The organism is Haloferax mediterranei ATCC 33500, from assembly GCF_000306765.2.
Classification (GTDB): Archaea; Halobacteriota; Halobacteria; order Halobacteriales; family Haloferacaceae; genus Haloferax; species Haloferax mediterranei.
In genome coordinates, this window is the sequence record NC_017941.2 from 1502933 (window position 1) to 1560603 (window position 57671).

Consider the following 57671-nt stretch of genomic DNA (forward strand, 5'->3'; position numbering starts at 1 on the left):
TCGAATCACGCGGTTGACCAGTGCGGCGTAGAGCGGTCGAGAACCCTCGACGAGGTAGACGTCGTATTTCGGGGCACGAACACCGTTGACCACGTCGGCGGGGATACCGTCACCGAGGATATCTGGTGAGAAGCCGCGAAAGTCGATGAGGTCCGCGCCGATGGCCTCGGCGAACCCCCGGTGTGCCGGGTGCGGGTCCTGAAAGAGCATGGCCACGCGAGCGGAATCGAGGTCCATAGTATATCCTGAACGAGTCGCGGCATCGGATAAAAAGGAAGCGGACGTTCGGGAGATGGCGGTGTCGAAGTTCGTTCTCCGAGATTGGTTGATTCCGGGGGACGGTCCGTCGTGCAAAGGTGTTTTGAATATCGTGACAACGACACGCACAGGCGATGACAGATATTTCAACTTATCATTGGGGAGAACTAATCAGACAATATGGTCTCTCTCCGCCGCCCGAACGTCGTCCTCCTCATTTTTGACACGCTTCGAGTGGATGCGCTCTCCTGTTACAGTGGCGACGCCGTCGAGACGCCGAATATCGACCGCGTCGCAGAAGAAGGAGTCCAGTTCGAAAACGCGTTCTCCGCGGGGCCGTGGACACCGCCCGCACACGGGACGCTTTTTTCGGGACGCTGGCCGTCCGAAACCGGATTCACCGGCGGCATGCCGTGGATGGACGAGGACGTGCCGCTTCTCGCGGAGGTACTTCGAGACAACGGCTACGACACCGTTGGCGTCCCCGGCCCGGCGAAGATGGCGTCCGCGACGGGACTCGACCGCGGATTCGACTGGTACTACGAGGCGTACGAAGCGGTTGCCGAGCGCCCCTCAACGGCGTGGTTCAAACAACTCCTCACCGACCCGGCTATCCGGCGCGACTTTATCCGGATGCTAACTCGCGGCAACGACTACTACAACGAACTCCGAATCGAGAAGTTCCAAGAGGGTATCGCGAAGACGACGAACCCGTTTTTCGGGATGATGAACCTCACGACCGTCCACGCCCCGTACGACCCGCCGCGTCCGTACAAGGAAGCGGAGACCCCGGAACTGTCCCGGCCTCGACTCCCGATTCTCGAAGAGTTCACCACGAGCGGGGGCCTCGACCGTGACGACGTTCGAGAGGACCGCGTGTTCGACGTTGCTGACGGCGAACACATCCAAAACATCCGACTGCGCTATCTGGAGGACCGCTCGTACGTGACCGATACCGAACTCGGCATCGTCGAGCAATGGTACGACGCCTCAGTTCGCTACCTCGACGACCAGGTTGGTCGCGTCCTCGACTGGCTTGAAACAGCGGGGAAACTGGACGACACGGTCTTGATTCTCACGAGCGACCACGGCGAATACTTCGGTGAACACGGTGGATTGAGTCACGGCGACTTCCTGTACGACGAGGTCATGCACGTCCCGCTTCTCATCTCTGGGCCGGATATCCCGTCGGGCGAGACGCGCGAGGACTTGGTATCGCTCGCGGACGTGTTCGCAACCGTGTGTGGGTGTTGTGATATCGAGTGCCCGCCGACATCCGGTATCGACCTCTTCGGCGACGAGACGCGCGACGTCGTGTTCGGTGAGCGCGCGCCGACCGACGAACGCGAACTCACGGCCGCAGACGAAGTCTCAGAGGAGACGGTTGCCGCGCTCGAAATGGGACGAAAGAGCATCCGAACGACCAACTACCGATTCGAAATCCGTTCGGACGGGAGTGAAGCGCTCTACGAACTGCCGAGCGAAACGGTCGTCTCTGACCCCGACCCCGAACTCGTCGAGTCGCTTCGAGACCGTCTCGTTGACACGCTCGGCGTCGAGTTCGACGGGGACGACGGCGGTGACCGAGAGTTCAGCGACGCGGTCGAGCGTAACCTCCGTGAGTTAGGCTACCTCGGGTGAGCGAGACGGGGTAAGCGGGAGGGAGAACACAGGACACCGGGTCAGCCGAACGAGAGTTTTTTACATACTATGGTCGTCGTCGCCAGTATGCGCACGCTACTCGTTGGCCTCGACGCGGCCTGTGCGCCGGTCCTCGACCCGCTCTTCGAGGACGGCGCGCTGCCGAATCTTGCATCTCTCTTCGAGGACGCGGCGACTGGCCCGCTCCGGTCCCAAATCCCTCCATGGACCGCGAGCGCGTGGCCGTCGCTGTACACCGGGAAGAACCCCGGCAAACACGGAGTGTTTGATTTCCTCGCGTTCGACGGCTACGACTGGGACGTGGTCAATGGCTCGGACGTGAAGGCCCGAACGATGTGGGATTACCTCGACGAGAACGACCTGTCGAGTGTCGTCGTCAACGCCCCCGTCACGCACCCGCCGCGGCATATCGACGGCGCCGTCGTTCCGGGCTATCTCGCCCCCGACGAACCCGACTGCCACCCAGAGGGAATCCTCGACGACATCCGCGAGGCAGTCGGCGAGTACCGCGTCTACGCCGAACGCGAGACCGACGAACGCGTCGATGACGACGCGAAGTTCCGCGAGTACCTCCGGCTCACAGAACTCCGCGGGGAGACATTCCGCTACCTCGCAGACCGCTTCGACCCCGACTTCGGGTTCGTCCAGTTCCAGAAGACCGACGCCGTGTTTCACGACTTTCCCGGCGAGTTGGACAAAGCCCGCGAAGTCTACGAAATCGTTGACGAGCAACTCGGCGAGATTCTGTCGGCCTGCGACCCCGATGTGGTCGTCGTCGCCTCCGACCACGGCATGGGAGAGTACGACGGCCACGAGGTCCGCGTCAACGAGGTCCTTCGACAGGAAGGCTTTCTGGACACCGCTACCGACGGTCGCGGCGTTCCCTCGTGGTTCCAAATCAAGGACGAACGACTGGTTGACGGCGACGACGAAGCAGACGGCCCGACGCTTCTCGAACGCCTCGCCGTCGTCGCCGCCAAGGGCGGCCTGACCTACCAACGCGGGAAAGCCATTCTCGACCGCCTCGGTCTCGCCGAGTTCGTCGGGAAACACGTCCCCGTCAGCGCGGTCTTCGCCGCCAGCGAGAGTGTCTCGTTCGAGTCGTCGAGCGGCTATCTCCGGTCGGGGTCGGAACTCGGCGTTCGACTGAACGTGGACGGACGCGACCCCGCAGGCGTTATCCCCGAATCGGAGTACGAGTCCGTCAGAGACGACATCATCTCGGTGCTCGACGCGCTGACCGACCCCGAGGGACGCCCCGTCTTCGACGAGGTCGTTCCACGCGAAACGTACATTCACGGCCCGTACGCGGACGACGCGGTCGATATTCTGTGTGTCCCACGCGACTTCGAAAACTCGCTTTCGGTCCACGTCGGCGACGCGTTCGGCGCGCCGGAGCCGTGGAATCACAAACCGGACGGCATCGTCGCCGTCGCGGGCGACGGTGTTGACGCGGACGCTGACCTCTCGGATGCGCACTTGTTCGACGTCGCGCCGACGGTGCTCTCCACGTTCGGTATCGCGCCGGACAAGGAGATGGACGGCACGACGCTCCCGGTGGTCGAGGGTGTTACACCGGAATCGTACCCCGAGTTCGAAGTCGAAGCGCGGATGCAGACCGACGACGAGTCGGTCGAAGAACGACTCGCAGACCTCGGCTACCTCGAATAACCGAGTGAAAGACTGCCACACAAATCACCCGTGAGCGAGGCGGTAACAAACGAACGGAGTGACTGAACCGGTAACGACCGAACTATTTTTCATCGACGCACACGCCTCACAGGACGATGATTGTCCTCGGCCTCGACGGTGCCACCTTCTCTCTTATTCGCCCCTGGGCAGAGGCTGGTGCACTTCCGACGTTCAGCAGATTGCTGGACGAGAGTATCCATGGAGAATTAGAGAGTACAGTCCCCGAAATCACGGTCCCCGCGTGGCCCGCATTCGCCACTGGACGGGACCCCGAATCGTTCGACATGTACGGCTTTACCCACTTCAACCGCGACACCAACGAACTCGATTTGAGTCACGACGAGTTCGTCCGCGGCAAGATGTGGGACGCGGTAGACGACCAAGGCGGACGAAGCGTCGTCTTCAACATCCCCGGGTCGTACCCGTGGCAGGCTATCGAAGGCGCGATTATCGCCGCCGCGCCGGAGTACAAAGAAGAGTATTCCCACCCGCCGGAGAAGTGGGACGAACTCACCGAACTCGTCGATGGGTACAAGCTTCGAAACGACAAGGTTCCGGGGTCGCTCGACTACGTCGACCTGAGTCTCGAACTCGTCGACAAACGGTTTACCGGCTTCGAGCACTTCATCGAGTCCGAAGACCCCGACCTCGCAGTTGGCCTGATTCGGGCGACAGACCGCGTTGCTCACCACTACTGGGAGACGGAAGTGTCGGACGACAACGCACTCTTGCAGGTGTACAAGCGAGTTGACGAACGTCTCAGCGAGTTCCTCGAAAGGCACGATGACGAAGATATCGTCATCATGAGCGACCACGGCTTCGAGAAAGTCACCGGCAAATTCATGCCGAACAAGGTACTCGCCGACGAGGGATTCGTCCACCTGACGGACTCCGGAGACAGCACGAAAGCGGCGCTCGGGAGACTGAAAGACGTCGCTAGCACCGTTCTGGGTAAGGTTGGTCTCCTGTCGTTCGCCCGGAAGATGGTCTCTGAGGAGTTCGTAAACGACCTCCCGTCGGGCGACGCGCTCAGCCTCAACAATGCCATCAACCTCGGTCGAATCGACTTCGACCGAACCAGGGCCATTGCCGACATCGGGCAGAAGACGACGCTCGTGTACGCGCTCTCGGACGACGAATCGGAGATTCAGACGATTTGTGACGAAGCGAAAGCGGCGCTCCACCGGGGCGCGACCGATGCCGGTCTCGACGTCTCGTTCAAACGTCTCGAACGCGGTGGTCCCCACACGCCCGACCTCGCGATGATAATCGAGACACCGGAAATCCACGCCTCGTCTCGACTCGATGCCGACTCGACGCTCGTCGAGGTAGATACGAGCGGGCACGCCCGCGATGGGATTTTCTTCGCCACGGGTCCGTCGTTCGAGACGGGAACTATCGAAGGTGCACACATCACGGACGTCGCGCCGACGATTCTCCACACCCTCGGCTACGAGATTCCAGAACTCACGACCGGAACGGTCCTCGACGTGTTCACATCCGATTCCGAACCCGCCGGTCGGTCGCCGGAATATTACGACTTCACTGGGTCCGATGCCGTGACCGGCGGCGGCCTGTCGGGTGACGAAGAAGGAGAAGACGAGGTGAAAGATAGGCTCCGTGAACTCGGGTATCTCGAATGAAAGTCGGTGCCGAGGTTTCCAAGCGGTTCATCACCAATGTCCTCGGCACACTCGCCGGTTTTCTCGGAACCATCTACTTCGCCCGCGTACTCGGTGCCGAGGGTATCGGGGTGTTTGCCATCTTCCAGAGCATCCAAATGCTCATGGGGGCCACCTTCGGGTTCGGCATCTTCGTCACGGTCACGAAGTTCGTCAGCGGGAGCGACGACGAGGCGCGCCACTTTACCGCCGCGCTGTTCATCGTCGCCCTCGGCGGCCTGCTTTCGGCGGTGGTGTCGGTGCTGTTCCGCGCCCCGATAAACGAGACGTTAGGCGTTGACGCCGCGTTGTTACTCCCGTTGGGCGTCGTCAGTTGGAGTCTGTTCAGAGTGACCGGCGCGTTTCTCGAAGGAAAAGGTCGCGTCGCACTGAGCGGGATGCTAGAGAACGGGCGGTACGTCGCTATCGTCGGTCTCCAGACAGTCTTCGTCGTTGCCGGGTTCGAAGTCCTTGGTCTCCTGTGGGGACTGATTCTCGGCCAACTACTCACGTTCGTCGTCGCGTACTTCGGCTTCGCACGGGTTCGTCCCGCGCTCCCGACACGCGAGACCCTCTGGACGTTCGTGTCGTTCTCCAAGAACACCTATATCCAGTCGCTCGCGGGCCAGTTCTTCAAGCAGGCGGACTACATCGTCATCGGTCGGTTCCTCGGCCCGGGTGCGGCGGGTATCTACCGCGTCTCGTTTACTATCTCCGAGTCGTCGATGCTGTTTTCGGCCGCTCTTTCGAAGGTGTCGTTCCCCGAGTTCTCCAGACTCACATCCGAAGAGCGACACGAACAGATTCAGCGACTCTTCGACCGTGTCGTTGCCTACAGCGGCGTGTTCTCGATTCCGCTCATCGCAGGGGCGCTGGTGGTCGGAAACGACCTTCTACGAACGGTCTATCAGATTACCCCGGGAACGGTTGGCATCCCGTTCGTCGGTGAGATAGGTCTCGCGAGCGCGCTCATTGCGACGCTCGCGCTGGCAAACCTGTTCAACGGCTACCGCGGGACGCTCGACAGTTACTTCTTGGGCATCGACAAGCCGCGACCGGTCGTCCTCGGGAGCCTCGCGCTCATCGGAACGTACGTCGTCCTCGTCTACCCGCTCACGATTCGATTCGGTGCGCTTGGTCTCGGGTGGACGACGGCCGTTAGTTTCCTTGCGTGCGTGGGCGTGCTGTCAAGCACGTTAAACTATCGTCCGTCCGTCTCGTCGCTGACCGACGTCGGGGCACAGTTATTCGCCGCAGGAGCCATGTATCTCGCAACCGCGGCGCTGACGGCCGTTCTCGGTGGTGCGTCGGGCGTGCTCCGGCTCACAACCGTGATTCTGACGGGGGCGGGCGTCTATTTCGCGCTTCTCGTCGTGTCGAGTTCGAGCATCCGAAACGACGTGTTCTGGATTGCAAAGGACCTCTACGAGGGCCGTACCTGAGTTATCGTCCGACGCAAGGGTCTCTATCATAAGGCTTATGCGCGTTTTCCCAGTCCATCGAAGCGATGAGCGCAGACACTGAGCGCATCGAGGACTCCGGCTCAAAGTCGGTCCTCGAACTCGCCAAAGACTGGTATCACGTTCCCGCCCTCCTCGTGATACTGGTCGGTATGTTGACCCTTCGTCTTCGGTCGTACAGTAACTTCATCAGAGGTGGTGAAGTCCTCTTCTCAGGAAACGACGCTTGGTATCACCTTCGCGAGGTGACGTACACGGTCCAAAACTGGCCATCGACGATGCCGTTCGACCCGTGGACGTACTTCCCGTTCGGGACGAGTGTCGGACAGTTCGGGACGATTTACGACCAAATCATCGCAACCGCAGCCCTCGTCGTCGGTCTCGGGAGTCCATCCCCTGACCTCGTCGCGAAGACGCTGCTCGTTGCACCGGCAGTCTTCGGTACGCTGGTCGCCATCCCGACGTTCCTGATTGGACGCCGTCTCGGCGGCCGCACCGGCGGTCTCTTCGGCGTTCTCATTCTGGCGCTGCTTCCGGGGACGTTCCTCCGGCGTGGTCTCGTCGGCTTCGCGGACCACAACATCGCAGAGCCGTTCTTCCAGGGCTTCGCCGTCGTGACGGTCATGATTGCCCTCACAGTTGCGAACCGCGAGAAGCCGGTCTGGGAACTCGTCGCCGCCCGCGACTTCGATGCCCTCCGTTCGACACTGATTTGGTCGGCACTCGCAGGCGTCGCCATGGCTATCTATATGTGGTCGTGGCCGCCGGGTGTGCTCCTCGTCGGTATCTTCGGTCTCTTCTTGGTCCTGCAGATGGTCGCGGACTACGTCCGCGGCCGGTCTCCGGAACACGTCGCGTTCGTCGGTGCGGTTTCGCTCGGCGTGACGGGACTCTTGATGTTCGTCCCGCTGCACGAGATGTCCTTCAGCGCGACGAGCTTCAGTCTGCTCCAGCCTGTCGTGTCGTTCGTCATCGCACTGGGCGCTGTCTTCCTCGCCGCACTGGCTCGCTTCTGGGAGAACAACGACGTTGACGACCGCGGCTACCCAGTCGCCGTCGGCGGACTGGCGGTCGCCGGTATCGTCCTGATTTCCGTCGTCCTCCCCGACGCATTCAACAGCATCGCGCGGAACTTCCTCCGCACCGTCGGTTTCAGCGCCGGTGCGGCGACGCGAACTATCGGTGAGGCACAGCCGTTCCTCTCATCGAGCACGCTACAACGGACGGGTATGACGGCAGCCGAACGCATCATGTCCGAGTACGGGTTCACGTTCTTCACCGGACTTGTCGGTGCGATTTGGCTCGTCGGCAAACCGCTCGTCAGTGAGGGCGATACCCGCAAGGTCGGATACGTCTTCGGTAGTCTGGCAGTCATCGGACTCATCTTCTTGGCTCCGGCTATCCCCGCCGGAATCGGCGGACTCGTCGGTATCGATTCCGCACTCATTAGCCTCGCCATCGTCACGGCGATTATCGTCGGTGCGGTGCTGCAGGCAGACTACGAGAGCGAACATCTCTTCGTTCTCGTCTGGGCGGCCATCATCACGTCCGCCGCCTTCACGCAGGTTCGTTTCAACTACTACCTCGCAGTCGTGGTTGCGGTGATGAACGCGTACCTGCTCCGCGAGATTCTCTCGTTCGATGTCATCGGCCTCGCCGATGTGGACCGCCTCGAAAACGTCTCTCTCGGAACGGTCGCTGTCGTTGCGGTTGCGCTGCTCCTCATCCTCACGCCGGTTCTCATGGTTCCGATTCAACTCGGGAACGCCGGAACCAGCAGTAACGCACTGGAGTCGGCGCGGAGTGGCCCCGGCGGGGTTACGCAGTGGCAGAGCACCTTCGATTGGATGCAGAACAACACCCCCGAAGAGGGTGAGTTCGGCGGCGCATCCAACGAGATGGAGTACTACGGAACGTACAAGGCGACGAACGACTTCGAGTACGCGGACGGAACCTACGGCGTCATGTCGTGGTGGGACTACGGTCACTGGATTACGGTCCTCGGTGAGCGAATCCCGAACGCCAACCCGTTCCAGCAGGGCGCAAAGGAGGCGGCGAACTTCCTCCTCGCGCCGAACGAAACGCAGGCATCCAACGTCCTCGCAGAACAGAGCGAGGAGGGTAACGAGACCCGCTACGTGATGGTCGACTGGCAGATGGCCTCGACCGACTCGAAGTTCGGTGCACCCACCATCTTCTACAACAAGCAGAACGTCAGCTCGAGCGACTTCTACAGCGCGTACTACGGTCTCCAGCGGCAAGACGGACAGGAGCGACTTGTCTCCTCGACGACTCTCAAAGACCAGCGCTACTACGAGAGCCTGATGGTGCGCCTCTACGAGTACCACGGGAGCGCCCGCAACCCATCGCCAATCGTTGTCGACTGGGAAGAGCGTACCTCTCGGGATGGGTCTACCACGTTCAAGGTGACGCCGTCGGACAACAAGCCGGTTAAGTCGTTCAGGACTATGGACGCCGCAAAGGCGTACGTCGCAAACGACACGACCTCCCAGATTGGCGGTCTCGGTGCGTTCCCTGAGGAACGCGTCGCCGCCCTCGAACACTACCGTCTGGTGAAGTCGTCGAACAGTACGGCGCTACGCTCTCAGTCGTACTACAACTCGATTGCCAGCGCGGGCAGAACCTACGGCATCCAGCCACGGGCACTCCTCGGAAACAACCCCGCGTGGGTCAAGACGTTCGAGCGTGTCCCCGGTGCAACGGTCGAAGGCGACGGTGCCCCGGCCAACGCGACGGTGACTGCACGTGTCGAGATGCGCGACCCCGTCTCGGGGACGACGTTCAACTACACGCAGCAGGCGCAGACCGACGCGAACGGTGAGTTCACCATGACGCTGCCGTACTCCACGACGGGCTACGACGACTACGGTCCGGACAACGGGTACACGAACGTCAGCGTCCGTGCAGTGGACGACTACACCTTCACCGGACCCACGTCGTTCGAAGGGAACAACACCTTCGTCACCTACCAAGCAACGAACGTCTCCGTCGAGGAAGGCCTCGTCAACGGTGCTGAAGACGGCACCGTACAGGTCTCCCTCGAACAGACCGAACAGGAGATTACGCTGAACGAGTCGTCCTCGGACGATTCGAGTTCGGACGACGCAGAAACGAACGAGTCGACGTCCGCGTCCATCGACGCCGGTTCGGTTCCGGCTGTCGCCGCGTAAAGGCCGGACGAAGACGACTCGACCATTTTTTCGCAGTCTCACTTCGGATAACGGTGGACTGATATTCTTCGCCGAAGAGAAGTTGACAACGAAATGTCGAAGCACTCTGACGAGCGTCCTGCTCTCTTTTCGTGGCTCGTCGTCTATCTAAAAGGTGTCAGTATGGGAGCCGCAGACGCCGTTCCCGGCGTCTCTGGCGGTACCATCGCGCTCATTACCGGCATCTACGAGCGGCTGATTGGTGCCGTGACGTCTATCACACCAGGGCGAATTAAGCGAGTACTCGCCGGTGTCGTCCCCGGGAACCGAGACGATGCGATTGCGGCGATGCGCGAGGTCGACATCGGGTTCCTCCTTACCCTCGGTGCGGGTATCGCAACCGCCATCGTCACTATCATGCGGGTCCTCGAAATCGCCATCGAGCAACAGCCGGTGCCGACGTTCGGGTTCTTCTTCGGCCTCATCGCGGCGTCGGCGGTCGTCCTGTACGCGCAAGTCTCCCTCGACGGGCCGCGTCAAATCACGGCCGCAGTAGCCGGATTCACCGTCGCGTTCGTTGCTTCGGGTACCGCCGGAAACGCGTTCGGCCACTCGCTTCCCGCGATAGCAATCGCCGGAGCCATCGCCGTCAGCGCGATGATTCTTCCCGGCGTCTCCGGGTCGCTCATCCTGTTGATTCTCGGCCAGTACAAGTACATGAACGGGATGCTCAACTCGTTCATCGACAGCCTCATCAACGTCGTCAACGGCGGTTCGGTCTCTACCGTCGTCGAATCGGGTACCGTCGTCGCCACGTTCATGACCGGCGCGGTCGTCGGCCTGTTCACCATCGCACACGCCGTCCGCTGGGCCCTCGAACACTACCGCCGTGCAACCCTCGCGTTCCTCGTGAGTCTCATCGTCGGTGCGCTCCGCGCACCCGTCGTAAAAAGTACCGAAGAACTCACCAAGTCGGGGCAATCCTGGACGACAGAACTCTTCATCCTCTTCGCCGTTTCAGCGGTTGTCGGGGCGGCGTTCGTGCTCATCGTCGACCACTACACGGACGCCATCGAGTCATAGAACGTCGAAACAGCTGAAAACGTGGTTCGAGAAGGCAGGCCCACGTCACTCGTGGACTATAACTCCTCACTCGCGCGCGACGGCGATATTCCGGACAGAACCACCACAATTGGGGCACATCGGCAGGTGCGTCTCACTGACCGTTCGTGTCCGGCACGAACGGCACTCGTAGTAGCCCTCTGTCGCGTGATAGTCGTCTATCACTGAATTATGCACTGGCATGTCAATGGATAACATACCACAGTTTGTAAATGTTTCCCTGAAACACACAATATTAGTTTATAATCCAAAACCATACCAACTATTCCCGTATATAAGTTGGCTAATAACCTACTGAAAGACCATACTTTAATATTATTGGGTCATTCACCGACGGGCGACGCAGATAAACGTCTCGTGTCGCGTCTCACCGTGTGTAACGGTGAATCCGACCGATTCGAGAGCGTCCGTGGCATCACCGAGTCCGAATCGTTCGTCGACAGGTGGCCCTGCCTTCCCTTCACCAGACGTGGACCAATCGACCACAACCACGGTGCCGCCCGGCCGGACGACTCGCGCGAGTTCGGCCAGTGATTCGTCGGTCGCAAACTCGTGGTACGTCATGGTCGAAAACGCTGCATCGAGGTCTTCATCGTCGAACGGAAGGCTCGCAACGTCGGCGGTGACGAACTCGACGTTCTCTGGTGCCCCCTTCTCGCGGTAGAAGTCGTGCATTTCCTCCTGTACGTCGACAGCGTACAGCGTTCCGACGTATGGGGCCACGTCGTCGGTGAAGAATCCGGTCCCGCTCCCGAGGTCGGCGATGGCGCTCTCCGGGGACGGCCCCAAGTGCGACAGCAGCTCTTCGCGAGAGACGAACCGGTATCTCTCGGGGTCGTCGAGTTTGGCCGCCGCGTCGATGTCGAAGGTGTGAAAGCCCATAGCTTCCCTCGGGTCGGAGACCGGTAAGTCCCATCGGTTGCGGAGGTCATGTGTTCGTTTTATGCACAACACCAGCGACGGGTTCCGTTTCTCGGACCGTGAATCTGCCGTCGACGATGGGCTTTTTTGCTCCGGCGGACAGTCGTTCACGTATGGAACCCCAACTTCGACGGCCCACGCGACGCGCTTGCGAGCGCTGCGGTCGGGTAGAACGCTGGGACGAGGATGCGGCGACGTGGGTCGTCGCATCCGAAGACGGCGAAAAACAGGTGGGCAGTCCGTACTGCATCCACGAGTGGGATATCAACGGCCGCTTTGCACCCTTCGAAGAGCCAGCCTGAACTGAAGCGGGTCTGAAAGCCCTGAAGGTTCCCGAATACCTGAAGCGTATTTGAGATGCCGACAGTCTACATCACTGCACCGCCCTCGTCGGCGGACGAACTCGCTCGGACGCTCGTCGAAGAGCGACTCGCAGCCTGCGTGAATCGCGTTTCCTGCGACTCGGTTTACCGCTGGGACGGAGACGTACACGACGACGAAGAGACGATTCGACGAGGCACACGTCCTCGACGCGTACGCCGCGTGGGTCGAAGGTGAAGTACAGTAAGACCGACGTAAGACCGACTCCGGCGTCGAAACCGACTATTCTCGAAGCGCGTCGAGCACCGAATACGTGCCGTCCATGTACGATTCCTCCAGTACCTCGTCGGCCGCTGCTTTGGCTACCTCGTCGGCGTTGGCGACGGCGTAAGATTGCCCCACGACGCGGAACGTCGAGGCGTCGTTCTCGCTGTCGCCGATGGCGACGAAGTCCTCGGGGTCGTAGTCTATCGTCTCACAGACGTGTTCGAGACCGACACCCTTCTCGACGCCGTGTGATTTGACGTGGTAGGCGAATCCCGTGTCGATGACTTCGAGGTCGAACGCGTCCGCGACATCTCTCAGGAGTGCCTCGTCAGCGTCGAGGCTGACGGCGATTTCGGTCTCGCGCCAGCGGTTGACGGTGTCGGCGGTACCCCATCCGAGGTCGCCGCCGCGAGCGACGAACTCGTCGGCGACGGCTTGTGCGGCCTCGCGGTTGCCCGCGTAGGTTACCTCGCCGTCGACGAGGACGACCCCGCCGTTTTCGGCGATGACGGTTTCGGGAAGTCCGAGGTAGTGACACAGGGAGACCGGGTAGGGAAAGGCCTTGCCGGTGGCGAGAATGACGGGCGCGTCCCACGACGGGAGCACGTCGAAGGCTCGGGGGTCGAGTCGACTCTGTGCGTCGGTGAGCGTCCCGTCGATATCGAGTACCAGCGGTGGAACCATACCCGTGGTTTAGAGAGCGGGGAAAAAGAGTCAGCGGTCGAAAGTAGGAAGTGTCGACACTCGGGTTCCTCGGAGTTCAGTGATTCGTATCGATGAGTCCGCGGAACGCCAACGTCGAAAAGTTCGGGATGGGACGCGTCGCCGGACGGCCCGGCCCATCCGTCGAGTCGCGCTCGGAGACGCGGCGAACGATTCCGAGGTCCGAAAGTTCGTAGAGAACGCGTCTGATAGTCGCTTCCGACAGCGACACGGTCGGTGTCGATGCGATTGCCTCCGTCGCCGCCGAGACCGACGCTGTGTCCTCGTCGTCGAGTTCGACGAACGCCCGAAGCACGTGATGGCGACTGTCCGGGAGGGCGAAGACGCGACCCAGCGAGCAACCATCCTCCGGAACCGCGTCCATACCGGCGTCGACGTACTCGGCACCGATGGTGTCCGCACCGTCTGTCGCCGCCAACGTGGTCGCACCGTACAGCGCCGAAAGCGCGTCGTGGGCGTCCCCGTCAGCCCACGCGGCAACGTTGCTCGTCACCTCGTGAGTGAGCGCGTTGCGCGCGACGCCATCGGAAGCACGCGCGACGAGGATGTCGACGAGGCTGTGTCGCTCGTATTTCGGAACCGAGACCGACTGGATTCGCTCAGCGGTTTCGCCGTCGAGCGGTGTTCGACCGACTGTGAGAACCGAGAAATTCGGTGACACCGCTTCGAGGGCTTCGATGGCCGTCATCGCTTCGTACGTCTCCGGCTCGCCAACGTGGTCGACTGCGACGACCGCGCGTTCGTCGTAAGAGACCCGCCTCGCGAGTCGGTCGCGCAACGCCTCGACGCCGACCCCTTGCGACGGGATTGATTCTTCGGACAGCGCATCGAGGGTCGCATGGAGGAGCGCGAACTCAGTTGATGCATCGCGGGCGTCGATATACGCGAACGAAGTCGTGGGTGCCCCGGCAGTACGGGTGGTCGTATAGATGACCGACTGCTGGGATGGGACGACGCGCGAGAGATGTTCGAAGAGCGTCGTCACGACGGCGGACTTTCCTGCCCCTTTGGGACCGTAAATGTGGGCGTTCGGCGGAAGGTCACCGTCGAAAATCGGGTCGAGGTGGTCGAGAATCCGCTCGAGTGTTGGGCCGCGACCCGTCGGTTCGTCCGGGTGGGCAGTCGGGTCTAACGCACTCAGGTCTCGAACGAGGCGACGTCTTGTTCCGCCACGTTGCCGCCGTCGGGTGATTCTGTCTTCGAGTCGCATGACGTAGGTGTGTCTCGTCTCAACGATATCCGGTGCACGAATAAAAACCGAACTACTATCACGTTTAAGCATGTTTGATGAGAACATAGAACACGATTTCTCCCGAATATCGTCATTTCAAAGACAGTTGAGAGGTTCCTAAATACGCGTGGTGAGCAATTGCCCGTAACTAATATGAACAATAATTTTGAATTATATTCGGCCTTTCAAATCGGTTTACAAACGCCAATATACGGTATTCTACGGGCGGTACGTTGGCAACCACCCGTCGAAAGTGGTCCGAGTACTGAGACAAATCGAGGGTAAGATGAGTGAAGGTAAAATAAAGTGCCGTCGGTCCTACCTCACGAAAGACAGATGAATAAATCGCCGAGCGTCCTCGTCATTGGCGGGGGGTCGACTGGTACGGGCATCGCACGGGACCTCGCGATGCGCGGGCTGGACGTGACCCTCGTCGAGAAGGGGAACCTCACACATGGGACGACGGGGCGGATGCACGGGCTCCTCCACAGTGGAGGACGGTACGCGGTGTCCGACCAGGCATCGGCCAAGGAGTGTATCGTGGAAAATCGCGTCCTGCGACGAATCGCGGGACACTGCGTCGAGATGACGGGCGGGCTGTTCGTCCAGCGCCCCGAAGACTCCGACGAGTACTTCCAGAAGAAGTTAGAGGGCTGCCGCGAGTGCGGCATCCCCGCCGAAGTCCTCTCACCCGAAGAGGCCCGCGAGATGGAGCCGTACCTCGCGAAGGACATCAAACGCGCCATCAAGGTCCCTGACGGCGCAGTCGACCCGTTCCGGCTCTGCGTGGCGAACGCCGCGAGCGCCGTCGAACACGGCGCGCGCGTCGAGACGCACTCGGAAGTCACGGACGTGCTGGTCGAAGACGGCGAAGTCGTCGGCGTCGAAGTGACCCACCAAACTGGGACCGGACCATACGTTCACGGGAACCCCGGCGAAGTCGAAGAGATATACGCCGACTACGTCGTCAACGCGACCGGTGCATGGGCAGGTCAGATTGGCGATTTCGCCGGCGTCGACGTCGAAGTCCGGCCATCGAAGGGTGTCATGACCATCATGAACACCCGACAGGTCGACACGGTCGTCAACCGCTGCCGACCGAAGGGTGACGCGGACATCATCGTACCCCACGAGACGACGTGTATTCTCGGGACGACGGACGAAGAGGTCGAAGACCCCGAAGACTACCCCGAAGAAGGCTGGGAAGTCGACCTGATGATAGAGACGCTCTCGGAACTCGTGCCGATGCTGGAAGACGCGCGGACGATTCGGTCGTTCTGGGGCGTCCGCCCGCTGTACGAGCCGCCGGGAACGGGCACGGAGGACCCGACGGACATCACGCGCGAGTTCTTCCTTCTCGACCACGCCGACCGCGACGACCTGCCGGGCATGACGAGCATCGTCGGCGGGAAACTCACGACCTACCGGATGATGGCCGAGAAGATTTCCGACCACGTCTGCGAAAAACTCGACGTCGAAGCCGAGTGCCGCACCGCCGACGTGCCGCTTCCGGGCAGCGAGGACTTCTCCGTCCTTCGTGACTACATGGACGACTTCGGCCTGCGCTCGCCGATTGGCCGTCGCTCGGTCCAGCGACTCGGCTCGCGCGCCGACGACGTGCTCAACAGCATCGACCCGAACCCGGTCGTCTGTGAGTGCGAGGCCGTCACTCGCGCCGAGATTCAGGACGCACTGGACACCGCGGGCACGGACCTCAACTCCGTCCGCATTCAGACGCGCGCCTCGATGGGCAACTGTCAGGGTGCAATCTGTTGTCACCGGATGGCGAACGAACTCGCCCCCGAATACGACGAAGCAATCGTCCGTTCCTCGCTCGACGACCTCTATCAGGAGCGCTGGAAGGGCGAACGCCACGCCATGTGGGGCGAACAACTCTCGCAGGCCGCGCTCAAGCACATGCTCCACGCGACGACGATGAACCGCGACGAAGACCCCGCGACAGCCGAGACGGACCTCGACTTCGCGGCGTTCGACGACGGCAGTCCCTCCGACGGAGGGAACACGTCGGATTCCACATCCGGCGGCGCTGTCGCCGACGGCGGTCGTGTAGCTGCCGACGACGAAGGAGGTGCCAATGGCGATAACTGACGACGTGCTCGTCATCGGCGGCGGTATCGCCGCCTGTACGGCCGCGCTCTCGGCCGCAGAGACGGGTGCTCGCGTCCGACTTCTCGCACACAAGAAGAGTACGCTCCGGCAGGCCAGCGGTCTCGTGGACGTGCTCGGCTACGCTGGCGACGAGGGTCCATTCTCGGACCCCTACGCCGGTCTCGACGCACTCCCCGAAGACCACCCGTACCACATCGTCGGCGAAGACGGCATTCGCGACGGACTTCGCCTCTTCGATGAGGCTGTCGGCGACGCCTATCAGGGCGGTCACACGGACACGAACGCGCTCGTCATGACCCACGGCGGCGCGGTGAAGCCAACTGCTCGCTACCCCGAGTCGGTCGCACCCGGTCTCGCCAGTTCGTCCGGCGACATGCTCCTCGTCGGGTTCGAGAACCTGACTGACTTCGACGCCCCCGTCGCGGCCGACCACCTCACGGCCGCTGGCGTTCCGTTCTCGGTCCGCGGCGTTACCCTTGAGTTCCCCAAATCGTTCCGCTCCGACGCGAAGGTAACGCGCTTCGCAAAGGCGCTTGACCGCGACGAGTCCGTAGATGGCGGAACGGCTCGGTCCGTCCTCGCCGACGCCATCGACGCCGAACTGGACGGCGAGACTCGCGTCGGGTTCCCGGCGATGCTCGGCGACGACCACGACGACGAGGTCCGCGACGAACTCGCAGACCGACTCGGCGTGCCCGTCTTCGAAGTCCCGACCGGCCCGCCGAGTCTCCTCGGTCTCAAACTCGAAGATATGCTGTTCGACGCCCTCGACGAAGCGGGCGTCCGCATCTCCGCTGGCAACCCGGCGGTCGATTTCGAGGCCGAAGACGGGCGTATCGAGACGGTCATCGTCGACCAGAAAAGCCGCCGAACGCCCTACGAGGCCGACCAAATCGTCCTCGCGACGGGCGGACTCGTCGGGAAGGGAATCGATTCGGACCGCGAACACATCACCGAACCCGTCTTCGGGTGCCACATTCCGCACCCCGAGGACCGCTATGAGTGGTCCGAACCCGAAGCGTTCGGAAGTCACGCATTCGCGCGCTTCGGCGTCGTCCCCGACGACGAACTGCGCCCGACCGACGAAGACGGAGCGGTACAGTTCGAGAACCTGCGTGCGGCGGGCGGCGTCGTCGGCGGCGCCGACATCGCACGCGAAAAATCCGCGAGCGGCGTCTCGCTTTCGACCGGCGCGGTCGCCGGACGCCTCGCGGGAGAGGAGGCAACCCAATGAGCGACGCAGAGTCACCGACAAATCCGAACCTCAACCCCGGCGCACAGACAGACGACTTCGAAGCGGTCGAGGTGTTCCCCGAGAGCACCGACATGGACCTCCGACCCGGCGCGGACAACTGTTACAAGTGCACCGCCTGTGACGTGTCCTGTCCGGTCGCGGAAGTCGACGACGAGTTCCCCGGTCCGAAGTTCCAAGGCCCGGAACAGTGGCGTCTCAAGCGCAAAGACGACGAACCCGTCGACGACTCCATCATGTCGTGTTCGAACTGCATGCGCTGTGACGACGCCTGTCCGTCGGGCGTCCCGCTCAGCCAGATGCACAACACGGCCCGCGGCGAGTACGTCGAAAAGGAGATGGACAAACTCTCGCGGGAGTACATCCGCAACCGCATCCTCGCCAACTACGGGACGCTCGCCCAACTGGGCAGTATGTTCCCCCGCCTGACGAACGCCATGATGGGGAACTCGCTCGTCCAGATGGTCAACGAGAAAGTGCTCGGTATTACGTCCGAACGTGACTTCCCCGCGTTCGCCACGCAGACGTTCCGCGAGTGGTGGAACGAACGCGGCGGCCCGAAGGTCCGCTCCGAAGAAAAGCGCGTCGCCTACTTCCACGGCTGTTACTCCAACTACAACACGCCCGAAGTCGGCAAGGCGATGGTGCGCGTCTTCGAGTCGTTCGGCTACGAAGTCGTCGTCCCCAAGCAGCGCTGTTCCGGGACGCCGATGTTCGCAAACGGGATGTTGGAGGACGCAAAACGCGCCGCCGGTATCAACGTCGAGAACTTCTCCGGCCTGCTCAACGAGGGCTACGATGTCATCGCGTCGTGTACCTCGTGTTCGATGTCGCTCCGCCAGGAGTACCCCGAACTGTTCGACATCGACGGCATCAAAGACGTATCCGAACACACCTACGAGGCGCTCGAATACCTCCGCATCCACGAGAACCTCGAAGACGAGCTTCGAGAAGTGTCCGTCGACGACCAGTCGTTCGCCTACCACGCGCCGTGTCACGCCCGCAATCAGGGTCTCGACCGGCAGTCAGTCGAACTGTTCCGTGAACTCGACGGCGTCGAAATCGAGGACGTGGGCGACTCCTGTTCCGGCATCTCCGGTACCTACGGCTGGAAGGAAGAGAAATACGACAAGTCGATGCAAATCGCTGCCGACATGTTCGACCACATGGAGCACGCCCAAGGCGACGTCGGGATGACCGAGTGTCCGACGTGTTCGATGCAGATGGAACACGGCACGGGCTACGACATCAAGCACCCGCTGCAGCTCCTCGAAGAAGCGTTAGTCTGAGACGCGCAGGAGAGCGCGCACCCAAAGCGGTTGGCAGTCGCCGCCGCTATCGACCTTGCGTCCAGTTCGAGTCAGCAGGCGCACAACGACATACATACACAAAATCCGCTGAAAACTCGATAAACCGGTAGAATAGTTTCTGTTACGACTGATCTAGTTCGTCAGTGACGAACGCGTAGGGTCTGTCCACCCCGACATTTCGAAAACATAACTATTAGGGGTGGGCGTACGAAATGTTTTGCCGATTATCCCTACGTAGAGTGCCTCTCCAACGGAGTTATCTATTCGAGGTAGTTAATCGGGAGTAAAGAAAGATTTATCATATAATTTGTGCACGTTTGTACTGGTAGGACTCTCGTTCGGAGAGTTCGTATCGAGGTTGGTTAGAAATGTCAGGAGAAACATACGTTGGTGCCATCGACCAAGGTACCACAGGCACGCGCTTCATGGTGTTCGACCACGACGGAAAGGTGGTCGCCAACGCCTACGAGAAGCACGAACAGATTTACCCCGAACCCGGTTGGGTCGAACACGACGCAAACGAGATTTGGGAGAATACGAAGACGGTCATCAACGAGGCGCTCAACGACGCGCTTCTCGACCCGGAACAACTCGAAGCAATCGGTATCACGAACCAGCGCGAGACGACCATCGTCTGGGACCGTGAGACTGGACAGCCGATTCACAACGCCATCGTCTGGCAGGACCGCCGCACGACGGACCGAATCGAGACGCTCGAAGCGGACGGTAAGACGGACGAAGTGCGCGCGAAGACGGGACTCGAACCCGACGCATACTTCTCTGCGACGAAGGCCGAATGGATACTCGATAACTCCGACCCCATCAAGCTTCAGCGCTCGCGACCCGAAGATATCCGCGACCGCGCCGCGGAAGGCGAACTCGCCTTCGGTACCATCGACACGTGGCTCATCTACAAGCTGACGGGTAACCACATCACGGACGTTACCAACGCGTCGCGGACCATGTTGTTCAACATCCACGACATGGAGTGGGACGACGAACTCCTCGACGAGTTCAACGTCCCCCGCGAGATTCTCCCCGAAGTTCGACCGTCGTCTGACGACGACCACTACGGCGAGACCGACGCAAGCGGCTTCCTCGGTGCCGAAGTGCCCGTCGCGGGTGCGCTCGGCGACCAGCAGGCCGCGCTGTTCGGCCAGACCTGTTTCGACGCTGGCGACGCCAAGAACACCTACGGTACCGGTTCGTTCATGCTCATGAACACCGGCGAAGAGGCAGTCATGTCCGAACACGGCCTGCTTACGACCGTCGGCTTCCAGCGTTCCGGCGAACCCGTCCAGTACGCTCTCGAAGGGTCGATTTTCATCACCGGCGCGGCTATCGAATGGCTCGAAGACATGACGCTCATCGAGAACGCCTCCGAGTCCGAAAAGCTCGCTCGGTCGGTCGACTCGACTGACGGCGTCTACTTCGTTCCCGCTTTCGCCGGTCTCGGTGCGCCGCACTGGGACCAGCGTGCCCGTGGGACCATCGTCGGCATGACTCGCGGCACCCGCCGCGAACACATCGTTCGTGCGACGCTCGAATCCATCGCGTTCCAGACGCGCGACGTGGCCGAAGCCATGGAGTCCGACAGCGGTATCGACCTCTCCAGCCTCCGCGTGGACGGCGGAGCGGTCAAGAACAACTTCCTCTGTCAGCTCCAGTCGAATATTCTCGACACCGAAATCGTCCGTCCGCAAGTCGACGAGACGACAGCACTCGGTGCTGCCTATGCCGCGGGTCTCGCCGTCGGCTACTGGGAGACGATGGAAGAACTCCGCGCGAACTGGCAGGTCGACCGCGAGTTCGGTCCCTCGGACCCGCAGAACGTCGAACACCGCTACGGCCGCTGGAAAGAGGCAGTCGACCGCTCGCTGGATTGGGCACGGGACACGGAGGAGTAATCAATGGCACTGGACCAACTCTGGGCGATTGAGATGCTTATCGCCGCCTTCGCTGGCGGCGCGTTCGGTGCAGCAATCGGTGCGCTTCCGGCCTTCATCTTCACCGGCTTCATGGTTATCGCCGGTGAGGTGGCGTCCTACGTCGATGCCGACGCGGGCGCAATCACGGACGCGATTGCATTCGGTGTCCCGTTCTCCCCGGCAATCAGTTTCGCCGGTGGCGCGGCCGCCGCGGCCTACGCGGCCAACCGTGGCTACATGGACTCCGGATTCGACTACCACAACGCGAAGGACATCGGCTTCGCACTCGGCTCGAAGCCCGACGTGCTCGCCGTCGGTGGTATCTTCGGTATCATCGGCTACTGGCTGACCGTCCTCTCGGCATCGTTCAACATGCCGTACGACCACATCGCGATGGGTGTGACGCTTTCGGCGCTCATCCACCGCGTCGCCTTCGGCTACGATATCGTTGGTAAGGTCCGCGGCAGCAGCCTCCTCGACATGACGCCGTTCGAACGCGGTGAGACTCGCGGCGGCGCAATCGCCGACGGCGGCGAGGGCGGACGCCTGAGCGTCGAACCGTGGCTGCCGAACATGTACCAGTGGGAAGAAGTGACGGCCATCGGCATCGTCGTCGGTATCATGGCGGCGTACATCGCGCTCTCGACCGGCAGCCCGTTCCTCGCGTTCGGTATCTCGGCCGCGAGCCTCATCTTCCTGAACCTCGGCGTCGAGCGCATCCCGGTGACTCACCACATGTCGCTGCCCGCATCGACCGCGGCGCTCGCGTACACCGCGGGTGCGACCGAACTCGGTGCCGTCGCGCTCCTCATCGGCGGCGTCTTCGGTGGCATCTCCGCGCTCTTCGGTGAGGTGTTCCAGCGCATCTTCTACGCGCACGGTGACACCCACTGGGACCCGCCGGCGGCCGCGATTGTGTTCGGGACGTTCCTCGTTGCGATGCTCGCCATCGCCGGGGTCTTCCCGGACTCGTCGTGGGTCGCGACGTTCTAACTCACAAACAACCACACGGTCCCGCACCGCTTTTTTGGGTCACGTTCCGCAACCGGCAGCGCTAACGCTCCCCAATCGGTAGCGGATGTATGGAACGCATCGTCTCTGTCGTCCCGAAAGACGGTCTCCACGCCCGTCCTGCATCCCAGTTCGTCGAGACAGCCAATTCATTCGATGCTGAGATTACACTCGGCCGTGTCGATGACGACAGCCTCGTCCCCGCGGCGAGCATGCTCGCTGTGACCGGTCTCGGCGTCTCTCACGGTGAAGAAATCAGACTGGTCGCCGACGGCGACGATGCCGAAGCGGCACTCGACGCGCTCGAAGACGTGCTTTCGACGCCCGAGTCGGGCGACGAAGCGTCGGAGAATTAGTTCAACTTCCGGTAGTCGCGCGCATCTGTCGCGCGCTCGACCACAGAGTCGAGCGTCGCCTTCGGACTCGTCGTCTCCACCGCGGCGTTGAGTGTCCCCTCCAGAATCGGGGCGTCGGCGATAATCGCATCCACGTCCATCGCCATCTCGATGGCGAGTTCGGCGTTCATCACGGCGCTTCCGAGGTCGACGAGAACGACGACACCATCGCCGTCGTCGGCTTCCTCGATACCCTCGCGGATGCGGTCGGGCGACGTTCCGATTCCGTCTTCGTCGCCACCGGCGGGAACGATGCGGGCGTTGCCGCCGCCCATCTGTTCGGCTACGTCAGCGATTCCTTCGGCCGCCTTCGCGCTGTGCGAGACGACGACGAGACCAATCATTCGTCCCTCCGTGCGGCATCACCGGCGTGGGCGTCGCGGTCGATCGCACCGTCCAGATACTCCTCAGCGGTCGCAAGCAGTTCTTCGAGGATGAACAGCGTGCTCGTCGCGCCGGGGTCTTGATGACCGACAGAACGCCAATCGAGGAACGAAGACCGGCCTTTGAGGGCCTTGAGCGGAACAGTGAACTCGACTCCCCGTTCGGCCGCATCGACGGCCTTGGCGAGGGCTGTAAGCGGCGGGAGGTCGTCCTGCTCGATGGACTTCTTGTAGGTGTGGACCGCGGGAACGAGCGCGTCCACCATCGTCTTCGACCCGACCTCCGCCCCGCCGCGGTCTTTGACCTTGTCGAGGTACGCCTCCGCGAAGGCGACCGACGTTTCCGCGGTAATCCCGTCTTCGAGTTCCTGACTGGCGAACATGATAGACCCGCCGTAGAGCGGGCCGGAAGCCCCACCGACGTTCGAAATGAGCGTCGTGCCGACGTTTTTCACGACCTCGTCGGGGTCCATCTCGGCGAACGCTTCGCGCTTTTCGGCCGCCTCGCCGAATCCGCGCTGCATGTTCGCGCCGTGGTCCGCGTCGCCGATTGCGGAGTCGAGGTCGGTGAGGTACCCCTTCTCCTCGGCGAGTCGCGCCGCCACGTTATCGAGCGCGTCTAACACCGCGTCGCGTTGTGTTTCTACGTCGGCCATAGCGTCCCCTTCGCAACCATATTCGTTAAGCCCTTGCCACGGTGGAGCAGTCTGCCGGGAAAAATCGAGGACGGACCGGTCGTCGGTCAAGTTATTCGGCGACGGTGAGCGCGGGCGTCTCCGCCGGCGCGCCGAGCAGTTCCTTCAGTTCGTCGTCGACGCGGAGGACGGAGACGGAACAGCCCATCATATCCAGCGAGGTCATGTAGTCGCCGACCCACGCGTCCCACGTCTCGATGCCGCGGTCATCGAGGATGGACTGGAGTTTCCGGTTGACGATGTAGAGTTCCGAAAGCGGCGTGCCACCCATGCCGTTGACCAACGTGACGACTTCCTCGCCTTCGTCGAGGTCGAGGTCCGAAAGGACGTTCTCGGTCAGATGTTCGGTTATCTCGTCGGCGCTCATCATGTCGGCGCGCTCGGTGCCGGGTTCGCCGTGGATGCCGATACCGAGTTCGATTTCGTCCTCGCCGAGGTCGAACGTCGGTTCGCCCTTCTCGGGCGTGACACACGAGGTCAGCGCCATCCCCATCGTTCGAACGTTGTCGATGACCTTCTCCGCGACTTCCTTGACTTCCGCGAGGTCCGCTCCCTCTGCTGCCTTCGCACCGGCGCACTTGTGGACGAAGATAGTGCCCGCAACGCCACGGCGACCCGACGTGTACAGCGAATCTTCCACCGCGACGTCGTCGTTGACGACGGCCTGTTCGACATCGATGCCTTCCATCGAAGCCATCTCGGCGGCGGTGTCGAAGTTCATCACGTCGCCCTCGTAGTTCTTGACGACACAGAGAACTCCCTCGCCCGCGTCGGTCGCCTGAATCATCTCGTCGAGTTGGTCCGCCGTCGGCGACGTGAACACCTCACCGGCCGCCGCGCCGTCGAGCATGCCCTCGCCGAGGTAGCCCGCGTGTGTCGGTTCGTGGCCCGACCCGCCGCCGGAGACGACCGCGACCTTCCCATCGACCGGTACGTCGTCTCTGACGAGGACGTTCGTCCCGTCGAGTCGACGCACGGGGTGTGCGGCCACCATCCCGTCGAGCATCTCGTCGACCACCGCGCTCGGTTCGTTGATGAGTTTCTTCATGACTCACAGACCAAGACGCCCGAGTAGGCCAAAAGTGTTGGTCAGCCGGAAGGCTCGGCAGACGACGATGAGCCAAAGAATAACGGGGTCGTCGCTGTCGGCGACGACTTACTCGAGTTGCGTGACTGCGATGGTCACGGACACGTCTTCGACATCCCACGTCTCGACCGTCTCGCCGTCGGCGGTGCCGAGTTCGAGCGAGCGAGCGCGAACTTCCTCGGCGATGAGGTCGCGGTTCTCCTCGACGAAGGCGGCGACGCGGTCGTCTGCCACGTCGATGCCCACGTCGATTTCCTCTTCGACGTCGAGGTCGAGTTGCTTGCGCATCTCCTGAATGCGGCGGATAACGTCGCGGGCGTAGCCCTCGGACTCGATGTCGTCGGTAAGCGCGGTGTCGACGTAGACGGTGCCGCCCTCGAAGTCGGCCCCGGTGACGTTCTCCGGCGGTTCGGCACGGTAGGAGACCATCTCGTCGGTGAGTTCGTAGGTCTCGCCGTCGACTTCGACGCCGGATTCGACCTCGGCGCGGGTGAGACCCTCGACGGCACCCATGATTTTCTGGGCGTCAGCGCCGAACTCCGGCCCGATGACGCTCATCTGCGGTTCCGCCGTCTCGACGAGTTCGTCGAACACGTCGACGACTTCCACGGCGCGCGTGTTCACGCGCTCCGAGAGGAGGTCCGAGAGGGCTTCGACGGCCGCTGCAACCTCGTCGTCGTCGGATTCGACGACGATGCGCGAGACGGGCCAGCGGAGTTTGCGGCCGCCCAGTTGTCGGGCGTGGGCCGCGGCCTCCTCGACGTCGCGGAGGACCGCCATGTTGGCTTCGAGGTCCTCGTCGCGGCGGTCTTCGTCCGGTTCGGGGTACGAGAGCATGTGGACGGTCGTCTCAGAGCCGTCGAGACGCTGGTACATGCGCTCGGCCATGTACGGCGTGTAGGGCGCGATGAGGCGGAGAGACTCGGCAAGCACCGTCGAGAGCGTGGCGTACGCGCCGAGTTTGGAGTCGGAGTCCTCCTCGTCCCACATGCGCTCGCGGATGGCCTTCACGTAGAAGCGCGAGACGTCCTCGGTGATGAAGTCGAGAAGCGTGTTCAGCGCGGTGGAGACCTCGTAGTCGTCCCACGCCTCGTGCATCTCGGCCTTGACGGTCTGGAGACGCGAGAGCACCCACTCGTCGACGACGGTGAGTTCGCCTTCTGAGAGGTCGGCCTCGGCGGGGTCGTAGCCGTCGAGGTCCATATACGGAAGCGGGAAGCGGAAGACGTTCCAGAAGATGTTGAGCGTCGACTGCATGTCTTCGAGACCGTCCCAGTCGAACGAGAGGTCGACACCCTGTTGGTCGTGACACAGGAGGTACGCGCGAAGCGGGTCCCGACCGGCGCGGTCGATGGCCTCTTCGGGCGTGACGATGTTGCCGACGGACTTCGACATCTTGCGGCCGTCCTTGTCGTTCGCGAACCCGTGCATGAGGACTCGCTTGTACGGGGACTCGCCAGTCGCGGCGGTACCCATGCCGAGTTGCGACCAGAACCATCCGCGGGTCTGGTCGTGTGCCTCGATGATGAGGTCGGCGGGCCACAGTTCCTCGTAGTCCTCCGTCTCGCTCGGGAAGTCGAGGGTGCCCCACGTGGCGACCGAGGAGTCGATCCACACGTCGAACACGTCGGGAACGCGCTCGTAGGTCACGCCGTCTTCGGTGATGGTGATGGGGTCGACCGATGGCCGGTGGAGGTCGACCGTCTCGGGGTCGATATCCTGGTCGGCGCGCTCGGCGAGTTCTTCGCGGGTGCCAACGACAATCATCTCCTCCGCAGCGTCGGCGTCGGGGTCCTGCGGAACCCAGATGGGAAGCGGGATACCCCAGTAGCGCTGGCGAGAGATGTTCCAGTCGGGCGCGTCGCTCACGAAGTCTCGGAAGCGGTTGTCGCGCGCCCACTGCGGGTGCCACTCGGACTCCTCGATGTTGTCCAGCAGTTGGTCTTTGATGTCCGTGACCGTGATGAACCACTGGTCGGTGGCGAGGAAGATGATGTCCGTGTCGCAGCGCCAACAGTGCCCGTAGCGGTGGTCGTGTTCGCCTGCGTGGAGCAGGTGACCGCGCTCGTCGAGGTCGTCCATGACCGCCGGGTTGGCGTCGCGGACGAACGTCCCGACGTAGTCGCCGGCCTGCTCCGTGAACTCGCCTTTGCCGTCGACGGGGACGAACACGTCGAGACCGAGTTCCTGTGCGCGGGCGAAGTCCTCTTGACCGTGACCGGGCGCGGAGTGAACCAGCCCCGTGCGGTCGGCTTCGACGTAGTCGGCGGTGTAGACCTGTCCAGCGCCTTCGAAGTCGGCGTACTCGGTCAGTACGTCTACAAGCGGGTGCTCGTACTCCCAGCCGACCATTTCCTCGCCGGTGAGTTCCGAGAGGACTTCGTAGTCCTCGTAGCGGCCCTTCTTCAGGACTTCCTCGACACACGGTTCGGCGACGTAGAGCACTTCGCTCTCGCCGTCCTTCTCGGCGCGGACCTCCTGATACGTCATCTCGTCGGAGACGGCGACGAAGGTGTTCGCGGGAATGGTCCACGGCGTCGTCGTCCAGATGACGAGGTTGCCCTCACGGCCCTTCAGCGGGAACTTGACGTAGATAGACGGCGACGTGATTTCGTCGTATTCGACTTCGTTCGCGGCGATGGCGGTCTGACAGCGCGGGCAGTAGTTGACCGACCGCTTGCCCTGTTCGACCAGCCCGTTTTCGGCGACTTTCGAGAAGGCCCACCACGCGGACTCCATGTACTCGGGAGACAGCGTCTGGTAGGGATTGTCCCAGTCCATCCACGCGCCGATGGACTGGAAGTCCTCGTCCATGGCCTTGCGGTTACGGACGGCGAACTCCTTGCACTTGTCGATGAACGCCTCCATGCCGAACTCCTCGATGTCGCGCTTCGAGGTGAAGCCGAGTTCCTCTTCGACTTTGACCTCGATGGGGAGACCGTGCATGTCGTATCCGGGGCGGTCGGTGACGTGGTGCCCCGTCATGCGCTTGTAGCGGATGGCGGCGTCCTTCAGCGTCTTGTTCCACGCCGTGCCGAGGTGCATCTGGCCGGACGTGTACGGCGGGCCGTCGACGAAGAAGAACGACGGGTCGTCGGCGTGTGCCTCCTTCGTCGCCTCGTACGCGTCGTTCTCGTCCCAGTACTCGCCGACTGCGGATTCGACATCCGACGGCGTGTACTGGTCTGCGATGTCTTCCATACCCCGACGTTCTCGCGGATATATATCAAAACGGCGGGTCTCGTCCGCGTCCGTCGGGCGTTCCGTCTGGTCGCTCTCAGACATGGTGTGCGCTCCGCTGTTTCGAACGGGTGGCTCGTCGCCAGCGTCCGAAAGCTGTCTGTCGTCGATACTGCTGTCGGGTGTGGTGCATGTGTCCCTCCATACGATGTTCTGCGGGTGCTCAGAGTCGATGCGCGCGAGAAACGAAGTTTGGGTTATGCGAGGCTAACGCCCCGCAATAATGAGCGAGTCGGCGACGACAGCGGAGAGTTGGGACTGCGTGGCTGCGTGTCGGCAGCGTGCAGTCCGATACTGTCGCATGCTAGCTGATTCGTGTGTCGCGGAGGACATAACGCTTACTCCGACACTGTGGCACTGTCTCTGGCCTCTCATATGAACTATCACACATGTGGCTACGCCACCGAGCCATGTTGAATCACAGAAATTTACAAAATCGGTTGGGTGAAGTCGGTTAGTTATATTTTCTCTGCTTCTTTCAGAGCTTTTTGGGCTTCTGGTGGGAGTAATACATCCTCCAGATATTGTGGCAGGCCGCTTTCGTAAACATCGACAGGGATACCACATCGCTCGTACGTGTCTATTGCAAACCTAGTTCCCCAGATTCCTCGGAGAACCCTCTTCTCAGCGGTCGTTTTTAGACGGTAATCATTGGTGATGACCGCGGCGTTGCCATCGTATTCTTCAGCAAGACCAATACAGGACCAGTCTTTTTTGCTCAATTGACCACTAGCTTGAACCTGAATGCTGCTCAGGTCTACACTACGAATTGATAGCCAATCTGGTTGAACTTGGTCGTGATGTGACACGAATTCATCTTCCCACACTCGACGAGTGACAAGGAGGTCGTAATCCGATTTCCAAAAGGTGATTGCGTCAAACCAATCCGCAAAGCAGAAAGAAGAAAGGATACAGTTGTCTATGACAAAAGCATCAGTCATTTTTAAATTCGGTCGCCCAAGTCCTCTGCTGACTGCGGACCATTTCGGACAGGAATTTTATGCTCTTTCAACACACGGGTTCTGAATTCTCGCTCGGTAAGGTGTGCTAGCTCGCTACCCCGTCCGAGGGAAATTTGGGTATTAGCATACGCAATAGCCGCACCGTACTCACGAACCTCTTGAATCACTTCCGAGGACGGTCTATTGTCTGGGTTCGGGGGATTCTCCGAGTCACTACTAGAAGCCGAGCCAAAGTAATAGTGAGACCGTGAAACATCCATAGCGATATCCTCGATAGTAGATTCGTCAGGGTTCCTTGCAGTATACATCAACCTACATAATAGCCCAAGGGGAGCGCTGTACGACCTCTGTCTTACTGCACGTTCACACTGATTATCCTCAATGGCAGACATAAAATGCTCCGTCGACTGGACAAGTGCTGCAAGTACTAACCGAGTATCCGGCTCGCGGTCAAAATAGATTCCACGTAGCACATTTTTCAGTATCTGTTCATTGATTTGGCTCATAAAGCGAGAGAGTTGCTTACCGTTCAACTGGGGAAACTGCGCACTCAATACGTCTGCAGTACCGAACTCCTCACTAACTTGTTCCTCAACAATCTCGTGTGAATGAGTAAAGCGCCTCTCTGGTGGGAGCTCAATCACTTTCCGGACTAATTCATCTATGAAATTCTCATAGTCATCGAAGACGAGTGATATCAGACTGCCAAACGAGTCCATTTGTGCCGAGAAGGACTCCAACGGGTCACCAATGATGTCCTCAGGTGCTTGCTGAGTGACATCGTTACCGGCAGCGTGGGACATGGGTTCTTGTGTTGATACTAAGCTCTGGGCCATATAGAGATTTTGTGTGAGCTATTACGATTGATTATCAAGTAAAATATAGCAGTAATGCATCCATTCTAGGCTAAAGCGATTGGGGTCAGTAGATGGCTCTGATGCTCCTCCAAGATTGTGGCTAGAAACCAACACACTGCAGACCAATCAGTCAGTGGTGACGTATCACGTTCGTGGAGATTCCTTACCCAAAATCCGGCAGGTCGTCGGGCGCTTCGTACCCCGACTCCCAGTCGATGTAGTCGTCTTTGAGCACGTCACACACCTCCTGTCCGAGTTCGGTAAGGCCGGCGTTTATCGACGACACTTGTCCCCACGAGGTCAACTCGGGATGTAACTCGCGTTCTTTCCAATCTTCGGGAAGTCCGGGGGCGTGGTAGCCAACTCGGTCCGCAAAATCGTCCCAGAAGAAATCGAAGTACGTGAGCAAGTCGAGGTCGAGGACGACCTGCCACTGTTCCTCGGAGACTGGTGTCTCCGCCGCCCACGCTTCGAACGCGTCGGCCCACGCGCCGTCGGCGAGGAACTGCTCCAGTTCGGTTCGCTTGAAGTCGGCGTCGACCGCAACCTCCGCATCGTCGTACTGGTTCGGGTCGACCTTCGGAAGCGTCGGCGGTTCGGGGACGGGAACGTCGAGCATGCTCGGGAGTGGGTCGGCATCCCGGATAAGGGTTCGCCGCGGTCGGCGGTAGTTACGCTTCGTCCATCCGGTCGATGACGGACTCCAACTGGGCGGCGCGCGCCTCGACCGCCTCCTGACGGAGCGCCTCTTCTTCGGGTGTTGGACATTCGAGACGCGGCACCGGTGTGGTTTCGCCGTCGTCGTCGAGGGCGACGAACGTCAGGAACGACGACGTAGTCTTGCGGCGCTCGTCCGTCTTCGGGTTCTCCGCGTGCACGTCGACCTTCACGTCGACGCTCGTCCGGCCGACGTTGAACACGTACGCCTCCATGACGGCCACCTCGCCGAGGTCGATGGCGCTGATGAAATCGACGTGGTCCATCGAGGCGGTGACACACTGACGGTTCGAAAATCGCATCGCCGCGATTGCTCCGCAGATGTCCATCCAGTGGAGGACCGCCCCACCGAGCGCGCGTCCGAGGTTGTTCGTGTCGTTCGGCAGGAGCAGTTCGGTCATCTCGGTTCGCGATTCGGCGAGCGTCGATGTCTGTTCGCTCATGCGAGAGGGGTTGCACTAGGGGGGCTTGAAATCGTGGGACATGGCCCGGACTACCGCACTACTCGTCTACGTCCGTGTCAAACGCCTCTGGAGGCTGTCCAGCGGCGTCGAGTACCTCGTCGGAGATGAGAATCGGACAGTCCACGCGGATGGCGAGCGCGATGGCGTCGCTCGGGCGAGCGTCGAAGACGAACGTCCTCGATTCGCCCGCGTGGTACCGCTCGGCGTCGACTTTCGCGTAAAACGTGCCGTTCGAGAGGTCGTCAATGCGAATGCTGTCTATCGCGCCTCCGAACTCGGTCACCATCTCGGCGAGCAAGTCGTGCGTCAACGGGCGTTCGAACTGTTCGCCGGAAAGACCGAGTTGAATCGCTTGGGCCTGGTCCGAGGTGATGACGATGGGTAAGAACTCGTCTCGGGCTTCGAGAACGACCGCCGGGACGTTCGACCCGTCTTCACCGACACCGACCCCGATACCGTGGACCACGGCACGGTGTTTCATGCCATGTAATAGTCGCGCGGAGTACGAATAATTACCCCACCAATCGGTCACCGCGTGTTACTCCGCTCGGTAACGGGCAAACTGGACGATTGCAATCGCGAGAAGGATAACGAGACCACCGGCGAAGAACGCGATTCCGGGTGGAATACTCTGTGCGGCCGCAGGTGCGGACTCGGCAGCCATCGTGACAGCCCCGTCCGAGCTTCCTGTTTCAGCAACTGGGAAGAGACCGCCGGGACCGCGCGTGGCAACCCACTGAACGAGCGCTGCGAGGAGACCCAACACGGCGACGCCGCCGAGAAGACTCGTTACCATGCTCGCGAGCCCCGTTCGCGTCTCTTCGGCCGCGGCGACGACGACCAGCGGTCGGTCCGCGGGCGCGTAGACTTTCATTTCGCGTCCTTTCTCGGAGTAGACGGTGTCGACCACCTCGATGAGACCGGCGTCGTCGAGTTTTCCGAGATGGTACTGGACGTTCTGGAGGGATGTGTCTACGCGCTCGGCGAGTTCGGCGGCGTTCGTCGGTTCTTCGTGGAGAAGGGCGAGTGCGCGCCGGGCCGTCTCCGACGAGAGCGCCGAGAGGAGTTCTGACGCCTCGTCGTCGTCGAGTCCGATGACGCGGGGCGAAGGCTCGTCTGCGGCGGAGGTATCTGGGGCGGAGGGCAGCAAACCGGCCATGAGAAGCGATACTACACGGGAGGATACAAACTTGTTGTCCCCCGAGCGGTCACTTCCCCCACCGAGTCACTCGCCCGCATCGACGACCAACACCCGCAAATCGTTGACGTTCGTTCCGGTCGCCCCCGATTCGACCAATGCACCCGCATCCCGGAGCACCGGCAGTGCATCGTTTTTCGCCAAGGCAGCGTGCGCATCTCGCGCAGCGACTGCCTCCGCGTCGACGATAGCTCCGGCGACGTCGGTGCCGCCGTCTTTCCCATCGCTGTCGATGCTGGCGAGGACGGCACCATCCGGCAGTTCGGGCGCGGCCGCGAGGCAGAGTTCGAGGTTCGGCCCGCCGGACCCATCGCCGCGAACAGTCACGGTACACTCACCGCCGGACAGAACTACTGCTGGCGCGTCGAGCGGGTTTCCGGTCGCCAGCACTTCTTCCGCGACGGCGACGTGCGTTTTCGCCGCCTCTCGGGCTTCACCGCGGACGCGGGAGGAGAGAACGAGCGTGTCGTACCCTCGTTCTTGGGCCACGTCGCGGGCGGCGTCAAGAGCGGTGAAGGTGTCCGCGAGAATGTGGTTCGTCACTCGCTCAAACACCGAGTCACCCGGTTTCGGCGTCTCCGGAAGGTCACCAGCAGACCCGCGGGCGAGGCGCGTCCTGACCGACCGTGGTACGTCGAGGTCGAATCGGTCCAGCACGTCGAGCGCGTCGTCGTAGGTCGTCTCGTCGGGAGCCGTCGGTCCCGAAGCGATGACGCTGAGGTCGTTTCCGACCACGTCCGAGAGGACGAGTCCGACGACTGTCGCAGGCGCGGCAAGGCGGGCGAGACCACCGCCCTTGAGCGTCGAAAGGTGTTTCCTGACTGCGTTGAGGTCGTGAATCTCGGCCCCGCTTTCGAGGAGTTGGTCCGTCGTCTCGCGAAGGTCCGCGAGCGAGATGCCGTCGGCCGGGGCCGGGAGAACGGCGCTTGCGCCACCGGTGACGGCAACGAGGACGAGTGTTCGCTCGTCGAGGTCCAAAAGGAGCGACACGAGGTGGCGCGTGCTCTCGACGCCGCGCGCGGACGGGACCGGGTGGTCACCGGGAAGTCGTTCGATTCGGTTTCGGTTACTCGTTTCACCGCGGTCGTCTGGATGCGGCGTTACCACCACGCCATCGTCGATTCGCTCGCCGAGGATAGCTTCGAGGGCGTCCGCGACACCGTCACCCGCTTTCCCGCCGCCGACGACGAGGATGCGGTCGTACGCCGAGAGGTCGTAGGCCACGTTTGCGACGGTGAGCGTGTCGCCGTCGAGCGAAACCGACTCGCGGACGACACGCTCGGGGAGGACGGCCTCGACCCCGGCCTGCAGGCAGTCGAGTGCTGTCTCGTGGGTCGGTTTTGGGGTTCGCGCGTCGAAACTGTGCATGATTCGTGGGAGATGCCGACACGGATAAAAGTCGTGGGCCGGTAATCCCGTCGATGAACGATTCGTCGCCCGGCGAGGGTCACGTCCGCGTCGTCGGCACGGCCCACGTCTCGGCCGACAGCGTCCGAGAGGTCGAAGAGACCGTCAAAGCGGAGCAACCGGACGTTGTCGCGGTCGAACTCGATGAAGGGCGCTACCGGCAGTTGAAGGGCGGGTCGCCCGACGACATCGAAGCAAGTGACCTCCTTCGCGGAAACACCGTCTTCCAGTTTATCGCCTACTGGATGCTCTCGTACGTCCAGGCGCAGATGGGAGAAAAGTTCGACGTAAAGCCCGGTGCAGACATGCTCGCCGCGGTCGAGACCGCGGAATCGGAAGGTCTCGACGTGGCGCTCGTCGACCGGAATATCCAGACGACCATCCAACGCTTCTGGCGGCGGATGGGCATCGTCGAAAAGATGCGAATGGCCGGCGAGCTACTGTTCGGCTTCGCGGACGCTCGCGGCGTTGGTGCGGTCTTCGGCATCGCCGTCGGGGTCTTCCTCGGCCCGCTCGTCGGACTCTACGGAGACGCGGTCGGCATCACCGACCTCATCCTGACTCGGACCGCGACCGCCGCGGTCGTCGGTGGAGCCGCTTCGTACATGCTGTACACGATTGCGTCGTTCTATCTCGACGGTGACGACGCCCTTCTCGCCGGACTCGGTGGGGGGACAGCGATTGGAATCATCCTCAGTTTCGGACTCGGTATCGGAACTGGACTCGCCACAGCGGTCCTCAAAGACCTCGGGATTGCCATCGTCGGCAGCCTCGTCATTGGTATCGTCGCTGGCGTCGCCGTGGGCGTTGTCGCCGGGGTCGTGCTGAACGCAATCGGCTTGTTCGCGCCTGCGGAGGGCGTCGAGGACTACGAGGAGTACGACATGGCCGACCTGACCGACGGTGACGTGGTGTCGGCGATGATGGAGGAGTTCCGCCGGTTCAGCCCCGGCGGCGCGGAGGCGCTCATCGACGAACGCGACGCCTTCATTGCACACAAACTCGTCGCACTCCGACAGTCCGGCCACGACGTCGTCGCCGTCGTCGGCGCGGGCCACAAAGCCGGTATCGAGAGCTATCTCGAACGCCCGGAAACCCTGCCGCCGATGGAGTCGCTCGTCGGCGTCAGCGAAAAGAAGGGCTTCCCGTGGGGGAAACTCATCGGGTTCGGCGTTACCGCAGTCTTCATCGGCTTTTTCGTCCTCCTCGCGATGGCCGGCATCAGCAACGAGCGGCTCTTGACAATCTTCGGTGCGTGGTTCCTCATCAACGGCATCTTCGCCGGCACGCTCGCCAAACTCGCCGGTGCGCGCTGGAGTGGTGCCCTCGTCGGCGGTCTCGTCGCGTGGATGACTTCCATCAACCCGCTTCTCGCACCCGGCTGGTTCACCGGCTACGTCGAACTCCGACACACGCCGGTCAACGTCGGTGACATCGGGAAACTCAACGAACTGCTCTCGGACGAGGAGACGCCGATTCCCGAACTCGTCGGACAGATGTTCGACGTGCCGCTTTTCAAACTCATCATGGTCGTCGCCATGACGAACATCGGGAGCATCATCGCCAGTTTCCTCTTTGTCACCTACGTCATCCCCGTCATCGCATCCGACCTCGGCGGCGCGTCGGGCGTCGCAAACCTGATGTTCGAAGGGGCAAGAAACAGCGCCGACCTCATCTGGAGGACGCTCACGTGAACGTCACGTTCTCCTCGCGGGAGCTACGTGACCTCGCCGTCGCGTGGCTTGCGCTCGGCCTGGCGTTCGCCATCTTCTTCGCCGGAGGTGGCAACCGCGCGCTCGCATTGCTCCTCAGCGGGTCGTTCGGTCTCGCGCTGATTGTGAGCCTGCTGACTGCTGGAGTGGGATTCCTGCTCCACGAGGTCGCACACAAAGTCGTCGCCGTCAAGTTCGACCAAGTGGCCGAGTTCCGTGCGGATTACGGAATGCTCGGCATCGCCGTCATGAGCGCTCTCATCGGATTTATCTTCGCCGCGCCGGGCGCGGTGTACCACCGCGGGATGCTCACCGACCGCGAACACGGCCTTATCGCTCTCGCCGGGCCGGTGACGAACCTCCTGCTCCTCGTCGCCTTCGCGCCGGTGTTCGTCGGCGGCATCATCATCGGGTCCGACGTCGTCCAACTTATCGGGTCGCGCGGACTCGTCATCAACGCCTTTCTCGCGGCGTTCAATATGCTTCCCTTCGGGTCGCTCGACGGGCGGACGGTCAAGTCGTGGAGCACATCGGTCTTTGCGGGCGTTCTCGTCCTATCTATCCTCCTGACCGTTGGGCTGCTCCTGTTCGTCGGGTTCTGACGCCCGCTCTCAGGTCTCCGGTCTTTTCTACCCATTGTTGGAGTGAATACCTCAGAGAATCATCCCGACATGGCGACAGCAGCCAAGACCAATCTCGGTGACGGCGTTGTAGGACCGAAGCGGCCGGGGCAATTCGAGTGTGGAACCAAAGTCAGAGGGGGCCAAACTGTCGGAGCAAGGTTGGAGAGCGGACCCAAGCAGCAGGCTAACCCAAAGCAGGAGGTCGTGGAGTTCGAGGCAGCGTTAGCAAGCCAAAAAAGCGGCGAGGGGAGTGGACCAAAAGGAACGAGGGGGGTAAGACGGGGTTCGAGTTCGATTGCAGGGGCAGACGACGCACGGAGTGGAAGACCAAGCGTCTGCGGGGACCGAGACGAATCCGGAACGGGGGTGCGTGTACTCGGTTAGTCTTGCCCGTGGTTGCGCCCGAGGACGAGCGTAGCCGCGTGCAAGGCAATGAGACCGGCGAAGAGGGGGAGTTCACCGGAATCGAGACCGCTCGCAAGCAGGGGCAGGTATGCGAGGGGCAGGGCAATCGCCGACCAAAACGCGAAGACCTTGAGCGGTTCGAACGCAATGCGGCCGAGCGTCGACGCAGAGTCCAGTGCGAGCGAGTCAGACGTGGAGGGGATTCCGGACATCGTCATTTCTGCATACGACGGGGACCATCATATAAGGGGCCGAGCGTTACCGTGAATTCGCTTCCTTTTCGGTTCATTCAACCATGTCCCAAACGAGACATTCTTCTTTCGTAATGTTTTACAAACGCCTTAAATCGTCCGAGAAGTTTTATCGACGGCTCTCGTAGTTTTTCGGAGATTCCGGAAATACTGTCTGCATTCATCTTCGAGTCACACACAGGCACGAAATAATGGGTTGCCGAAGGGTGTTCAAAACCAATCGCGCGACGAGGTTTGGGGCCACATAACCGAGGGGCCAGCGGCGGGAATGGTCAGGAAGGCAACAATAAACCAAACATATGCGAGAAGGTGTGTGAATAGGACCCTGTGATTTTATATTTCGGCCTAACTCGTACACGAACATGACGAAAGACGACTCCGAAGGGATGACCTACGCCGATGCAGGCGTCGACATCGAGGCGAGCGAGGCCGCGACCGCGGCGCTCGTTGCGCAGGTTGGCGGCGGGTCGGGCGACTATGCCGGACTCCTCGACATCGGCGACCGGTATCTGGGACTCGCTACCGACGGCGTCGGGACGAAACTCCTCGTCGCGGAGGCGCTCGGTGACTACTCGACGGTCGGTATCGACTGTATCGCGATGAACGCGAACGACCTCGTAGCTGCGGGTGTCCGACCCGTCGCGTTCGTGGACTACCTCGCGGTCGACGAACCGGACGAAACGTTCGCCGAACAGGTCGGTCAGGGACTCGCCGCCGGTGCCGAGGAAGCGGGCATCGAACTCGTCGGCGGCGAGACGGCAGTCATGCCCGAAGTCATCAACGGACTCGACCTCGCCGGAACCTGCGCGGGGCTGTCGAAGAAAGACGCCATCTTCCCGGGCGAAGCCGAAGTCGGAGATGTTCTCGTCGGCTTCCCCTCCTCAGGTATTCACTCGAACGGCCTCACACTCGCCCGAAAGGCCGCCACCACCGACGGCGACTACGACGACGCGTGGGACGGCGACGACTACGACACCATCGGCGAGGCGCTTCTCGAACCGACGCGTCTCTACACGTACCTTCTCGACGACCTGCGCGCGGCCGAGACGAACGCCGCAGCCCACGTCACCGGTGGCGGATGGACAAACCTCGAACGCATGGGGGAGTTCCACTACGTCGTTGACGACGCGTTCGACCCGCAACCGGTCTTCGAGTTCATCCAAGCACGTGGCGGCGTCTCAGACGAAGAGATGCACAAGACGTTCAACATGGGGACCGGCTTCGTCGCTGCCGTTCCCGAATCGAATGCGGACGAACTCGTCGAAGCGACAGACGGCCGTGTTATCGGCAAGGTCGAGGCAGGTGAGGGCGTCTCGATTCGGGGACTGGAATTATAAAACCAGAATGAACCCAGAGGATGTGGCAACCAATTAACTATTTACTATTCTATTTCCAATATGACATGTGGCACAACCACCACCAACTCCGAGCGGGATGCCACTCGTCGGACATAGCGTCGATTTCGCGTTCAATCCTTTCGATACGGTGGCTGACCTATTGGCGAACTACGGGGTCGGCGACGCAGTCGGGCTTGATGTGGTGGGTCTGGGTGACCTGTATGTGGTTGCGCACCCCGACCACTTCGAGCGGGCGCTCGTAACCGAGCGCGACGCCGTCACCAAAGGACACGAGTTCGAGGCCGCATTCGGTGATGCAGTCGTTGCCAGCGAGGGTGATAACTGGCGACGACAGCGGGCGGAACTTGACCCGTTTTTTACCCGGGGTCGAGTCAACGAGCACGCGCCGGTGATGCGTCAGCAAATAGAGCGACGGCTCGAGACGTGGCCCCAGTCGGGAACCCTCTCACTCGAAACCGAAATGAAATCGATGGCCCTCGAGGTCATCTTTGCGACCGTCCTCGGGCGAAAACTCGATATCGGCGCCGACGAACGGGTTCGAGCCGCATCGGACGGCCTCAATGGGCGGTTCGCACCTGCGTCGTGGGTGCTCCCCGCGTGGGTTCCAACGCCGAGCCGCCGCCGGTTCAGGCGAGCAGAGAAGATGCTCCGCGAAGAGGTGCAACAGCTCATCGAAACCGCAGACGAGGACAGCCTCACAAAGCGCCTCACAGATGCGCTCGGAAGTGACTACCCGGAGACGGCCGAGTCGCTGGAGAACCAACTCATTGGAATGATATTCGCCGGTCACGAGACGACCGCACTGGCGCTCACATATACGGTGTACGTGTTAGCCGCACATCCCGACGTCCGCAAACAGGCCGTCGAGGAGGTGGACCGCGTCGTCAGCGACAGTCCAGTGACAGTCGACGAGTTAGGTCGACTTCCGGTGCTCGAACGAGTGATAAAAGAGGCGCTCAGGCTGTACCCGCCGGTTCACACGATTCCGCGTGAGACGACGAAACCGCTCCCCGTTGGGGAACGAACCATTCCTGCAGGCTCGGACCTCCATCTCTCTGTCATCCGTGTACACCGCGACGAACGCTGGTACGACGAGCCGTTCTCGTTCGATCCGGACCGGTGGACCAAGGCTATCGACCGGCCGGTCTATGCGTACTTGCCCTTTGGTGCTGGACCACGAAGCTGTCTGGGCCGGGCGTTTGCGCTTACCGAGATGAAAATCGTACTTGCGACGATGCTCCGGGAGTTCGAGATTGACTGGGGGAAAGACAAGCCGATAGAGATTATGCCGGAGATGACGACGCAGCCGAAGGGACAGACCCCTCTCGTCGTCCGCCGACGTTAGATGTGGGCGGCGATGTCGGCTTCGGTGATGATACCGACTGTTTCGCCACCTTCGACGATGATAATGGCCGAATTGTGGTCGAGGTACACGCCGATTTCGTCGAGCGTTGTGTTAGGTTCGACCGTCGTGACGCCTTCGGACATTACTTCGTTCACCGGTCGGTCGGTGACGTTATCTTCCTGAACGTGCCGGATATCCGCGGTCGAGATGATACCCAGCGGGCGACCGTTTTTGATGACCGGCAACTGCGAGAACCCGGTGTCGAGCATGATGTCGCGCGCTTGGCGGACGGAGTTGTCTGGTTCGACGCTTCGAACCGTCGTGTTCATGATGTCTTCGGCGCGGACGATTCGACCCTCTGCTTCGTCTAATGCTTCCACGATACGACGGAGCGTCGAGAGACGCGGGTCGACATCGCCACCCTCGATGCGGGCGATGAGTGGCTGTGAGACGCCCGCCATATCGGCGAGTTTACTCTGCGTTAGCTCCAGTGAGTTCCGACGTTCCCGGAGGTCCTGTGGCGTGGGGAGTTCCATGCCGTGCAGATAACCCATGGTTATGAAAAAGTTTTCTGGTCGCTCACTGAGTGTGTCATCGGTTACGCGCGTAAAAATCGAGTGTCGTAGCCGGTCGGCACACGGCGTGTCTCGGCTGGCGACGTCGTTCTCGGAGGTTACTGTTCTTCGTCGTCGAACTCCCTCACGTCGATAACGTCGAGGGGAACGTCACGGAGCGCGCCGCCGACTTCGCTCTTTGCGATACGAGAGGCGTGCTTTTCTCCGTCTGCGTTGAAAATCTTGATTTCGAGGAGTAGACCGACGAGTGCGGTGTTAGCCGCGATGAACGCGGAGTCGAACGGTTCGCCACAGGCGGGACACGGCGTCGCACCGACTTCGACTTCGACGTACTCCTTGTCCTTCTGATTGAGACGCTTGCCAGCTTCGCTGACCGCGACGCCGATGGCGTCGTCGATGTCTTCGACGTCCCGGACCAACCAGGCCGCCTCCATCGCGACGAGATAGTTGCTCATACATACGTTACGCACCGGTGGGGTTTCGTGTCTTGTGGTTCGCGCGGCGGGTTGTTAGTGGGTTACATGCCCACGGATACACATCCCACATGCAACCGTGTAGAACCATGACAATTGCGGGACGGCAGCAACCTTACCCCGGTCTCGACTCGCGCACGTACTGCGCATGCCACCCGGATAATCGTCATAACTTATGCGAATCCGCTCGGGGGGTGACACGCGACTCACGCCAAATGGTCGGATTCGTTGAAGGAGAGACAAGTACAGTTGAATCGACAGACGGCTCCGGGTTCCGATAGTCACCGTGGAGAGAAGACTTATAGTGGGGGACCACCCGAGCCACGACTGAGGACAACGGTAATGTTCCACCGCCTGACGAAATACATCCTGTTCGCCGCTTACCAGCTGTCGGTCGCAACCGGCATCGCACTGCTCCCCATCGCACTCGCTGCACGTCGAATGGGTGTGACCCTCCCAATCCACCGACTCGTGGAAACAACCGGAACTGCCTACGAGCGCGCTGCGACCCGCTAACCCGGGCCACACCGCTATATTTGTCGACTCCGCTCCGAGAGCGGCGCCGCCGATAGCGGGCGTCAGACAGTATATCACCGGCAACGGCGAGGTGAAGGGTTGCATTTATCAGCGCCGAAGTGTAATCGCAGACAATGCGTACCCCGACTCACGACGAGTTCTCTAGCCGTCTCGACTCACTCAACGGCGACCACTCGAACGTGTTCGGTCCCGAACTCGGCGAGTTCCCGCACGCCGAGCGTCGAGCCGACTCGCTCGGTGACAAAGAGACGAAGACCGGAACGACCACGGTCGGTATCAAGACGGACGAAGGCGTCGTCCTTGCAACTGACATGCGCGCAAGCCTCGGCCACATGGTCTCCTCGAAGGACGTCCAGAAGGTCGAAGAGATTCACCCGCGAGGCGCACTGACCATTGCGGGGTCGGTCTCCGCGGCCCAGTCGCTCATCAGCTCGCTCCGCGCGGAGGTTCGACTCTACGAATCCCGCCGCGGCGAGGACATGAGCATGCAGGCACTCTCGACGCTCGTCGGTAATTTCCTCCGCTCGGGTGGCTTCTACATCGTCCAGCCCATCCTCGGCGGCGTCGACGACGAGGGTGCACACATCTACAGCATCGACCCTGCGGGCTCCATCCTCGAAGAGGAGTACACTGTCACCGGCTCCGGCAGCCAGTACGCCCTCGGTGTGCTCGAACAGGAGTTCTCAGAGGACCTGAGCATCGACGAGGCCAGAGAGGTCGCTACGAAGGCGATTCGCTCCGCAGTCGAGCGTGACCTCGCGTCGGGTAACGGCATCAACATCGCCGTCGTCACCGAAGACGGCGTCGACATCCAGCGCCACGAAAACTTCGAAGGCCTCGACTTCGAATAAGGCCGTACGCGGTTTCTCTTCGTTTCCGCCGGTCGCGTACCCGCGGGACTCGCGTTTCAATCGCCTCTCGTCGTTTTCGACGCGGCTCACCGCTTCTGGCCGCTTCCCAGTCGGCTGCAATCGCTTCTCAGCCGTCTGCTTCCGGGAGCGGCCGAAGGAGTCCGAACCAGGCTCGGTAGACGGTCGCGCCGAGGAGGTGTCCGAGCGCGAAACTGTCATTGAATGATTCGCTACGGGACGACAGCCGAACATCGACGGTCGTCGTCACGAGGCTGGCGAGAAAACGACGACGCCGACTCGTCCGAATCTGCCAGAAATCGCGGTCGTTCGCCCACAGGTGGCCGACCCCGCGGACCCCTCCCGCGACGAGTCCAACGAGAGACAAGCGAGCGGGCGCGTGCTGTTCGTCCTCGCTGTCCTGACGTATCTTCCGGAGCAGGAGCATCCAGAGCGACGCGAGAAGCGAGAGGCCGAGTTGCACGAGCGCTTTCGTTCGACGGGTGACCATACCGCGCCTTGGTCGGGCGACTCAATAGTTGTTTCTTCGACAAAATGTTGGGGGGGGAGACCCGCGAGGCTCGTTCGGGTCCGGTCGCGTTAGAACCAGTCCGCGAATTCCCCTTCGAGGAGCGTTTCGGACTGGTGTTCGACGTACTCGCGTTGCATCGTCCGGAGCGCCGTCTCGAAGTCAGCACCGTCGTCGAGCACGTCGCTGACGCGGGCGCGCTTCCAATCGGCCGGCGTAACCCCCGTTTCGACCCGCTTGCGAAGCGGTTCGAGGTAGTAGTTCGCCTCTTCTTTCGAACACCCTGCGAGTCGAAGGCCGTCGCGGGCGTGGACGAGCAAGTCCTCGTAGAGTTCCGCACCCGACACCTCGTTGCCGTCGGCGTCGAGCCAATAGATGTCGCCGTGTGGACCCTCTCGCATCGCGGTGTAGAAATTCTCCTCCGCGGTTTGCCAGTCGATGGCGATAGCGGGGTGGTCCTGTCGAGGGAGTCGCTCCATGAGTCCCGCGAAGGCGGCTTGGAATGCCACGGAGTCGCGGACGGTTGGCTGTCCCGCGATGGGGCGGAACTCGATTCGGGCGTTCGCCGAGGAGCGAGACGCGCCGTCGAACACCGGGCGGACCCAGCGCCAGTAGGTGCCGTGTTTGCGGCGCAGCGTGGCGAACGCGTCGTCGAATCGGTCGCCACGCTCGACGGACATGGGAACCATCGTCGAGTCCGAAACGACGCGGTCGACGGCGTCTTCGACGGTGTCGAGGTCGCGGGGGAACATGACCTTCTCGTGGTCGCCGGAGTTGAGCACCGATTCGAAGACGGCGATTCGGTGTTCGTCCCAGCCATCGTCGAGTATCTCCGCCGTCGTCACATCGTCGTCGTAGAGGTCGGCCGGGAAGAACGGCGAGTTGACACCGAGAGCTAAGAGCGGCCCGGCGATGCGGAGCGCGTAGTTAAAGAAGTGCGGCAGGTCCACCGCGTGCGGCACCTGATAGTGCGGTTGAATCGACGTGATAAGCGCCTCCGGCATCACGGTGTCCGCTTCGAGGGAGACGTGAGGTGCTTCGAGGGTGAACGACGACGGAGCCGTCGGACCGTTCGCCATCGCGTGATACCGGACCGAATTGCTCATGTTCGTCGCGAGTCGGACGCCGCCGTCGGTGACGGAGTCGGTGAGGTATTCGCTGGCGCTTTCTCCGGCGGGCGGGATGCTCCACATTCCGTCGGAGACGAGTCGCATCCCCTCAGCGGCGGCGCAGTCGAGCGCGGCGTCGAGACGGGCGCGAACCTCGGACTCCTGTGCGCGAAGCCCGTGGGCGTTCAGCGGTTGCGGACTCGTCGTCATCTCGGCGTTGTGGAGTCCCAACTCCTTTTCGAAGCCCATGAGTCCGAGCAGTCGCCTCGGAACTCGCATGAGCGCGTGGACGTCGTCTTCGCTCGCGGACCACCGGCCGTCGGAGACGGCGTAAAACTCGTACTCCAAGCCGACGATGGACTGATGGTTGTCGAAGGTCCCCTCACGCAGTTCGTGCTTGAGCACCTCGGCGTCGGCGTTTGCTTGCGCTTCGAACTCGGCCGCGTCGACCGCGAGCACGTCTTCGACGCGCTCTGCGAGGTCGTCGCTCATACCCGAGGTTCAAACATCGAGACCCTTGAACGTCCCGGCAAGACAGTCGTTCGACAGCGAATCACATCCCCGACGACTGTCGAGACGCTTTTGCTCCGGGCGGCGATAGTCTGCGTCGATGGAGTTCGCCGAGTTCGCAGCCCGCGCCGCCGAGATTGAAGCCGAGAGTGCGGACCTCGCCGTCGTCTCGCTCCTTTCGGACCTGTTTCGCGACGCGGACGACGACCTCTCGACGGTCGCTCGCTTCGTTCAAGGTCGCGTGTTCCCGGCGTGGGATTCGACTACCCTCGATATCGGCCCCCGGCTCTGCCACGAGGCGATTGCCCGCGCCGCCGGACCGAACGTCTCCGCCGACGACGTAGAAGACCGCCTCGCCGACCGCGGCGAAATCGGTGCAGTCGCCGCAAGCTACGATTTCGGCGGCCAACGCGGCCTTGCCGCTTTCGGGGCTGGCGGCCAAGACGGCTTGACCGTCGCTGAAGTCGATTCCGAACTGCGCGCGCTCGCCGCCGCGTCGGGGTCGGGAAGCGAAGAAACGAAGCTCAAAACGCTCTACGGCCTGTTCAACCGAACCGACCCCGACGAAGCGCGCTTCCTCGCGCGACTCGTCCTCTCCGAGATGCGTATCGGCGTCGGCGAGGGAACCGTCCGGGACGCAATCGCCGAAGCGTTCCTCGTCGCACCCGAAGACGCCGCTGCCATCCGCGACGACGACGTAGACACGGAAACCGAGACGGCCGCCCGCGAACGACGCGACGAAGCCATCGCCACCGTGGCCCGTGCGCTACAGGTCTCGAACGACTACGGCATGGTCGCCGAAGTCACCCGCGATGAGGGCGAATCCGGTCTCAGCGAGGTCCGTCTCGAAGTCGGACGCCCGGTGCAGGCGATGCTGGCGCAAGCCGGGACTGCCGCCGACGCGCTCGACGAGTGGGAGACTGCGGCGGTCGAAACGAAGTTCGACGGCGCTCGCGTGCAGGTCCACCGGGACGAAGCGGGCGATGTGTCGCTGTTCTCCCGGAACATGGAGGATGTGACGAACGCGCTCCCCGAAATCGTGGAATTCGTCGAGGACGCGGTCGACGAGCCAGCCATCCTCGACGGCGAGGTGGTCGCCATGGACGACGACGGCGAGCCACTCCCGTTTCAGGAGATTCTCCGGCGTTTCCGCCGCAAGCACGACGTGGGTCGGATGCGCGAAGAGGTCCGCGTCGAACTCCGGGCGTTCGACTGCCTCCACGCCGCCGGCGACGACCTCCTGACGGAACCGCTTACGACCCGACACGACCGACTGGCAACGGTTCTCGGGCCAGACTCCGACGCCGTTTCCGACCTGCTCCTCTCCGACTGCCCCGACGAAGTCGCCGCGTACGAATCCGAGGCGCTCGAAGCCGGCCACGAGGGAATCATGCTGAAGAACCCCGACGCGGCCTACTCACCGGGCGACCGCGGGAAGAACTGGCTGAAGCGCAAACCCGACGTGGAGACCCTCGACCTCGTGGTGACGGGTGCCGAGTGGGGCGAAGGCCGCCGCGCGAAATTCCTCGGAACGTTCCTGCTTTCGGCCCGCGTCGACGACGAGTCCGGCGACGACGAATTCGAGACTATCGGCAAGGTTGCGACGGGCATTACCGACGAAGAACTGGTCGAACTCACGGAGCTACTCGAACCCGAAATCGAACGCGAGTCGGGCAAGGAAGTCGATATTCGCCCGTCGGTCGTCTTCGAAGTCGGCTACGAGGAGATTCAGGCGTCGCCGACGTACTCGTCGGGGTACGCGCTTCGGTTCCCGCGATTTATCTCCGTACGGGAGGACAAAACCGCGGAAACGGCCGATTCGCTGGAGCGCATAGAGCGGTTGGCCGAGTCGCAATAGGACAAAACAACCTGCAGTAGTCGCGCTTTTTATTCGGCAGACCCACCTCACAGCTATGACTATCAGACACGACGGCCTCGACGTTTCGTGGCTCGGCTACGCGACCGTCCGCATCGAGTCGCCAGACGGCTTCGTCGTCTATTTCGACCCCGGCCGGTACGGCGTCCTCGACGACTACTACGCCCGCGACGGCGACCTGATTCTCGTCACGCACGACCACCACTACGACTCGGACGCCATCGAGCAGGTGGCCGATTCGGATGCGACCGTCGTCGCCTTCGAGGGAGTCGATGCGGCGAACATCGACCGCGACGTCGTCCCCGTCGAAGACCTCCCGTACGAGACGGTTCGAGTCGACGAAGAGGATTTCCTCACCGTCGGCGAGGTGGATGTGTGGTCGCTTCCGGCCTTCAACGACCCCGACGGACCGCACCTCCGGGAGAACGGCGAGCCGTACCACCCCCGGGGACTCGGCTGTGCGTACCGCATCTCTATCGGCGGTCGGTCGGTCTTCTGGCCGGGGGATTCGGACGTGCTCGAAGGGTTCCGACACCTCGAAGTCTCGCTGTTCCTCGCCAACATCGGTGGCTCGGTCGTGATGGACCGCCACGAAGCCGCCGACCTCGCGGAGACGCTGGACCCCGACCTCGTGTTGCCCGTCCACTACGACACCATCCCGGTTCTCGAAGCCGACGAAGAGGCGTTCGTCGTCGACGTGGCGAAACGTGGGATTCCCGTCGTCTTCGACGACCCCGAGGAGGTCTAACTCACACCGTGGGTGTACGTGTTCGAGGACAGAACGATTTTGCCCCGCCGGACCGTCCGTCCACGCATGGACCTCGACTACGGTACGCTCGATGGCCGGCGTCCCTACTATCGATTCGGTGATTCCGACGCCGACCCGCTTTTCGTGCTGCCCGGTCTCTCCGATGCCTTCCAACGCGAGGAACCGAACCGCGGTACTGCGATGATTCTGTCCAGTCTCTTCCGGGAGTTTTCCGACCGCGACGTGTGGGTCGTCGGTCGACCGCAACACCTCCCGGTCGGGTCGTCGACGCGGGACATGGCCGCCGGCTACGCAACCGTCATCGACGAACACGACCTGTGGCCGACAGACGTTATCGGCGTGTCGATGGGCGGACTCGTCGCCCAGTATCTCGCCGCAGATTACGGCGACTACGTCGACTCCGTCGCTCTCGTCTCGGCCGGGACGCGACTCGGTGGCCACGGTGAAAACGTGATGAGACGATGGCGAAACTTGGCCGGCAAAGGGAAATGGGCCGACATTGTCGCCGAGATGGCGCGCGAATCGGCGACCGGCTACGAACAAACGCTTGCTCCGACACTCCTCAAAGCCGCTGGCCGATTCGTCGACTTCCGGCCCGTGGTTCCCGCTGACGCAGTTATCTCCTGTACTGCCTGTCTCGAACACGATTCGCGGGAGATTCTGGACGATATCGACGCACCGACTATCATCGCCGCGGGCGATGCCGACCGGTTGTTCCCGGAGCCTCGACTTCGCGAGGCGAAAGACGGTATCGACGATGCGACACTCGCCCTGTTCAAGGGCGAAAGCCACGACCTCGCGACGAGCGAGTCGAGGGAACTAAACGGCATCCTCAGACGGTTCTTCGACGGGTTCCGCGGTGACGGGCTACATCCCTAACACCCCAAACTGCGGGTGCTGAGACGAGAAAATCTGTGAAAATTGACCGTCGAGTAGCCCGGCGGCTTAGATAATGCCCATCTCGTCGAGACGGGTCGGGAGGTACTCTTCGGTCACGAAGTCAAGCCCGCGGGCGGCGAGTGCCTGCTGTTCTGCCTTCTTTCCGATGTCGAGTTGGAGTTCGATTTGCTCCTTCCAGTAGTCGGTCATAAAGCGTGGGTCTTCGAGTTCGGACTGGAGCGCGTTGATGTCCGAGTCCGCAAGCGGGTCGGTCGGCAGGTCGTAATCGACGATGTCCTGCGGTTGGATGCCGATGAATTTGGCCTCCGGAGTTGCGAGATACTCCGAAAGGTGTGCGGACTTGATGGAACCGTAGGCGACAGAGCCGTAGATACGGTACGACCACGGGTCACCGTCTGTGAACACCACGACGGGCAGGTCGAGTTCGTCGTGCAGGCGCTTCGTGATGCGACGAGTCGCCCGCGCGGGTTGCCCCTTCAGGTGGACGATGAGGACGTTGTACTGCTCGTCGAACCCGTTTTCGATGAGGCGGTCGCGCATACCACCGGTCTCGACACAGAGGACGAAGTCGATGTCGTGGTCGAGGAACTGGATAGTGTCGGGATTGTTCGGAATCTGGTAGCCACCCTCGCCAACGTCCAGTTGGCAGTGGATATCGCGCTCGCCGCGACGGGTCTGCTCTCGGAGTTCCAGCGGTCCCATGAGGGTCGCACCGGACTCCTCGGGACGCATGTGGAAGTCCTCGCGGGTAACCTCCGAGACGATTTCGAGGTCTTCGATGAGTTGGTTCGACTCGTCTTGTCCCGAGAAGTGGGCCTCCTCTGCATCCCACGATTCGGAGAGGTAGTACAGCTCACGCAGGGTCGACGAGCGGTCTTCCTCTAACTGGCGTGCGAGGAACTCGATAGTGTAAGCGGCCTTCAGGAGCTTTCGCGCGCCGCGGACGCTGTTGGCCGAGCGCGTCGAGGTTCGGTCGCCGTAGACCCAGACGTTCGCGTCTTCGTCGTACTCGATGTTGCTCTTCGTCCGCGTCGGGAGTTCCATCGTCGGAATCTCCCCCGCGTCGAACTGGTCGTAGAACTCCGCTGCGAGGTCCATGAGTCGTTCGCGGGCGAGTTCTTCGGAAGTCTTCGATTCGGATGCCATTATACGTTCACCGTGAGTTTCTCCGTCTCGACGCCGTCGACGTTGATGTCGAACGACGCGTCCTGTTCGACCGAATAGGTGAGTGTCGCCGTCTCACCGGACGACACCTCGGGATTCCACTTGACGAACCACTCGCCGTCGAGGTCGACAACCGACGCCTCGCCGTTGAGGCCCTTCGGTTCCGCAGAGACGATATCCGTGATATCGGGCGACTCGTTGGTACTGGAGTAATTCTTCACCGAGAGCGTGACCGTCCCGTCTTTGACGGTTCGTTCGATGCTCACGTTGTTCATGATGCGTGCGAGTGCGCCCTCGATGTTCGGTTCGTCACGCTCGGTGACTTCCGAGAGCTTCGTCGCCATCTGCGGAAGGATGCGGCCGAGCACGTCCTGCTTCTTGCGGCGCTTCTGGAGCGACCGACGCTTCGAGAGATAGGACTTGAGTTCGCGGGCCGCCTCGCGAATCGCGAGTTCGACCTCGTCTTGAATCGCCGGCACGTCGGCGAGCGCGTCCTTCGACTCGCTCGTGAAGGGAACGTTCGTCGAGGCGACGTGAATCATAAGCACGGCGGGGCCGTTCGGCATTCCGCTGCCGCCCGGTTGGTCGAGGTTGTAGTTCCGCCACCCGATGTCCTTCACGACGTGCGTGATTGCACACGCCCCCCGCTGATACACGAGCGGGACGCGGTTGGCGAAGCGAAGCAGGTCGATGCTGCCTTCGGACTTCAGTTCGCCGCCGTAGGCGATACCGGCTTCGACGATAAACGGGTCGCCGCCGTGGACTTCCGCATCGCGGGTTGCCGCGGCGTAGAAATCGGCGTCGAACTCCTTTTTCAACCCCTCTTCGACGAGACCGGCGGAGATTGGCGACAGACAGTCCGTCGGCGGCGCGAGGATGTCCGTCTCGCGCATCGCTTCGAGCAAGTCGCGGGCGATATCGCGGTTGTCGGCCATGTCGCGGACTTTCGGCACCTCGTCGGAGACAGTGCGCATGCGCGACCAGATGGCATCGACGATTTTCTCGCGAGCCGTCTCGCCGTACGTCTCGTCTTCGCGTTCCTTGGTTCGTTCCGCCGCCCACGAGACGAACTCCGAAATATCGTCGTGGGTCGCACGGTCCGCCAAGTCGGTCGTTTCGGCGAACTGTGTGGCGATAGACCGCGCCATCGACACCTTGCCAGCGTCGTCTTTCTGCGTGGTCGTCACGTCGTCGACGATAGCGTACGTGTCGCCTTCGCGGTCTTCGGAGAGGACGGGCCAGACGGCCTCGACGACGTTCGACTGAACCGTGTCGCCGAACGACGTGTCCGTCTCGTCGCCGACGGATTCCGCGACGTTGCCGACGATAGTAACGAGTTCGCCGTGTGCGACTCGGTCTTTACCGACGAGGATATCGACCAGTTCCTCGGCGAACGCCGCCGTGGCGTCTTTGCCTTTGTTGGCGACGGCGTCTTCGACGACGGCGACGAGTTCGTCGGACTCGGTCGCAGCGGGCGTTCGCCACGTCATCTCGCGGCCGAAGTGTCGGTCGCGGAAGGCGTCGTGAATCTTGCTGGAAGTCTTCGCGCCGACGCGCGTGAACTCCTCTTGGAGGAAGCCAGAGACGGAATAGGACTCCGTCGCCGCGAGCATCTTCAGTAGCGTCCCGAGTTCGACACCGTGGGGGTGCGGGCGAATCTCGGTCGTCTGTTCGGGAAGTTGGTCGGTCGCCCGCTCGAACTTCATCGGTTCGTCGAGACCGGGTTCCCGAAGTTCGAGTCGTGCGTGCGGATTCACGACTGCGGTGTGGAGGATGTAGTCGTGGAGTTGCTGGCGCGCCCGCATGTTTGCCTCCATTTCCAACTCGATTCGAGTCCCGTGGGGGCGGTCCCACGAAGTCGTCTTCTCGGTTCGAATCTCGGGTTCGTTCTGGTCCGTGTTGATGACGAGTTCGAAGTACTCGGCGTCTTCTGCGCCTTGTGTGCGACTCGTCACTTTCGCGGGTTTCCCGCTGGTTAGTTGTGAGTAGAGAACTGCCGCAGAGATACCGATACCCTGCTGCCCGCGGGACTGTTCGCGTGCGTGGAAGCGAGAGCCGTAGAGGAGCTTCCCGAACACTTTGGGCACCTGTTCTTTCGTGATGCCCGGCCCGTTGTCTTCGATAACGAGGCGGTAGTAGTCGCCCGCCTCGGCTATCTCCACGTAGATGTCGGGCTGGATGCCCGCTTCTTCCGTGGCGTCGAGCGCGTTGTCCACCGCCTCCTTGACGGCGGTGACCAACCCGCGGGCTCCGCTGTCGAAGCCCAACATGTGCTTGTTCTTCTCGAAGAACTCGGCGATGGAGATCTCCCGCTGGCCCTTGGCCAACTCCTCTGCGATCCCCGGCTCGTCACCGAGTGTCGACTGGAACGACGTCATTTCCTGTTCCGCATCTACCCAGTCCCGCGTTAAGTACTCACCGGCAGCGGAGTGAAAGTGAACGCGGGTCTCACGGGGTGTGGGCGATGATACCAACGGAACAGCGAACGAGAGATAGACAGTCACAATCATAATCGGATCGCCGAACGCCGAGACCGCCAGACCGCGCTAAACTGGCAAAGCGATACTTCAGTAAGTAGTTCGCGCCCGCGCGTGCGAGCCTTTAAGGGACGGGCTATCCTAGGCCATTTCAGATGTCACAGGATAACGAGTACGGGGCCGGACAGATTCAGGTCCTCGAAGGGTTGGAAGCCGTTCGAAAGCGTCCGGCGATGTACATCGGGTCCACCGATTCTCGCGGACTCCATCACCTCGTCTACGAAGTCGTCGACAACTCTATCGACGAAGCGCTTGCGGGGTACTGCGACGCTATCGAAGTAGCCCTCCACGAGGATGGTTCTGTCAGCGTCACGGACAACGGCCGCGGTATTCCGGTAGATACGCACGAACAGTACGACCGACCCGCACTAGAGGTCATCATGACCGTCCTCCACGCAGGCGGGAAGTTCGACAACAAGTCCTACCAGGTTTCCGGGGGACTCCACGGCGTCGGTGTCTCTGTCGTCAACGCGCTCTCGCAGAAACTCGAAGTCGAAGTCAAGCGCGACGGCGCAGTCTGGACGCACCGCTTCGAGCACGGCGAACCGAAGCCGGACCAGTTCGAGCGCGTTCGCGACCTCGAACCCGGCGAAGATACCGGAACCACCATTCGATTCTGGCCGGAGGGAGAAATCTTCGAGACGACCGAGTTCGACTTCAAGACGCTCGAAAACCGTCTCCGCGAACTCGCGTTCCTCAACTCGGGCGTCGAGATTACGCTCACCGACGAGCGAACCGACAAATCGAGCACCTTCCTCTTCGAAGGCGGCATCCGCGAGTTCGTCGAGTACCTCAACGAGACGAAGACGGCGCTCCACGACGACCTCATCTACTACGAAGACGAGTCCGAAGGCATTGAGGTCGAAATCGCCATGCAGGCGACCGACGAACTGCAAGGTTCCATCCACGCCTTCGCCAACAACATCAACACGCGCGAAGGCGGGACGCACCTGACCGGGTTCAAGACCGCGCTGACCCGCGTCGTCAACGACTACGCGAACTCCGAGGGGATGCTCTCGGACCTCGACGGCGACAATCTCCGCGGCGAGGACGTTCGTGAGGGTCTCACCGCCGTCATCTCGGTCAAGCACCCCGACCCGCAGTTCGAGGGGCAGACGAAGACGAAACTCGGCAACTCCGAGGTTCGTGGTATCGTCGAAAGTGTCACTCACGAGCAACTCGGGACGTTCTTCGAGGAGAACCCGGACACGGCGACGGCCATCATCTCGAAGGCCGTCGAGGCCGCTCGCGCCCGCAAAGCCGCAAAGCAGGCCGAGGAACTCACGCGCCGCAAGTCCGCACTCGAATCAACGTCGCTGCCGGGCAAACTCGCGGACTGTCAGACGCGCGACCCCACGGAGTCCGAACTGTTCGTCGTCGAGGGTGACTCCGCAGGTGGCTCTGCGAAACAGGGCCGCGACCGCAAGTTCCAGGCGATTCTTCCCCTCCGCGGGAAGATTCTGAACGTCGAGAAACACCGTCTCGACCGAATCCTCGAAAACAACGAAGTTCGAGCGCTCATCACCGCCATCGGCGCGGGTATCGGCGACGAATTCGACATCGAGAAGGCGCGCTACCAGCGCATCATTCTGATGACTGACGCCGACGTTGACGGAGCACACATCCGAACGTTGCTCCTGACGCTTCTGTACCGGCACATGCGCCCCCTCATCGAAGCGGGCTACGTCTACGCGGCGCAACCCCCGCTGTACCGCGTTCGCTACCGCGGCAACACCTACGATGTGATGACCGAGGAGGAACGTGACCGCATCATCGAAGAGAAGTGCAACGGCAACCCCACGCAGGTCCAGCGGTTCAAGGGTCTCGGCGAAATGAATCCCGACCAACTGTGGGAGACGACGATGAACCCCGAAAACCGCGTCCTCAAGCGCATCACTGTCGAGGACGCCGCCGCGGCCGACCGCATGTTCAATATCCTGATGGGCGACGCCGTCGGTCCGCGAAAGCAGTTCATCAAGGACCACGCGACAGACGCCGAGTGGGTAGATATCTAATATGAGTTCTGACGCACCAGATACATTCGAACCCGACGCGGGCATCGCGGCGGAAGTGAAGAACGCACGCATCGAAGACGAGATGGAACAGTCGTACATCGACTACGCGATGTCGGTCATCGCGGGTCGCGCACTCCCCGACGTGCGCGACGGTCTCAAGCCGGTCCACCGGCGTATTCTCTATGCGATGCACGAGGCTGGCGTGACCGCCCACTCGTCGCACCGAAAGTCCTCGTCCATCGTGGGCGAGACGATGGGTGACTACCACCCGCACGGCGACTCCGCCATCTACGACGCCCTCGCGCGCATGGCGCAGGATTTCTCCATGCGCTACCCCCTCGTCGACGGGCAGGGGAACTTCGGGTCCGTCGACGGCGACCCACCGGCCGCGATGCGGTACACGGAAGCGCGGATGTCCCCCATCGCCGAGGAACTCCTCGAAGATATCGACAAGGACACCGTCGACTTCCAGTCGAACTACGACGACCGCATGCAGGAACCGACGGTCCTCCCGTCGTCGTTCCCGAACCTGCTCGTCAACGGTTCGTCGGGTATCGCGGTCGGGATGTCCACGAACATTCCGCCGCACAACCTCGGTGAGGTCATCGACGCCACCGTCGAACTCATCGAGAATTCCGACGCGACCGTCACGGACCTGATGGAACACGTCAAGGGCCCCGACTTCCCGACCGGCGCGAACATCGTCGGTCGAAACGCGGTCCACAAGGCGTACAAGACGGGTCGCGGCCGCGTTCGCGTCCGCGCCGACTACGACGTGTTCGAAGAGGAAGGCCGCATCGTCATCAACGAACTCCCGTATCAGGAAAACAAGGCCCGCCTCATCGAGCGCATCGCCGACGACGTAAACGCCGGCAAAATCGAGGGCATCCGCGACATCCGCGACGAGTCCGACCGCGACGGCATCCGCGTCGTCATCGAACTCAAACGTGGCGCGATGGCTGAAGTCGTCAAGAACCAACTGCTCGACAACCACCTCGAATCGACCTTCGGCGTCATCAACCTCGCACTGGTCGACGGCCAACCGAAGGTCCTCACGCTGAAAGAGACGCTGCAACACTATCTCGACCACCGCCGTGACGTGGTTCGACGGCGCTCCGAGTACGAACTCGCCGAGGCCGAAGACCGCGCACACATCCTCGAAGGCCGCCTGAAGGCCCTCGAAAACATCGACAACGTTGTCGAGACCATCCGGAACTCCGAGAGCCGAGACGACGCCAAAGCCGCACTCCGTGGCGAAGTGACAGTCGAAGTCGACGGCGAGGCGCTCCCGTCGTTCGACTTCTCCGAGGACCAGGCGAACCACATCGTCTCGATGCAACTCGGTTCGCTCACCTCGATGGAAGCGGCCGAAATCGAAGACGAGTACGAGGAGGTCGAAGCGACTATCGAGCGCCTCGAAACCATCCTCGCCGATCAGTCCGAACTCGACGCCGTCATCGAGGAGGAACTCCTCGAAATCAAAGACGAGTACGCCGACGAGCGACGGACCTCCTTCGTCGCCAACACCGGCGAGGTCACGCGTGCCGACCTCATTCCCGAGGAAGACGTGGTCGTCATCGTCAGCGAGGACGACTACATCAAACGCATGCCTGTCTCCCGATTCCGCGCCCAGAACCGCGGCGGGAAAGGCATCATCGGTACGGACCTAAAAGAAGGGGACAACGTCTCGTCGGTGTTCGTCACGAACACCCACGACGACCTGTTGTGCTTCACCAACCACGGACAGGTCTACCAACTCAAGGCCTACCAGGTGCCCGAGATGTCGCGAACGGCCCGCGGGAAGTCCGCGGTCAATCTGCTCGACTTCGACGACGGTGAGGAGATTACCGCCGTCGTCAACTGCGACGACTTGGAGGAAGTCGACGGCTACCTGACGATGGTAACCCAGAGCGGTTACATCAAGCGTACCAGCGTCGATAACTTCCAGAACATCCTTTCGACGGGTATCATCGCCACCAAACTCGACGAGGGCGACGAACTCGCCGACGTGGAAGTCACAGACGGCACTCACGACCTCGTTATCGGCACCGAGCAGGGGATGTCCATCCGGTTCCACGAGGATGAAGTCCGCGCGATGGGTCGTTCGGCCCGCGGCGTTCGCGGCATCAAACTCGAAGACGACGACGTAGTCGCCGGTGTCGCCGCCATCGACGAGGACCACCACAGTTGGGTGCTCACCGTCACCGAGAACGGCTACGGGAAGCGTACCGACATCGACGCCTATCGCTCGCAGTCGCGCAACGGGAAAGGTCTCATCGACATCAAGGCCAACGAGCGAAACGGCCCGGTCTGCTCTATCAACACTGTCGGTGAAGGCGACCACCTCGTCGTCATGTCCGACGAAGGGCAGATTCTCCGGACCCCCGTCGAAGACATCTCGACGGTCGGCCGCAACACGATGGGCGTCATCGTCATGGACCTCGATGCGGGCGACACCGTCGCCTCCGTCGACGTGATTCCGCCGAAGATGACGACCGAAGAGGAAGAACTCGAAGACGACGCGGACGCTGAGGCGGAAGTCGAAGCGGTCGCCGACGAAGAGTAAGCCGATACCCGGAGACGCCGGGACTCTTTTTGTTGTAGTATGCCGGTGCCGTGATGTGAGGAGCGTCTATCACGCCGCGTTTCGCTCCAGTTCCGCCACCGTCGCAACCATGCTACCGACGAACCCAGTGCCAATGACGAGAAACTGGAGTCCGAGACGGAGTTCGAATGAGACGGGAAACGACGAACCGATGCCGACAGTCGCTGCGATTGTAATGAGAACAGTACCGAGTGTGGACCACTTGTTGCTCCATTCGCTCCCGGGGTAATGAGCGGAATACTGCCGTTCGCCGTACACCACAGTAGCGAATCCTCCACCCCACGCAATCCCCGTTGCAAGCGCCAAGCCGACGTTTTCGGCGAGCCAGTAGAGTCCACTACCAACAAGCACTGCCACGAGAAGGCCGACGAGCGACGGGAGCGTCCTGTGACTCATCACCAAAAAGTGACAATCTGATTGTAAATATTCTCCGTCTTGCCCGGCGGCACGGTGCCGACGACCTACTCTTCGACGTGCGACGGTTCGCTCGTCAGGTCGTAGGTGTAGTGCCGCGGTTTGCGGTCTCTGAGCCAGTCGCGGAGCGGTTCGACCCGCGGGCGGTAGGTGAGCGTCGTCCCGAGTTCGGAAAGCGGGATGTACGCCGCCCTCTCGATTTCGTCATCCGGGTCGCTCGGACTGGGTTCGACCGCTTCCTGCGGCGTCGCGTGGTAGAACCGCTGGAGGTAGATACGGCGGTTTGGACCGCGAATCTCGCTCGTGAATGCGAGCGATTGGATGTCGACCGGAACCCCGGTCTCTTCTTCAGCCTCGCGAGCGGCCGTTTCGAAGAAGAACTCCCCGGGTTCGGACCCGCCTTTCGGCAGTCCCCATCGGTCCTTCTCGTAGACTGCGAGGATGGCGTCGTCCCGAATGACGACGACGCCCGCGGCCAAGTCGTGCGGTGCTGGCGCTTCTCTGGGCGCTGGCATCAGAGGATACGCTTCCCGAAGGCACTGGCGGCGAGTTCGGTCGCGAGCGTGGCCGTCTCGTTGTGCTCGTCGAGGATGGGGTTGACTTCGACGAGTTCGAGCGAACGCATCGCCCCCGACTCGGCGACGAGTTCCATCGCCGCGTGGGCCTCGCGGTACGTGGCTCCACCGCGGACGGGCGTCCCGACGCCAGGTGCCTCTCTGGGGTCGAGCCAGTCGAGGTCGAGACTGACGTGGACACCGTCGGTTCCGCTCGTGGCGACATCGAGCGCGTCCTGAGTCACTTCGGTGATGCCGCGCTCGTCGATGTCAGACATCGTGTAGGCGGTCACGTCACTGTCGTGAATCGCCGTCGTCTCGTTTTCGTCGACGTCGCGGAGGCCGACGATAGCGACGTTTTCTTCTTTCAGGCTCGGTGCGTTAGCCCACTCGACGCCCTCGAAGTCACCGATGCCGAGCGCGGCGGCAAGGGGCATGCCGTGGACGTTCCCCGACGGCGAGGTTTCGGGCGTGTTGAAGTCGCCGTGGGCGTCGAACCAGACGACGCCGATGTCGGCGTCACGTGCGCTTCCGACCATCGACCCGATTGCAATTGAGTGGTCACCGCCAAGGGCGAGTGGCGTTACGCCATCGTCGAGTGCGTTCGCGACGGCGTCAGCGAGCGCCGTACAGACCTCTTCGACTTCGTTGATGTGCTTGGCGTTATCTCCACCAGCATCGGCGTCGTGAATCGCGTGGTGTGGGACCGTGAGGTCGCCGGCGTCTTCCGGTGAGACGTCAGCGGATTCGAGTTGGTCCGTAAGTCCTGCGTATCGAATCGCGGAAGGGCCCATATCCACGCCACGTCGGTTTGCACCGTAATCCGTTGGTGCGCCGATAATTCGGACAGATTTCGCCATATTTCTACTCACAGATACCGGCGATTTACCTCCACCGGTTAGTCACCAGACGGAGGATAACGGAAGAAATAAATGATAAAACACCATATACTGGTTTCCATTTCAGTTGACAATTAACCCATCGGTCACGAGAGGTAAATCGAAAGGTGAGTAGAGGGGTCAGCCAGTCAGCTAGACG

The 57671-nt window shown here is 61.7% G+C and carries 49 protein-coding genes and 1 pseudogene (1 of these 50 cut by a window edge); 25 read left to right on the top strand and 25 right to left on the bottom strand.

Annotated elements, in window-relative coordinates; translation table 11 throughout:
• Positions 1–237, bottom strand: partial view of a glycosyltransferase family 4 protein gene (locus HFX_RS07765; RefSeq protein ID WP_004056868.1) — the start only. Its footprint begins 798 nt before the window's first position; 237 of the gene's 1035 nt are visible here — the first part of the coding sequence; its start codon is at positions 235–237; its stop codon lies off the left edge, out of view.
• Between the two features lie 201 nt (positions 238–438).
• Between HFX_RS07765 and HFX_RS07770 the strand changes: the two genes are divergently transcribed.
• The 6 genes from HFX_RS07770 (at position 439) to HFX_RS07795 (ending at position 10986) form a co-directional block, all read left to right on the top strand.
• Positions 439–1899 (top strand): sulfatase, encoded by a 1461-nt coding sequence (locus HFX_RS07770; RefSeq protein WP_004056867.1) that lies wholly within the window; start codon positions 439–441, stop codon positions 1897–1899.
• 69 nt (positions 1900–1968) lie between these two features.
• On the top strand, positions 1969–3591 hold the full coding sequence (locus HFX_RS07775; RefSeq protein ID WP_004056866.1) for an alkaline phosphatase family protein: 1623 nt from the start codon (positions 1969–1971) through the stop codon (positions 3589–3591).
• Positions 3592–3707: 116 nt separating this feature from the next.
• Positions 3708–5255: an alkaline phosphatase family protein gene (locus HFX_RS07780; protein WP_004056865.1), complete on the top strand. Its 1548-nt coding sequence runs from the start codon at positions 3708–3710 to the stop codon at positions 5253–5255.
• On the top strand, positions 5252–6715 hold the full coding sequence (locus tag HFX_RS07785; RefSeq protein WP_004056864.1) for a lipopolysaccharide biosynthesis protein: 1464 nt from the start codon (positions 5252–5254) through the stop codon (positions 6713–6715). The genes HFX_RS07780 and HFX_RS07785 overlap by 4 nt, the downstream gene beginning before the upstream one ends.
• 65 nt (positions 6716–6780) lie before the next feature.
• Positions 6781–9924 (top strand): oligosaccharyl transferase, archaeosortase A system-associated, encoded by a 3144-nt coding sequence (locus tag HFX_RS07790; protein WP_004056863.1) that lies wholly within the window; start codon positions 6781–6783, stop codon positions 9922–9924.
• A gap of 93 nt (positions 9925–10017) precedes the next feature.
• Complete coding sequence (locus tag HFX_RS07795) at positions 10018–10986, top strand: DUF368 domain-containing protein (protein WP_004056862.1); 969 nt, start codon at positions 10018–10020, stop codon at positions 10984–10986.
• Positions 10987–11052: 66 nt separating this feature from the next.
• On the opposite strand, the gene HFX_RS19650 is transcribed toward HFX_RS07795, so the two are convergent.
• The gene (locus HFX_RS19650) at positions 11053–11208 is read right to left on the bottom strand and encodes a rubrerythrin-like domain-containing protein (protein ID WP_137685670.1); all 156 of its coding nucleotides are present in this window, start codon (positions 11206–11208) and stop codon (positions 11053–11055) included.
• Between the two features lie 144 nt (positions 11209–11352).
• Positions 11353–11907: a class I SAM-dependent methyltransferase gene (locus HFX_RS07800; protein ID WP_004056861.1), complete on the bottom strand. Its 555-nt coding sequence runs from the start codon at positions 11905–11907 to the stop codon at positions 11353–11355.
• A 152-nt stretch (positions 11908–12059) separates the two neighbouring features.
• Between HFX_RS07800 and HFX_RS07805 the strand changes: the two genes are divergently transcribed.
• Together HFX_RS07805 and cutA are read left to right on the top strand one after the other, a co-directional pair.
• Positions 12060–12248 (top strand): HEWD family protein, encoded by a 189-nt coding sequence (locus HFX_RS07805; RefSeq protein WP_004056860.1) that lies wholly within the window; start codon positions 12060–12062, stop codon positions 12246–12248.
• Positions 12249–12303: 55 nt separating this feature from the next.
• Positions 12304–12456 (top strand): annotated as a pseudogene (cutA, locus tag HFX_RS07810) (divalent cation tolerance protein CutA); the annotation flags it as partial.
• A gap of 93 nt (positions 12457–12549) precedes the next feature.
• Here cutA and HFX_RS07815 read toward each other — a convergent pair.
• Positions 12550–13218, bottom strand: a complete 669-nt coding sequence (locus HFX_RS07815) for a phosphoglycolate phosphatase (RefSeq protein ID WP_004056858.1) — start codon at positions 13216–13218, stop codon at positions 12550–12552.
• A 76-nt stretch (positions 13219–13294) separates the two neighbouring features.
• Entirely contained in the window at positions 13295–14467 is a 1173-nt protein-coding gene (locus HFX_RS07820; protein ID WP_004056857.1) for a Cdc6/Cdc18 family protein, read from the bottom strand.
• Between the two features lie 357 nt (positions 14468–14824).
• On the opposite strand from HFX_RS07820, the gene glpA reads away from it, so the two are divergent.
• From glpA to ptsH1, 6 genes are all read left to right on the top strand, one after another.
• The gene (gene glpA, locus HFX_RS07825) at positions 14825–16597 is read left to right on the top strand and encodes an anaerobic glycerol-3-phosphate dehydrogenase subunit GlpA (RefSeq protein ID WP_004056856.1); all 1773 of its coding nucleotides are present in this window, start codon (positions 14825–14827) and stop codon (positions 16595–16597) included.
• The gene (gene glpB / locus HFX_RS07830) at positions 16584–17852 is read left to right on the top strand and encodes a glycerol-3-phosphate dehydrogenase subunit GlpB (protein WP_004056855.1); all 1269 of its coding nucleotides are present in this window, start codon (positions 16584–16586) and stop codon (positions 17850–17852) included. The genes glpA and glpB overlap by 14 nt, the downstream gene beginning before the upstream one ends.
• The gene (locus HFX_RS07835; protein WP_004056854.1) at positions 17849–19159 is read left to right on the top strand and encodes an anaerobic glycerol-3-phosphate dehydrogenase subunit C; all 1311 of its coding nucleotides are present in this window, start codon (positions 17849–17851) and stop codon (positions 19157–19159) included. Before glpB ends, HFX_RS07835 begins: the two co-directional genes overlap by 4 nt.
• Positions 19160–19548: 389 nt before the next feature.
• Positions 19549–21087 carry a glycerol kinase GlpK gene (gene glpK, locus HFX_RS07840; RefSeq protein WP_004056853.1) on the top strand — a complete coding sequence of 513 codons (1539 nt, stop codon included), beginning with the start codon at positions 19549–19551 and terminating at the stop codon, positions 21085–21087.
• A gap of 3 nt (positions 21088–21090) precedes the next feature.
• Positions 21091–22101, top strand: coding sequence for a hypothetical protein (locus tag HFX_RS07845; protein WP_004056852.1), 1011 nt, complete (start codon positions 21091–21093; stop codon positions 22099–22101).
• Positions 22102–22190: 89 nt separating this feature from the next.
• Entirely contained in the window at positions 22191–22475 is a 285-nt protein-coding gene (gene ptsH1 / locus HFX_RS07850; protein WP_004056851.1) for a phosphocarrier protein HPr, read from the top strand.
• On the opposite strand, the gene dhaM is transcribed toward ptsH1, so the two are convergent.
• The 10 genes from dhaM to HFX_RS07905 form a co-directional block, all read right to left on the bottom strand.
• Positions 22472–22858 (bottom strand): dihydroxyacetone kinase phosphoryl donor subunit DhaM, encoded by a 387-nt coding sequence (dhaM, locus tag HFX_RS07855; RefSeq protein WP_004056850.1) that lies wholly within the window; start codon positions 22856–22858, stop codon positions 22472–22474. The genes ptsH1 and dhaM overlap by 4 nt on opposite strands.
• Positions 22855–23553, bottom strand: coding sequence for a dihydroxyacetone kinase subunit DhaL (gene dhaL, locus HFX_RS07860; RefSeq protein WP_004056849.1), 699 nt, complete (start codon positions 23551–23553; stop codon positions 22855–22857). The genes dhaM and dhaL overlap by 4 nt, the downstream gene beginning before the upstream one ends.
• A 91-nt stretch (positions 23554–23644) precedes the next feature.
• Positions 23645–24640 (bottom strand): dihydroxyacetone kinase subunit DhaK, encoded by a 996-nt coding sequence (dhaK, locus tag HFX_RS07865; protein WP_004056846.1) that lies wholly within the window; start codon positions 24638–24640, stop codon positions 23645–23647.
• A 108-nt stretch (positions 24641–24748) separates the two neighbouring features.
• Positions 24749–27880: an isoleucine--tRNA ligase gene (gene ileS / locus HFX_RS07870; RefSeq protein WP_049917399.1), complete on the bottom strand. Its 3132-nt coding sequence runs from the start codon at positions 27878–27880 to the stop codon at positions 24749–24751.
• 497 nt (positions 27881–28377) lie between these two features.
• Entirely contained in the window at positions 28378–28860 is a 483-nt protein-coding gene (locus HFX_RS07875; protein WP_004056842.1) for a hypothetical protein, read from the bottom strand.
• Between the two features lie 1041 nt (positions 28861–29901).
• Entirely contained in the window at positions 29902–30357 is a 456-nt protein-coding gene (locus tag HFX_RS07885; protein WP_004056838.1) for a hypothetical protein, read from the bottom strand.
• A 52-nt stretch (positions 30358–30409) separates the two neighbouring features.
• Positions 30410–30898: an acyl-CoA thioesterase gene (locus HFX_RS07890; protein WP_004056835.1), complete on the bottom strand. Its 489-nt coding sequence runs from the start codon at positions 30896–30898 to the stop codon at positions 30410–30412.
• A gap of 58 nt (positions 30899–30956) precedes the next feature.
• Positions 30957–31400 carry a bifunctional nuclease family protein gene (locus tag HFX_RS07895; protein ID WP_004056834.1) on the bottom strand — a complete coding sequence of 148 codons (444 nt, stop codon included), beginning with the start codon at positions 31398–31400 and terminating at the stop codon, positions 30957–30959.
• A 57-nt stretch (positions 31401–31457) separates the two neighbouring features.
• Positions 31458–32078: an ArsR/SmtB family transcription factor gene (locus HFX_RS07900; protein ID WP_004056833.1), complete on the bottom strand. Its 621-nt coding sequence runs from the start codon at positions 32076–32078 to the stop codon at positions 31458–31460.
• Between the two features lie 66 nt (positions 32079–32144).
• Entirely contained in the window at positions 32145–33485 is a 1341-nt protein-coding gene (locus HFX_RS07905; RefSeq protein WP_004056831.1) for a glycerate kinase type-2 family protein, read from the bottom strand.
• Positions 33486–33538: 53 nt separating this feature from the next.
• Between HFX_RS07905 and HFX_RS07910 the strand changes: the two genes are divergently transcribed.
• Together HFX_RS07910 and HFX_RS07915 are read left to right on the top strand one after the other, a co-directional pair.
• A complete protein-coding gene (locus tag HFX_RS07910; RefSeq protein ID WP_004056829.1) occupies positions 33539–35218 on the top strand; it encodes a TraB/GumN family protein in 1680 nt (559 codons plus the stop codon).
• The gene (locus HFX_RS07915) at positions 35215–35838 is read left to right on the top strand and encodes a zinc metalloprotease (RefSeq protein ID WP_004056827.1); all 624 of its coding nucleotides are present in this window, start codon (positions 35215–35217) and stop codon (positions 35836–35838) included. The genes HFX_RS07910 and HFX_RS07915 overlap by 4 nt, the downstream gene beginning before the upstream one ends.
• A gap of 401 nt (positions 35839–36239) precedes the next feature.
• Here the strand turns inward: HFX_RS07915 and HFX_RS07920 are convergent, their stop codons facing one another.
• Positions 36240–36476, bottom strand: coding sequence for a hypothetical protein (locus tag HFX_RS07920; protein ID WP_179955376.1), 237 nt, complete (start codon positions 36474–36476; stop codon positions 36240–36242).
• 401 nt (positions 36477–36877) lie between these two features.
• Here HFX_RS07920 and purM point away from each other — a divergent pair, with 401 nt between their 5' ends.
• Together purM and HFX_RS07930 are read left to right on the top strand one after the other, a co-directional pair.
• The gene (purM, locus tag HFX_RS07925) at positions 36878–37852 is read left to right on the top strand and encodes a phosphoribosylformylglycinamidine cyclo-ligase (protein WP_004056823.1); all 975 of its coding nucleotides are present in this window, start codon (positions 36878–36880) and stop codon (positions 37850–37852) included.
• 97 nt (positions 37853–37949) lie between these two features.
• Positions 37950–39218, top strand: coding sequence for a cytochrome P450 (locus HFX_RS07930; RefSeq protein ID WP_004056821.1), 1269 nt, complete (start codon positions 37950–37952; stop codon positions 39216–39218).
• On the opposite strand, the gene HFX_RS07935 is transcribed toward HFX_RS07930, so the two are convergent.
• Both HFX_RS07935 and HFX_RS07940 read right to left on the bottom strand, forming a co-directional pair.
• The gene (locus tag HFX_RS07935; protein ID WP_004056819.1) at positions 39215–39754 is read right to left on the bottom strand and encodes a CBS domain-containing protein; all 540 of its coding nucleotides are present in this window, start codon (positions 39752–39754) and stop codon (positions 39215–39217) included. The two genes, HFX_RS07930 and HFX_RS07935, sit on opposite strands and share 4 nt — an antisense overlap.
• Before the next feature lie 137 nt (positions 39755–39891).
• On the bottom strand, positions 39892–40248 hold the full coding sequence (locus tag HFX_RS07940; RefSeq protein ID WP_004056817.1) for a DUF555 domain-containing protein: 357 nt from the start codon (positions 40246–40248) through the stop codon (positions 39892–39894).
• Positions 40249–40608: 360 nt separating this feature from the next.
• Between HFX_RS07940 and HFX_RS20015 the strand changes: the two genes are divergently transcribed.
• Entirely contained in the window at positions 40609–40782 is a 174-nt protein-coding gene (locus tag HFX_RS20015; RefSeq protein WP_004056815.1) for a hypothetical protein, read from the top strand.
• Positions 40783–40916: 134 nt separating this feature from the next.
• The gene (gene psmB / locus HFX_RS07945; RefSeq protein WP_004056813.1) at positions 40917–41654 is read left to right on the top strand and encodes an archaeal proteasome endopeptidase complex subunit beta; all 738 of its coding nucleotides are present in this window, start codon (positions 40917–40919) and stop codon (positions 41652–41654) included.
• A 127-nt stretch (positions 41655–41781) separates the two neighbouring features.
• Here psmB and HFX_RS07950 read toward each other — a convergent pair whose 3' ends face one another.
• Together HFX_RS07950 and HFX_RS07955 are read right to left on the bottom strand one after the other, a co-directional pair.
• Positions 41782–42162 (bottom strand): hypothetical protein, encoded by a 381-nt coding sequence (locus HFX_RS07950; RefSeq protein WP_004056810.1) that lies wholly within the window; start codon positions 42160–42162, stop codon positions 41782–41784.
• Between the two features lie 89 nt (positions 42163–42251).
• Positions 42252–43781 carry a hypothetical protein gene (locus HFX_RS07955; RefSeq protein ID WP_004056808.1) on the bottom strand — a complete coding sequence of 510 codons (1530 nt, stop codon included), beginning with the start codon at positions 43779–43781 and terminating at the stop codon, positions 42252–42254.
• Positions 43782–43899: 118 nt separating this feature from the next.
• Between HFX_RS07955 and ligA the strand changes: the two genes are divergently transcribed.
• From ligA to HFX_RS07970, 3 genes are all read left to right on the top strand, one after another.
• Positions 43900–45657, top strand: a complete 1758-nt coding sequence (gene ligA, locus HFX_RS07960; protein ID WP_004056806.1) for an ATP-dependent DNA ligase LigA — start codon at positions 43900–43902, stop codon at positions 45655–45657.
• Positions 45658–45712: 55 nt separating this feature from the next.
• Positions 45713–46423, top strand: coding sequence for an MBL fold metallo-hydrolase (locus HFX_RS07965; protein WP_004056805.1), 711 nt, complete (start codon positions 45713–45715; stop codon positions 46421–46423).
• A 66-nt stretch (positions 46424–46489) separates the two neighbouring features.
• Positions 46490–47323, top strand: a complete 834-nt coding sequence (locus HFX_RS07970) for an alpha/beta fold hydrolase (protein WP_004056803.1) — start codon at positions 46490–46492, stop codon at positions 47321–47323.
• Positions 47324–47389: 66 nt separating this feature from the next.
• Here the strand turns inward: HFX_RS07970 and HFX_RS07975 are convergent, their stop codons facing one another.
• Positions 47390–48490 (bottom strand): DNA topoisomerase IV subunit A, encoded by a 1101-nt coding sequence (locus HFX_RS07975; protein ID WP_004056801.1) that lies wholly within the window; start codon positions 48488–48490, stop codon positions 47390–47392.
• Positions 48490–50886, bottom strand: a complete 2397-nt coding sequence (locus HFX_RS07980) for a DNA topoisomerase VI subunit B (protein ID WP_004056798.1) — start codon at positions 50884–50886, stop codon at positions 48490–48492. The genes HFX_RS07975 and HFX_RS07980 overlap by 1 nt, the downstream gene beginning before the upstream one ends.
• Positions 50887–51140: 254 nt before the next feature.
• On the opposite strand from HFX_RS07980, the gene gyrB reads away from it, so the two are divergent.
• Both gyrB and gyrA read left to right on the top strand, forming a co-directional pair.
• Positions 51141–53060 carry a DNA topoisomerase (ATP-hydrolyzing) subunit B gene (gyrB, locus tag HFX_RS07985; RefSeq protein ID WP_004056796.1) on the top strand — a complete coding sequence of 640 codons (1920 nt, stop codon included), beginning with the start codon at positions 51141–51143 and terminating at the stop codon, positions 53058–53060.
• Between the two features lies 1 nt (position 53061).
• Positions 53062–55626 carry a DNA gyrase subunit A gene (gene gyrA / locus HFX_RS07990; protein WP_004056795.1) on the top strand — a complete coding sequence of 855 codons (2565 nt, stop codon included), beginning with the start codon at positions 53062–53064 and terminating at the stop codon, positions 55624–55626.
• Between the two features lie 69 nt (positions 55627–55695).
• Here gyrA and HFX_RS07995 read toward each other — a convergent pair whose 3' ends face one another.
• From HFX_RS07995 to rocF, 3 genes are all read right to left on the bottom strand, one after another.
• Positions 55696–56061, bottom strand: a complete 366-nt coding sequence (locus HFX_RS07995) for a hypothetical protein (protein ID WP_004056793.1) — start codon at positions 56059–56061, stop codon at positions 55696–55698.
• Positions 56062–56126: 65 nt separating this feature from the next.
• Positions 56127–56594, bottom strand: a complete 468-nt coding sequence (locus HFX_RS08000; protein ID WP_004056791.1) for an NUDIX domain-containing protein — start codon at positions 56592–56594, stop codon at positions 56127–56129.
• Positions 56594–57493: an arginase gene (rocF, locus tag HFX_RS08005; RefSeq protein WP_004056789.1), complete on the bottom strand. Its 900-nt coding sequence runs from the start codon at positions 57491–57493 to the stop codon at positions 56594–56596. The genes HFX_RS08000 and rocF overlap by 1 nt, the downstream gene beginning before the upstream one ends.
• Between the last annotated feature and the right edge of the window lie 178 nt (positions 57494–57671).

What these genes read in the sequence shown, in the direction of transcription:
- HFX_RS07770 (WP_004056867.1), top strand. Translation starts at nt 439, where the DNA reads ATGGTCTCTCTCCGCCGCCCGAACGTCGTCCTCCTCATTTTTGACACG.
- HFX_RS07775 (WP_004056866.1), top strand. Translation starts at nt 1,969, where the DNA reads ATGGTCGTCGTCGCCAGTATGCGCACGCTACTCGTTGGCCTCGACGCG.
- HFX_RS07780 (WP_004056865.1), top strand. Translation starts at nt 3,708, where the DNA reads ATGATTGTCCTCGGCCTCGACGGTGCCACCTTCTCTCTTATTCGCCCC.
- HFX_RS07785 (WP_004056864.1), top strand. Translation starts at nt 5,252, where the DNA reads ATGAAAGTCGGTGCCGAGGTTTCCAAGCGGTTCATCACCAATGTCCTC.
- HFX_RS07790 (WP_004056863.1), top strand. Translation starts at nt 6,781, where the DNA reads ATGAGCGCAGACACTGAGCGCATCGAGGACTCCGGCTCAAAGTCGGTC.
- HFX_RS07795 (WP_004056862.1), top strand. Translation starts at nt 10,018, where the DNA reads ATGTCGAAGCACTCTGACGAGCGTCCTGCTCTCTTTTCGTGGCTCGTC.
- HFX_RS19650 (WP_137685670.1), bottom strand. Translation starts at nt 11,208, where the DNA reads ATGCCAGTGCATAATTCAGTGATAGACGACTATCACGCGACAGAGGGC.
- HFX_RS07800 (WP_004056861.1), bottom strand. Translation starts at nt 11,907, where the DNA reads ATGGGCTTTCACACCTTCGACATCGACGCGGCGGCCAAACTCGACGAC.
- HFX_RS07805 (WP_004056860.1), top strand. Translation starts at nt 12,060, where the DNA reads ATGGAACCCCAACTTCGACGGCCCACGCGACGCGCTTGCGAGCGCTGC.
- HFX_RS07815 (WP_004056858.1), bottom strand. Translation starts at nt 13,218, where the DNA reads ATGGTTCCACCGCTGGTACTCGATATCGACGGGACGCTCACCGACGCA.
- HFX_RS07820 (WP_004056857.1), bottom strand. Translation starts at nt 14,467, where the DNA reads ATGCGACTCGAAGACAGAATCACCCGACGGCGGCAACGTGGCGGAACA.
- glpA (WP_004056856.1), top strand. Translation starts at nt 14,825, where the DNA reads ATGAATAAATCGCCGAGCGTCCTCGTCATTGGCGGGGGGTCGACTGGT.
- glpB (WP_004056855.1), top strand. Translation starts at nt 16,584, where the DNA reads ATGGCGATAACTGACGACGTGCTCGTCATCGGCGGCGGTATCGCCGCC.
- HFX_RS07835 (WP_004056854.1), top strand. Translation starts at nt 17,849, where the DNA reads ATGAGCGACGCAGAGTCACCGACAAATCCGAACCTCAACCCCGGCGCA.
- glpK (WP_004056853.1), top strand. Translation starts at nt 19,549, where the DNA reads ATGTCAGGAGAAACATACGTTGGTGCCATCGACCAAGGTACCACAGGC.
- HFX_RS07845 (WP_004056852.1), top strand. Translation starts at nt 21,091, where the DNA reads ATGGCACTGGACCAACTCTGGGCGATTGAGATGCTTATCGCCGCCTTC.
- ptsH1 (WP_004056851.1), top strand. Translation starts at nt 22,191, where the DNA reads ATGGAACGCATCGTCTCTGTCGTCCCGAAAGACGGTCTCCACGCCCGT.
- dhaM (WP_004056850.1), bottom strand. Translation starts at nt 22,858, where the DNA reads ATGATTGGTCTCGTCGTCGTCTCGCACAGCGCGAAGGCGGCCGAAGGA.
- dhaL (WP_004056849.1), bottom strand. Translation starts at nt 23,553, where the DNA reads ATGGCCGACGTAGAAACACAACGCGACGCGGTGTTAGACGCGCTCGAT.
- dhaK (WP_004056846.1), bottom strand. Translation starts at nt 24,640, where the DNA reads ATGAAGAAACTCATCAACGAACCGAGCGCGGTGGTCGACGAGATGCTC.
- ileS (WP_049917399.1), bottom strand. Translation starts at nt 27,880, where the DNA reads ATGGAAGACATCGCAGACCAGTACACGCCGTCGGATGTCGAATCCGCA.
- HFX_RS07875 (WP_004056842.1), bottom strand. Translation starts at nt 28,860, where the DNA reads ATGACTGATGCTTTTGTCATAGACAACTGTATCCTTTCTTCTTTCTGC.
- HFX_RS07885 (WP_004056838.1), bottom strand. Translation starts at nt 30,357, where the DNA reads ATGCTCGACGTTCCCGTCCCCGAACCGCCGACGCTTCCGAAGGTCGAC.
- HFX_RS07890 (WP_004056835.1), bottom strand. Translation starts at nt 30,898, where the DNA reads ATGAGCGAACAGACATCGACGCTCGCCGAATCGCGAACCGAGATGACC.
- HFX_RS07895 (WP_004056834.1), bottom strand. Translation starts at nt 31,400, where the DNA reads ATGAAACACCGTGCCGTGGTCCACGGTATCGGGGTCGGTGTCGGTGAA.
- HFX_RS07900 (WP_004056833.1), bottom strand. Translation starts at nt 32,078, where the DNA reads ATGGCCGGTTTGCTGCCCTCCGCCCCAGATACCTCCGCCGCAGACGAG.
- HFX_RS07905 (WP_004056831.1), bottom strand. Translation starts at nt 33,485, where the DNA reads ATGCACAGTTTCGACGCGCGAACCCCAAAACCGACCCACGAGACAGCA.
- HFX_RS07910 (WP_004056829.1), top strand. Translation starts at nt 33,539, where the DNA reads ATGAACGATTCGTCGCCCGGCGAGGGTCACGTCCGCGTCGTCGGCACG.
- HFX_RS07920 (WP_179955376.1), bottom strand. Translation starts at nt 36,476, where the DNA reads ATGTCCGGAATCCCCTCCACGTCTGACTCGCTCGCACTGGACTCTGCG.
- purM (WP_004056823.1), top strand. Translation starts at nt 36,878, where the DNA reads ATGACGAAAGACGACTCCGAAGGGATGACCTACGCCGATGCAGGCGTC.
- HFX_RS07930 (WP_004056821.1), top strand. Translation starts at nt 37,950, where the DNA reads ATGCCACTCGTCGGACATAGCGTCGATTTCGCGTTCAATCCTTTCGAT.
- HFX_RS07935 (WP_004056819.1), bottom strand. Translation starts at nt 39,754, where the DNA reads ATGGAACTCCCCACGCCACAGGACCTCCGGGAACGTCGGAACTCACTG.
- HFX_RS07940 (WP_004056817.1), bottom strand. Translation starts at nt 40,248, where the DNA reads ATGAGCAACTATCTCGTCGCGATGGAGGCGGCCTGGTTGGTCCGGGAC.
- HFX_RS20015 (WP_004056815.1), top strand. Translation starts at nt 40,609, where the DNA reads ATGTTCCACCGCCTGACGAAATACATCCTGTTCGCCGCTTACCAGCTG.
- psmB (WP_004056813.1), top strand. Translation starts at nt 40,917, where the DNA reads ATGCGTACCCCGACTCACGACGAGTTCTCTAGCCGTCTCGACTCACTC.
- HFX_RS07950 (WP_004056810.1), bottom strand. Translation starts at nt 42,162, where the DNA reads ATGGTCACCCGTCGAACGAAAGCGCTCGTGCAACTCGGCCTCTCGCTT.
- HFX_RS07955 (WP_004056808.1), bottom strand. Translation starts at nt 43,781, where the DNA reads ATGAGCGACGACCTCGCAGAGCGCGTCGAAGACGTGCTCGCGGTCGAC.
- ligA (WP_004056806.1), top strand. Translation starts at nt 43,900, where the DNA reads ATGGAGTTCGCCGAGTTCGCAGCCCGCGCCGCCGAGATTGAAGCCGAG.
- HFX_RS07965 (WP_004056805.1), top strand. Translation starts at nt 45,713, where the DNA reads ATGACTATCAGACACGACGGCCTCGACGTTTCGTGGCTCGGCTACGCG.
- HFX_RS07970 (WP_004056803.1), top strand. Translation starts at nt 46,490, where the DNA reads ATGGACCTCGACTACGGTACGCTCGATGGCCGGCGTCCCTACTATCGA.
- HFX_RS07975 (WP_004056801.1), bottom strand. Translation starts at nt 48,490, where the DNA reads ATGGCATCCGAATCGAAGACTTCCGAAGAACTCGCCCGCGAACGACTC.
- HFX_RS07980 (WP_004056798.1), bottom strand. Translation starts at nt 50,886, where the DNA reads ATGACGTCGTTCCAGTCGACACTCGGTGACGAGCCGGGGATCGCAGAG.
- gyrB (WP_004056796.1), top strand. Translation starts at nt 51,141, where the DNA reads ATGTCACAGGATAACGAGTACGGGGCCGGACAGATTCAGGTCCTCGAA.
- gyrA (WP_004056795.1), top strand. Translation starts at nt 53,062, where the DNA reads ATGAGTTCTGACGCACCAGATACATTCGAACCCGACGCGGGCATCGCG.
- HFX_RS07995 (WP_004056793.1), bottom strand. Translation starts at nt 56,061, where the DNA reads ATGAGTCACAGGACGCTCCCGTCGCTCGTCGGCCTTCTCGTGGCAGTG.
- HFX_RS08000 (WP_004056791.1), bottom strand. Translation starts at nt 56,594, where the DNA reads ATGCCAGCGCCCAGAGAAGCGCCAGCACCGCACGACTTGGCCGCGGGC.
- rocF (WP_004056789.1), bottom strand. Translation starts at nt 57,493, where the DNA reads ATGGCGAAATCTGTCCGAATTATCGGCGCACCAACGGATTACGGTGCA.